The sequence below is a fragment of the Actinosynnema sp. NPDC050801 genome (assembly GCF_040673975.1).
Taxonomy (GTDB): domain Bacteria; phylum Actinomycetota; class Actinomycetes; order Mycobacteriales; family Pseudonocardiaceae; genus Actinosynnema.
This window is the reverse complement of sequence record NZ_JBFAQZ010000030.1, coordinates 1-57671: the sequence shown is the minus strand read 5'-3', so window position 1 is coordinate 57671 and position 57671 is coordinate 1. Positions and strand designations below refer to the sequence as shown.

51 protein-coding genes (1 of these 51 running past the window's edge) are annotated in these 57671 nt (G+C 71.2%); 25 read left to right on the top strand and 26 right to left on the bottom strand.

Annotated features, from left to right (window positions below; all coding sequences use genetic code 11):
• From gap to AB0K14_RS37080, 5 genes are all read left to right on the top strand, one after another.
• A protein-coding gene (gene gap / locus AB0K14_RS37100) for a type I glyceraldehyde-3-phosphate dehydrogenase (protein WP_073894620.1) crosses the window boundary here: on the top strand, positions 1-545 show its 3' portion. Its footprint begins 460 nt before the window's first position; only the last 545 of its 1005 coding nucleotides appear in the window; the start codon falls outside the window, past its left edge; it ends in the stop codon at positions 543-545.
• 22 nt (positions 546-567) lie between these two features.
• Positions 568-1764 (top strand): phosphoglycerate kinase, encoded by a 1197-nt coding sequence (locus tag AB0K14_RS37095; protein WP_360449802.1) that lies wholly within the window; start codon positions 568-570, stop codon positions 1762-1764.
• Positions 1764-2552 carry a triose-phosphate isomerase gene (gene tpiA / locus AB0K14_RS37090; protein ID WP_360449804.1) on the top strand — a complete coding sequence of 263 codons (789 nt, stop codon included), beginning with the start codon at positions 1764-1766 and terminating at the stop codon, positions 2550-2552. The genes AB0K14_RS37095 and tpiA overlap by 1 nt, the downstream gene beginning before the upstream one ends.
• 90 nt (positions 2553-2642) lie before the next feature.
• Positions 2643-2876, top strand: a complete 234-nt coding sequence (gene secG, locus AB0K14_RS37085; protein WP_360449807.1) for a preprotein translocase subunit SecG — start codon at positions 2643-2645, stop codon at positions 2874-2876.
• Positions 2877-2950: 74 nt separating this feature from the next.
• A complete protein-coding gene (locus tag AB0K14_RS37080) occupies positions 2951-3295 on the top strand; it encodes an RNA polymerase-binding protein RbpA (protein WP_033440747.1) in 345 nt (114 codons plus the stop codon).
• A gap of 97 nt (positions 3296-3392) precedes the next feature.
• Here AB0K14_RS37080 and AB0K14_RS37075 read toward each other — a convergent pair whose 3' ends face one another.
• The gene (locus AB0K14_RS37075) at positions 3393-4199 is read right to left on the bottom strand and encodes a hypothetical protein (protein WP_360449810.1); all 807 of its coding nucleotides are present in this window, start codon (positions 4197-4199) and stop codon (positions 3393-3395) included.
• Between the two features lie 147 nt (positions 4200-4346).
• On the opposite strand from AB0K14_RS37075, the gene AB0K14_RS37070 reads away from it, so the two are divergent.
• Together AB0K14_RS37070 and AB0K14_RS37065 are read left to right on the top strand one after the other, a co-directional pair.
• Positions 4347-5183: a hypothetical protein gene (locus AB0K14_RS37070; protein WP_360449813.1), complete on the top strand. Its 837-nt coding sequence runs from the start codon at positions 4347-4349 to the stop codon at positions 5181-5183.
• Positions 5180-6874, top strand: a complete 1695-nt coding sequence (locus AB0K14_RS37065; RefSeq protein WP_360449815.1) for a serine/threonine-protein kinase — start codon at positions 5180-5182, stop codon at positions 6872-6874. Before AB0K14_RS37070 ends, AB0K14_RS37065 begins: the two co-directional genes overlap by 4 nt.
• Before the next feature lie 259 nt (positions 6875-7133).
• Here the strand turns inward: AB0K14_RS37065 and AB0K14_RS37060 are convergent, their stop codons facing one another.
• The 7 genes from AB0K14_RS37060 to tkt all read right to left on the bottom strand — a co-directional run bounded on the left by AB0K14_RS37060 (position 7134) and on the right by tkt (position 17159).
• Positions 7134-8420 (bottom strand): histidine kinase, encoded by a 1287-nt coding sequence (locus tag AB0K14_RS37060; RefSeq protein ID WP_360449817.1) that lies wholly within the window; start codon positions 8418-8420, stop codon positions 7134-7136.
• A 265-nt stretch (positions 8421-8685) separates the two neighbouring features.
• Complete coding sequence (gene pgl, locus AB0K14_RS37055) at positions 8686-9450, bottom strand: 6-phosphogluconolactonase (protein WP_360449819.1); 765 nt, start codon at positions 9448-9450, stop codon at positions 8686-8688.
• Positions 9447-10667, bottom strand: coding sequence for a glucose-6-phosphate dehydrogenase assembly protein OpcA (gene opcA, locus AB0K14_RS37050; RefSeq protein ID WP_360449821.1), 1221 nt, complete (start codon positions 10665-10667; stop codon positions 9447-9449). Before opcA ends, pgl begins: the two co-directional genes overlap by 4 nt.
• A complete protein-coding gene (zwf, locus tag AB0K14_RS37045; protein ID WP_360449824.1) occupies positions 10664-12205 on the bottom strand; it encodes a glucose-6-phosphate dehydrogenase in 1542 nt (513 codons plus the stop codon). Before zwf ends, opcA begins: the two co-directional genes overlap by 4 nt.
• Before the next feature lie 73 nt (positions 12206-12278).
• Complete coding sequence (locus AB0K14_RS37040; protein WP_360449827.1) at positions 12279-13895, bottom strand: glucose-6-phosphate isomerase; 1617 nt, start codon at positions 13893-13895, stop codon at positions 12279-12281.
• 14 nt (positions 13896-13909) lie between these two features.
• Positions 13910-15022: a transaldolase gene (gene tal, locus AB0K14_RS37035; protein ID WP_360449830.1), complete on the bottom strand. Its 1113-nt coding sequence runs from the start codon at positions 15020-15022 to the stop codon at positions 13910-13912.
• Between the two features lie 43 nt (positions 15023-15065).
• A complete protein-coding gene (tkt, locus tag AB0K14_RS37030) occupies positions 15066-17159 on the bottom strand; it encodes a transketolase (protein WP_360449832.1) in 2094 nt (697 codons plus the stop codon).
• A 256-nt stretch (positions 17160-17415) separates the two neighbouring features.
• Here tkt and AB0K14_RS37025 point away from each other — a divergent pair, with 256 nt between their 5' ends.
• A complete protein-coding gene (locus AB0K14_RS37025) occupies positions 17416-18339 on the top strand; it encodes a heme o synthase (RefSeq protein WP_360449835.1) in 924 nt (307 codons plus the stop codon).
• A gap of 46 nt (positions 18340-18385) precedes the next feature.
• On the opposite strand, the gene AB0K14_RS37020 is transcribed toward AB0K14_RS37025, so the two are convergent.
• Genes AB0K14_RS37020 through AB0K14_RS37010 form a run of 3 tightly spaced genes read right to left on the bottom strand, consistent with a single transcriptional unit; the run spans position 18386 to position 20757 of the window.
• On the bottom strand, positions 18386-19036 hold the full coding sequence (locus AB0K14_RS37020) for an HD family phosphohydrolase (protein ID WP_360449837.1): 651 nt from the start codon (positions 19034-19036) through the stop codon (positions 18386-18388).
• Between the two features lie 59 nt (positions 19037-19095).
• A complete protein-coding gene (locus tag AB0K14_RS37015; RefSeq protein WP_360449840.1) occupies positions 19096-19743 on the bottom strand; it encodes a hypothetical protein in 648 nt (215 codons plus the stop codon).
• A gap of 6 nt (positions 19744-19749) precedes the next feature.
• Positions 19750-20757 (bottom strand): hypothetical protein, encoded by a 1008-nt coding sequence (locus tag AB0K14_RS37010; protein WP_360449843.1) that lies wholly within the window; start codon positions 20755-20757, stop codon positions 19750-19752.
• Positions 20758-20978: 221 nt separating this feature from the next.
• Between AB0K14_RS37010 and AB0K14_RS37005 the strand changes: the two genes are divergently transcribed.
• On the top strand, positions 20979-21566 hold the full coding sequence (locus tag AB0K14_RS37005; protein ID WP_360449846.1) for an FKBP-type peptidyl-prolyl cis-trans isomerase: 588 nt from the start codon (positions 20979-20981) through the stop codon (positions 21564-21566).
• 171 nt (positions 21567-21737) lie between these two features.
• On the opposite strand, the gene AB0K14_RS37000 is transcribed toward AB0K14_RS37005, so the two are convergent.
• Both AB0K14_RS37000 and AB0K14_RS36995 read right to left on the bottom strand, forming a co-directional pair.
• Positions 21738-22709, bottom strand: a complete 972-nt coding sequence (locus AB0K14_RS37000; protein ID WP_360449849.1) for a quinone oxidoreductase — start codon at positions 22707-22709, stop codon at positions 21738-21740.
• 92 nt (positions 22710-22801) lie between these two features.
• On the bottom strand, positions 22802-24424 hold the full coding sequence (locus tag AB0K14_RS36995; RefSeq protein WP_360449852.1) for a DUF885 domain-containing protein: 1623 nt from the start codon (positions 24422-24424) through the stop codon (positions 22802-22804).
• 114 nt (positions 24425-24538) lie between these two features.
• Between AB0K14_RS36995 and AB0K14_RS36990 the strand changes: the two genes are divergently transcribed.
• Both AB0K14_RS36990 and AB0K14_RS36985 read left to right on the top strand, forming a co-directional pair.
• Positions 24539-24826, top strand: a complete 288-nt coding sequence (locus tag AB0K14_RS36990) for a hypothetical protein (RefSeq protein WP_360449854.1) — start codon at positions 24539-24541, stop codon at positions 24824-24826.
• Positions 24823-25674, top strand: coding sequence for a hypothetical protein (locus AB0K14_RS36985; protein WP_360449857.1), 852 nt, complete (start codon positions 24823-24825; stop codon positions 25672-25674). The genes AB0K14_RS36990 and AB0K14_RS36985 overlap by 4 nt, the downstream gene beginning before the upstream one ends.
• Positions 25675-25752: 78 nt before the next feature.
• Here AB0K14_RS36985 and AB0K14_RS36980 read toward each other — a convergent pair whose 3' ends face one another.
• Entirely contained in the window at positions 25753-27327 is a 1575-nt protein-coding gene (locus tag AB0K14_RS36980) for a cation acetate symporter (RefSeq protein WP_360449859.1), read from the bottom strand.
• The gene (locus tag AB0K14_RS36975) at positions 27327-27653 is read right to left on the bottom strand and encodes a DUF485 domain-containing protein (RefSeq protein ID WP_360449862.1); all 327 of its coding nucleotides are present in this window, start codon (positions 27651-27653) and stop codon (positions 27327-27329) included. Before AB0K14_RS36975 ends, AB0K14_RS36980 begins: the two co-directional genes overlap by 1 nt.
• A 422-nt stretch (positions 27654-28075) precedes the next feature.
• Between AB0K14_RS36975 and AB0K14_RS36970 the strand changes: the two genes are divergently transcribed.
• The 4 genes from AB0K14_RS36970 to AB0K14_RS36955 all read left to right on the top strand — a co-directional run bounded on the left by AB0K14_RS36970 (position 28076) and on the right by AB0K14_RS36955 (position 32382).
• The gene (locus tag AB0K14_RS36970; RefSeq protein WP_360449864.1) at positions 28076-30781 is read left to right on the top strand and encodes a nitrate- and nitrite sensing domain-containing protein; all 2706 of its coding nucleotides are present in this window, start codon (positions 28076-28078) and stop codon (positions 30779-30781) included.
• A complete protein-coding gene (locus AB0K14_RS36965; protein ID WP_053721379.1) occupies positions 30778-31221 on the top strand; it encodes a roadblock/LC7 domain-containing protein in 444 nt (147 codons plus the stop codon). Before AB0K14_RS36970 ends, AB0K14_RS36965 begins: the two co-directional genes overlap by 4 nt.
• A 7-nt stretch (positions 31222-31228) precedes the next feature.
• Entirely contained in the window at positions 31229-31756 is a 528-nt protein-coding gene (locus AB0K14_RS36960; protein ID WP_360449866.1) for a DUF742 domain-containing protein, read from the top strand.
• A 161-nt stretch (positions 31757-31917) separates the two neighbouring features.
• Positions 31918-32382 (top strand): helix-turn-helix domain-containing protein, encoded by a 465-nt coding sequence (locus AB0K14_RS36955; RefSeq protein WP_360449868.1) that lies wholly within the window; start codon positions 31918-31920, stop codon positions 32380-32382.
• On the opposite strand, the gene AB0K14_RS36950 is transcribed toward AB0K14_RS36955, so the two are convergent.
• The 3 genes from AB0K14_RS36950 to AB0K14_RS36940 form a co-directional block, all read right to left on the bottom strand.
• A complete protein-coding gene (locus AB0K14_RS36950; protein ID WP_360449871.1) occupies positions 32319-33272 on the bottom strand; it encodes a COX15/CtaA family protein in 954 nt (317 codons plus the stop codon). The genes AB0K14_RS36955 and AB0K14_RS36950 overlap by 64 nt on opposite strands.
• A 46-nt stretch (positions 33273-33318) precedes the next feature.
• Positions 33319-34038, bottom strand: coding sequence for an ABC transporter permease (locus AB0K14_RS36945; RefSeq protein WP_360449938.1), 720 nt, complete (start codon positions 34036-34038; stop codon positions 33319-33321).
• 65 nt (positions 34039-34103) lie between these two features.
• Complete coding sequence (locus AB0K14_RS36940; RefSeq protein WP_360449873.1) at positions 34104-35042, bottom strand: ABC transporter ATP-binding protein; 939 nt, start codon at positions 35040-35042, stop codon at positions 34104-34106.
• A 197-nt stretch (positions 35043-35239) separates the two neighbouring features.
• Between AB0K14_RS36940 and AB0K14_RS36935 the strand changes: the two genes are divergently transcribed.
• The gene (locus tag AB0K14_RS36935; protein WP_360449876.1) at positions 35240-35830 is read left to right on the top strand and encodes a DUF998 domain-containing protein; all 591 of its coding nucleotides are present in this window, start codon (positions 35240-35242) and stop codon (positions 35828-35830) included.
• Positions 35827-37851, top strand: coding sequence for a glycosyltransferase (locus AB0K14_RS36930; RefSeq protein WP_360449879.1), 2025 nt, complete (start codon positions 35827-35829; stop codon positions 37849-37851). The genes AB0K14_RS36935 and AB0K14_RS36930 overlap by 4 nt, the downstream gene beginning before the upstream one ends.
• 205 nt (positions 37852-38056) lie before the next feature.
• On the opposite strand, the gene AB0K14_RS36925 is transcribed toward AB0K14_RS36930, so the two are convergent.
• On the bottom strand, positions 38057-41704 hold the full coding sequence (locus AB0K14_RS36925; RefSeq protein WP_360449881.1) for a patatin-like protein: 3648 nt from the start codon (positions 41702-41704) through the stop codon (positions 38057-38059).
• Between the two features lie 320 nt (positions 41705-42024).
• On the bottom strand, positions 42025-43587 hold the full coding sequence (mptB, locus tag AB0K14_RS36920) for a polyprenol phosphomannose-dependent alpha 1,6 mannosyltransferase MptB (protein ID WP_360449884.1): 1563 nt from the start codon (positions 43585-43587) through the stop codon (positions 42025-42027).
• A 116-nt stretch (positions 43588-43703) separates the two neighbouring features.
• On the opposite strand from mptB, the gene AB0K14_RS36915 reads away from it, so the two are divergent.
• The 8 genes from AB0K14_RS36915 to AB0K14_RS36880 all read left to right on the top strand — a co-directional run bounded on the left by AB0K14_RS36915 (position 43704) and on the right by AB0K14_RS36880 (position 50448).
• Positions 43704-44432: a metalloregulator ArsR/SmtB family transcription factor gene (locus AB0K14_RS36915; protein ID WP_360449886.1), complete on the top strand. Its 729-nt coding sequence runs from the start codon at positions 43704-43706 to the stop codon at positions 44430-44432.
• A complete protein-coding gene (gene sufB, locus AB0K14_RS36910) occupies positions 44429-45874 on the top strand; it encodes a Fe-S cluster assembly protein SufB (RefSeq protein ID WP_053721370.1) in 1446 nt (481 codons plus the stop codon). Before AB0K14_RS36915 ends, sufB begins: the two co-directional genes overlap by 4 nt.
• A gap of 1 nt (position 45875) precedes the next feature.
• On the top strand, positions 45876-47066 hold the full coding sequence (gene sufD / locus AB0K14_RS36905) for a Fe-S cluster assembly protein SufD (protein WP_360449889.1): 1191 nt from the start codon (positions 45876-45878) through the stop codon (positions 47064-47066).
• Between the two features lie 34 nt (positions 47067-47100).
• Positions 47101-47421: a non-heme iron oxygenase ferredoxin subunit gene (locus AB0K14_RS36900; RefSeq protein ID WP_360449891.1), complete on the top strand. Its 321-nt coding sequence runs from the start codon at positions 47101-47103 to the stop codon at positions 47419-47421.
• A 68-nt stretch (positions 47422-47489) separates the two neighbouring features.
• Positions 47490-48263, top strand: coding sequence for a Fe-S cluster assembly ATPase SufC (gene sufC, locus AB0K14_RS36895; protein ID WP_360449894.1), 774 nt, complete (start codon positions 47490-47492; stop codon positions 48261-48263).
• Between the two features lie 58 nt (positions 48264-48321).
• The gene (locus tag AB0K14_RS36890) at positions 48322-49599 is read left to right on the top strand and encodes a cysteine desulfurase (RefSeq protein ID WP_360449896.1); all 1278 of its coding nucleotides are present in this window, start codon (positions 48322-48324) and stop codon (positions 49597-49599) included.
• 16 nt (positions 49600-49615) lie between these two features.
• The gene (sufU, locus tag AB0K14_RS36885) at positions 49616-50059 is read left to right on the top strand and encodes a Fe-S cluster assembly sulfur transfer protein SufU (RefSeq protein ID WP_360449898.1); all 444 of its coding nucleotides are present in this window, start codon (positions 49616-49618) and stop codon (positions 50057-50059) included.
• Positions 50056-50448: a metal-sulfur cluster assembly factor gene (locus AB0K14_RS36880; protein WP_360449900.1), complete on the top strand. Its 393-nt coding sequence runs from the start codon at positions 50056-50058 to the stop codon at positions 50446-50448. The genes sufU and AB0K14_RS36880 overlap by 4 nt, the downstream gene beginning before the upstream one ends.
• A 144-nt stretch (positions 50449-50592) precedes the next feature.
• Here the strand turns inward: AB0K14_RS36880 and AB0K14_RS36875 are convergent, their stop codons facing one another.
• The 6 genes from AB0K14_RS36875 to AB0K14_RS36850 form a co-directional block, all read right to left on the bottom strand.
• Positions 50593-51009: a CBS domain-containing protein gene (locus AB0K14_RS36875; RefSeq protein ID WP_360449902.1), complete on the bottom strand. Its 417-nt coding sequence runs from the start codon at positions 51007-51009 to the stop codon at positions 50593-50595.
• A 74-nt stretch (positions 51010-51083) separates the two neighbouring features.
• Positions 51084-52256 (bottom strand): DUF3825 domain-containing protein, encoded by a 1173-nt coding sequence (locus AB0K14_RS36870; protein ID WP_360449905.1) that lies wholly within the window; start codon positions 52254-52256, stop codon positions 51084-51086.
• 132 nt (positions 52257-52388) lie between these two features.
• A complete protein-coding gene (locus tag AB0K14_RS36865; RefSeq protein ID WP_360449907.1) occupies positions 52389-53513 on the bottom strand; it encodes a glutamate--cysteine ligase in 1125 nt (374 codons plus the stop codon).
• 82 nt (positions 53514-53595) lie between these two features.
• Positions 53596-55299 (bottom strand): GGDEF domain-containing protein, encoded by a 1704-nt coding sequence (locus AB0K14_RS36860; protein ID WP_360449909.1) that lies wholly within the window; start codon positions 55297-55299, stop codon positions 53596-53598.
• 41 nt (positions 55300-55340) lie between these two features.
• Positions 55341-56414 (bottom strand): lycopene cyclase family protein, encoded by a 1074-nt coding sequence (locus AB0K14_RS36855; protein WP_360449911.1) that lies wholly within the window; start codon positions 56412-56414, stop codon positions 55341-55343.
• Positions 56415-57383, bottom strand: coding sequence for an MASE1 domain-containing protein (locus AB0K14_RS36850; protein WP_360449913.1), 969 nt, complete (start codon positions 57381-57383; stop codon positions 56415-56417).
• Positions 57384-57671: the final 288 nt, after the last annotated feature.

The window sequence follows — 57671 nt, the reverse complement described above, 5'->3', positions numbered from 1 at the left end:
CCACGAACTGCCTGGCCCCGCTGGCCAAGGTGCTGCACGACAGCTTCACCATCGAGCGTGGCCTCATGACCACGATCCACGCCTACACCCAGGACCAGAACCTCCAGGACGCGCCGCACAAGGACCTGCGCCGCGCCCGTGCCGCCGCGCTGAACATCGTGCCCACCAGCACCGGTGCCGCGAAGGCGATCGGCCTGGTCCTGCCCGAGCTCAAGGGCAAGCTCGACGGTTACGCCCTGCGCGTGCCCGTGCCCACCGGCTCGGCCACCGACCTCACCGTCACCGTGGGCCGCGAGGTCACCGTGGACGAGGTCAACGCCGCCTACAAGGCCGCCGCCGACGGCCCGCTGAAGGGCTACCTGCGCTACAACACCGACCCGATCGTGTCGGCCGACATCGTCACCGACCCGGCGTCGTGCATCTACGACGCGCCGCTGACCAAGGTCATCGGCAACCAGGTCAAGGTCGTCGGCTGGTACGACAACGAGTGGGGCTACTCCAACCGCCTCGCCGACCTGGTCAACCTCGTCGCCAGCAAGCTCTGAGCGAAGAGACGGATCACTCGCTGTGAAGACTCTCGACGATCTGCTCAGCGAGGGTGTCTCGGGTCGGCGCGTCCTCGTGCGCGCCGACCTGAACGTCCCCCTCGACGGCGACCGGATCACCGACGACGGCCGCGTCCGCGCGTCGGTGCCCACCATCAAGGCGCTCGTCAACGCGGGCGCCCGCGTGCTGGTCGCCGCCCACCTGGGCCGCCCCAAGGGCGAGCCCGACCCCAAGTTCTCCCTCGCGCCGGTCGCGGTGCGGCTCGGCGAGCTGCTCGGCCAAGCGGTCGAGATCGGCACCGAGACCGCCGGTGACGGCACCGTCGTGCTGCTGGAGAACATCCGCTTCGACGCCCGCGAGACCAGCAAGGACGACGCCGAGCGCGCCGCCCTCGCCGACGAGCTGGCCGCCAAGGCCGACGCGTTCGTCTCCGACGGCTTCGGCGTCGTGCACCGCAAGCAGGCCTCGGTCTACGACGTGGCACAGAAGCTCCCGCACTACGCGGGCGGCCTCGTGCTGGCCGAGGTCGAGGTGCTGCGCAAGCTCACCGACGACCTCCAGCGCCCGTACGTCGTGGTCCTCGGCGGCGCGAAGGTCTCCGACAAGCTCGGCGTCATCGCGAACCTGCTCACCAAGGTCGACCGGCTGCTGATCGGCGGCGGCATGGCCTACACCTTCCTCAAGGCCCAGGGCCACGAGGTCGGCGGCTCGCTGCTCCAGTCCGACCAGCTCGACCAGGTCCGCGGCTTCCTCGCCGAGGCCGAGGAGCGCGGCGTGGAGCTCGTGCTCCCGGTCGACGTGCTCGCGGCCACCGACTTCGCGCCCGACGCGGAGTTCGAGGTCGTGGCCACCGACGCCATCCCCGCCGACCGGCAGGGCCTGGACATCGGGCCGAAGACCCGCGAGCTGTTCGCGACCAAGCTCGCCGACGCCAAGACCGTGTTCTGGAACGGCCCCATGGGCGTGTTCGAGTTCGAGGCCTTCTCCGGCGGCACCCGCGCGGTGGCCGAGGCGCTGGTCAAGAGCGACGCGTTCACCGTGGTCGGCGGCGGCGACTCGGCCGCGGCCGTGCGCGCCCTCGGCCTGCCCGAGGACGGGTTCTCGCACATCTCCACCGGTGGTGGGGCGTCCCTGGAGTACCTGGAGGGCAAAGAGCTCCCCGGCGTGTCTGTGTTGGACGAAGACCTGCTCGCAGGGTCGAGCGAAGGTGGAGCGTGATGGCTCAGCGTCAGCCCCTCATCGCGGGCAACTGGAAGATGAACCTCAACCACCTCGAGGCCATCGCCCTGGTGCAGAAGATCGCCTTCTCGCTGCCGGAGAAGTACTTCGCCAAGGTCGAGGTGGCGGTGCTGCCGCCGTTCGTCGACATCCGGTCCATCCAGACCCTCGTCGACGGCGACAAGCTGCTGCTCAAGTACGGCGCGCAGGACCTGTCGCCGCACGACTCGGGCGCCTACACCGGTGACACCTCCGGCCCGATGCTGGCCAAGCTCGGCTGCTCCTACGTCACCGTGGGCCACTCCGAGCGCCGCGAGTACCACAACGAGGACGACGGCGTCGTCAACAAGAAGGTGAAGGCCGCCCTCAAGCACGGCGTCACGCCCATCTTCTGCCTCGGCGAGCACCTCGACGTCCGCGAGGCCGGCGGTCACGTCGAGCACTGCACCGACCAGCTCGTCGCGGGCCTCAAGGGCCTCACCGCCGAGCAGGTGCGCGACGTCGTCGTGGCCTACGAGCCGGTGTGGGCCATCGGCACCGGCAAGGTCGCCTCGTCGGCGGACGCGCAGGAGGTGTGCGCCGCCATCCGGGTCAAGCTCGCCGAGCTCTACGGCGAGGACGTCGCTTCGGCCGTTCGAGTGCTTTACGGCGGCTCGGTCAAGTCCGGCAACATCGCCGAGCTGATCGCCCAGAAGGACGTCGACGGCGCCCTTGTCGGTGGTGCGAGCCTGGATGCGGACGAGTTCGCCAAGCTGTGCGCGCTCGCCGCGGGTGGACCTCTACCCTGATGTGATTGACACGCACTCCCCCCGCGGTGGTCCACGGTCGGCAGTCGACCGGGTACTCTGTGGCGTCACCTGCCTGACAGCGAGGAAGAAATGATCCTGTTCCTTCAGATCCTGTTGATCGTCTCCAGCCTGCTGCTCATCCTGCTCGTGCTGTTGCACCGCGGGCGCGGCGGCGGTCTGTCCTCGTTGTTCGGCGGCGGTATGCAGTCCAGCCTGTCCGGTTCCAGCGTGGTGGAGAAGAACCTCGACCGGCTGACGTTGTTCGTCGGCGCGGTCTGGGTCATCGCCATCGTGGGCATCGGGCTGTTGATGAAGGTCAACTGACACAGGTCGGCGGGCGCCGACGGCGTCGGCCGACGCGGACACAGGGAATCCACGTGGTGGGGGTGTGAGGGTCGATGGCTGGTGGTAACGCGATTCGCGGTACCCGCGTCGGCGCAGGCCCGATGGGCGAATCGGAGCGCGGCGAGTCCGCGCCCCGACGTCGGGTGTCGTACTGGTGCGCGAACGCGCACGAGTCTCGGCCGTCGTTCGCGGTCGAAGCCGAGATCCCGGAGAACTGGGACTGCCCCCGGTGCGGTCTTCCGGCGGGGCGCGACGAGCAGGCACCCCCTGCTCCGCCGCGCAACGAGCCGTACAAGACGCACTTGGCGTACGTGAAGGAGCGGCGCTCCGACGCGGACGGTGAGGCGATCCTCGAAGAGGCGCTCATCAAGCTGCGCAAGCAGCGCGAAGAGCCCTAGTCAGGTCCAGGCGAGAACAACGCGACGGCCCCCGCGGGAACTCCCGCGGGGGCCGTCGCGTGTGCTCAGCCGTCGTGCGCGCGGCCGTCGCGTGTGCTCAGCGGCGCTTGGTGAACAGGCCCGTGAACTGCCGCCGCACCAGGATCGCGCCCACCAGCAGGAAGAACACCAGCACCGCCAACGTGGACGTCGTGCCACCGGTCGAGCTGGTCAACGCCACGTCCACGCTGCCGACCAGCACCACACCGCAGTCGGCGCGGATCACGTGGCGGCCCGGCTGGATCGTGGCGAACTCGACCCTCGTGCTGAACGTGCCCGAGTTGTCCGCTTTCGCCGTGCCGACGTCCTCACCCAGCGAACTCAACCGCACCGACGAACCGGGATCACACCCCGTGCCCGTGGCGGTCAGCGGGTCGCCCGGCTGGATGTTGTCCTTGTCCAGCGTCAGGGCGCCGTCACCGTCGTACGGCGTCGTCGTGGTCTGCGTCGGCGAGCTGTCGGTCGTGGTCGTGGTGGTCGTCGTGGTGGTAGTGGTCGACGAAGTGGTCGTGGTGACGCGCGGACGCGTGGTGGTCGTCGTGGTCACCGGGGGAGCGGTCGTCGTCGTGACCGGCGGCGCGGTGGTGGTCGTGGTCGGCGTCGGCGTCACCGTGAAGCCGTCCGACGGGTTCGACGTCGCCGGGCACACCGGGCGGACCGTGACGCGGTGCCCGCCCACACCCGCGTCCGACGGCACCGTCGCCGTGCCCGACCCCGCGCCGCGACCCGCGTGCCTGCCGCCGCCGATCACCCGCCTGCCGTCCCAGACGACCTGCACCGAGTAGTCCGAGCAATCCGGGTCGAGGTACACACCGGACCAGCTCACCGTGAACGTGGTCCCCGCCGGACCGGAATCCGGGCTCACCGCCGCGACACCCTGCTGCTGCGCCGATACCGGTGCCGCTACAAGCACCGCGACGCCATATGCCAAGGCACCGAGTAGAGCTAGTGTTCCTGCCGATCGCATACCCGACCCCCGGACCAGTCCGCTACCCACCGATGAGGTGCCCTTGTGAGACGCATTATGAGCAGCGTCGGTTTACTGCTCCTGTGCGGGATCTTCCTCTGCGTCGCCCCGGCCGACGCCGCCGGGCACGCGGTCACGACCGCGGCGGGGGACGCGGTCACCCTGGCCGCCGGGGACGCGGTCACCATCGACGCCACAGTGGACGGCACCCCGGTCGGCGAGGACGTGCTGCTGCTCGACCCGTCCGGCTCCTCCCGCATCTCCGTCACCGTCCACAACGGATCGGAGACGGTGCGGCACGTCAAGGCGATCCGGCTGTCCGGCACGGCGCTGGCGCTGACCTTCTTCTCCTACGACACCACCGTGCCGTTCGACGTGCCCGCCAAGCAGAGCGTCACCCGCGGGTTCGTGCTCGACCTCGGGCAACTCGGCGCCCAGGCCACCGGCCTGCTGCCCACCGAGCTGGAAGTGCTCGACACCAACCGTGACGTCCTCGCGTCGATCGGCGCGACCGGTGACGTGCGCGGGTCGATGTGGTCGGTGTACGGGGTGTTCGGGCTCGCGGTGTTCGGGCTGACCCTGCTGGCGTGGGCGGGCGCGCTGATCGCGCTGGCCCGCCGCCGACTGCCCGCCAACCGGTGGCAGCGGGCGATGCGGTTCCTGCCCGCCGGCGTCGGCACCGGGCTCGTCGCGGTCATCTCCCTGTCCGTGCTGCGGATCATGGCGCCGTCACCGGCCGCCGAGATCCCGTTCATCCTGGGCTCGGCGGCCGCGGCGTTCGCGCTCGGCTACCTGACACCGCACCCCGCCGCCGACGACGTGCCGATCGACCCGGAGAGCACGCAGCGCATCACCCGGCCGTTGCCCGGCGGTGTCGCGTGACGGTGTCGGCGAACGTCGTCGCGGCGCTGCCCCAGTACGACATCGGCGGTGAGGTCGGGCGCGGCGGCATGGGGGTCGTGTACGCGGCCGTGCACCGGCCGTTGGGGCGGGCGGTGGCGGTGAAGCGGCTGCCCGGCGTGCTCGCTTCGGACGAGCGGATGAGCGCGCGGTTCGCGCACGAGGCGCGGTTGCTGGCGCGGCTCGACCACCCGCACATCGTGCCCGTGTACGACTACGTCCAAGACCTCGGCGAGCACCTGCTGGTGATGGAGAAGCTCGACGGTGGCACGGTGTGGTCGAAGTTCACCGGATCAGGCGTTACCCCGGCCTCATCGTGTGCTTTCGGCCTGGCAATGCTGTCCGGCCTGCACGCCGCGCACGGGGCCGGGGTGCTGCACCTGGACGTGAAGCCGAAGAACCTGCTGTTCACCGCCGGCGGGGTGCTCAAGGTCGCCGATTTCGGGATCTCGCAGGTGGTGAGCGAGGGCGCGACGCTGGTGACGCACGGCGGGCAGGTGCTCGGCACGCCCGCGTACCTGTCGCCGGAGCAGGCCCTGGGCAACCCGCTGAGCCCAGCCGCCGACGTCTACGGTGCGGCGACGGTGCTGTACGAGCTGCTAAGCGGCCGGCTGCCGTTCGACAGTGGCGGTGGGGCGCTGGCGATGATCCAGCGTCACGTCCACCAGCAGCCCAGACCCCTGATCGAGGTACCAGATCCACTCGCCCGAGTGATCATGCGAGGGCTCGAACGCGACCCCCAGGCCCGGTACCGCAACGCGGAGACGTTCGCGGTGGACCTGGCGGGTGCGGCGGCCGAGCTGTTCGGCCGGGACTGGCTGCTCCGCCTGGGCACGCCGGTCCACCTGACCCCGCACGTGGCCGCCGCCAGCACCCGGCCCTCGGGTACGGGTTTCTCCGTGCCGCGGGAAACCCTGGACATCCCCGTTCGGGCGACGCTGGTGGACACGCCGCCGACCCCCGCGCGGCTGGGCGCGCAGAGCCTCGTGCCGGCGGCCCAGGTGATGGCCGCACCGAAACCCGCCCGCTGGTTCGCCCTCTCGGCCGCCCTGGCGGCGGCACTGCTGATCGCACTTCCCTTCGCCACCCCCGGCCGCGACCTTCCGGTGCACGCGGCCGACTTGAGCAAGCCGGTGCTCATCGGCGAGGGCGGCAACCCGGCGACCGCGAGACTTTCCGTGACCGCCGCCGGCATCACGCTGGCCGACGTGCCCGCGTCCCCCAACTCCTCCGCCACCCCCGGCTCTTCCTCCGACCCCTCCTCCCTCTCGACTTCACCACTGGCGTTCGAACTGCCGGGCGCGAGCCGATGGATCGTGGGCGGCGCGGTGGTGGCGACGGTGACGGCCGACGGCAAGTCCGCCGACTACTCCCTCCAGCCACTCACGCACCCGCTGATCAGCATCATGGGCGCCGGCGGCGTGGTGCTGCTGCTGTTCGCGCTCGCGTACCTGGAGTCGATCCTGCGATCCCTGCGGCGACGTCAGGCGGGCCCGGCGGCGGTGGTCGCGGCGGCGCCGTTGGGCTTCGGGCTCGGCGTGGCGGTGTGGCTCCTGCCATCCGTGCTGCTGCGCCACACGCCCGACCTGTGGCCGGCGCTGGTGTGCGGCGGGCTGGGCGTGGCGGCGGCCGTGTGCACGGCCGTGGCGACCCGGCGGTCGGCGCTCCGCTGACCCCGTCCGGCCGCTGACCCTGCTCGTCTGGCCCGCTGACCCTGCTCGCCTGCCGCGCCGTTGACCGCGGTCAGCCGGTGACCGCTCGTCCGCCAGATGCCAGCGGTCCGTCCGCCGACTCCGGCGAGAGCGACCGGCGCCTGATGGGTCGAGGGGGCGGTCGTGGCGCAGGGGCCGGGGGTCGGTCGGCGCTCCTCGTTGTTCCAACCGACGTGTGAAGTCGATGATAACGGCGTTTTGCGTATCACTTGTTTCGAGATCACCCGATTGAGCGACCCGGGTCCTCCGGCTCCAAAGTCCTGACCAGCGGAAACGTTACCCTGACGGCGAAGCCGCCGCTGTCCGTTGGTCCGGCCTCCAACTCGCCGTCCAGCAATGCGGCTCGCTCCCGCAGACCCACCAGCCCGTGACCGCCGCCGGGCAGCGGGGTCGTCCCGCCGTCACCCAAACCGTCCGCTCCGTCCGGTGCCTCGTTGCGGACCTCCACCAGCAGTTGGTCGGCATCGGCGACCACCAACACCGACGTGGGCGCGCCGCACGCGTGCTTGCGCACGTTCGTCAACGCCTCCTGCACCGTCCGGTACACCGCCCCCGACACCGAGGCCGGCAGGTCGTCCACCGGCCCCTGCACGGTCAACGTCGCCGGGATGCCCGTGGTGCTCACCAGCTGCGGCAGGTCCTCGATCCTCGGCTGGGGCGAGTCGTCACCGCTCGTCGTCCGCAGCACGCTCACCAGCTGCCGCAGCTCGTCCAACGTCCTCGTGCTCAGCATCCGGATCGTCCCGGCCACCTGCCGCGCGTCCGGATCGGCCGCCGCCATCCGCAGCGCACCCGCCTGCATCGCGATCAAGCTCACCTGGTGCGACACGACGTCGTGCATCTCGCGCGCCAGCCTGGCCCGCTCGTCCGCCCGCACCGCGTGGGCGTGCAGCAACCGCTCCCGCTCCCGGCTCGCCGCCAGCTCGCCGATCCGCGCCGACAACTCCTCCCGCGCGTGCGCCAGCAACCCGATCGCGATCGGCATCCCCGCGACGATGCACCCGTAGATGGCGTTGTGCACGTGCGTCTTCCAGTCCAACGCCACGAACTCGTCCGGCGGCCACACGAAGAATCGGCTCAGCCACACCAACCCGGCCCCGATGTAGGTCTGCCGCGACAACAACGCCTGCCGCGCCAACGTGCCCAGCGCGATCATCGCCGCCAACTGCGCCCACCCGGCCAGGAACCCGGGCACGGTCACCAGCACGACCAGGAACGGGAACCGCCTGCGCAGCGCCACCGCCGCCACCGAGATGATCGACAGCACGTAGTTGTACGGCTCGGCCTCGGGCACGACCCGCAGCCACACGTCCAGCGCCGCGATGCCGACGGCCGCCGCGTCGAACGCCAGCTGCCGGTGCCGTCCGTGCAACCGGCCCAGCAGCCGCCCGAACACCCGGAGGAACGCAGCAAGCGGCACCCGCTCGGTCGGGACGCCGTTGACCCGACCGCTCGGCAGCCTCTTGACAGCGTCGCCGGCCAGGGTCCGACCTCCTGTGTCAGCCATCCGCCGGTCCTCACCGTACTGCGCTGTCATCACGCTTGGCATGACCCGCCTTCCCGCCCCCGACGTGCTCGATCGACCCGCTCACCCTTCGAGATGCTCTGATTACCCGAACGGGACGCCGGGCGGCGCACAAAATTGCGAGCGCGAACGTCCGGTCAGCGGACAACATGAGGGAAAGCCGCTCACGAGTGCGCCAGATCACCCCCGAAAACGCCGACTGCCGCCGTGTCCGGGGGGACGACGGCGGCAGCGGAACGCGGTGGGGTCAGGCGGAGGGCGGCACCTTCGCCGCGGCGGCCGGGTCGAGCAGCCACAGGGTGCGCTGCCGCCCACGGGCGCCCGCGGCCGGCAGCAGCGCCTCGTCCGCGCCGGTGAGACCCGTGGCGACGGCCTCGCCCTTCGCCGCACCGGTCGTCATCAGCCACACCTCCCGGGCCGCGCGGATCGCGGGCAGGGTGAGGCTCACCCGGGTCGGCGGCGGCTTGGGGCAGTCGCGCACCGCGACGACGCCGCGCTCCCGCTCCAGCACCGCCGGGGACTCGGGGAAGATCGAGGCCACGTGCCCCTCCTCGCCGACGCCGAGCAGGCACACGTCGAACGACGGCACGGCACCGTGGTCCTCCGGGCCCGCGGCGGCGGCGAGCACGTCGGCGTACGCCGCCGCGGCGGCCTCCGGGTCGTCACCGAACCGCCCGTCCGACGGCTCCACCACGTGCACCCGCGAAGCCGGCACCGGCACGTGGTCCAGCAACGCCTCCCGTGCCTGGGTCTCGTTGCGGTCCGGGTGCCCGGCGGGCAGGAACCGCTCGTCGCCCCAGTACAGGTCGACCCGGCTCCAGTCCACCGCGTCGCGGGCGGGCGTGGCGCGCAGGTGTTCCAGCACCGCGATGCCGGTCCGCCCGCCGGTCAGCACCAGCGACGCCGACCCGCGCGCGGCCTGCGCGTCCACCAGGCTGGTGACCAGCCGTGCGGCCGTGGCGGCGGCCAAGAGGTCGCCGTCGCGGTGCACCACCACCTCGGGACGGCTCACGAGCCTGCCTTCGCCTTCGTCGCCTTCGGGGTCTTCGCGGCGGCCTTGGCCGAGCTCGTCGGCGCGGCCTTCACGGCGGCCTTCGCGGACTTGGCGTCCACCTTGCCGTCGGTCCGACCGTCCGACTTGCCGTCGACCTTCGCGTCGACCGGGGCCTTGCCGTCCACCGGACCGTCGGCGGGCTTGGCGGAGGTGTCGGCGACCTGCGTGACGAGCCCGCCCTCGGGCTTGGCCTTGGCGGCACCCGACGCGGCCCGCGCCGGCTTGCGCGTCACCGCGGCGGCCTTCGGCGCGGTCCGACCGCGCACGACCTTGCCCAACGACCGCAGCGCCGCCTCGTACACCTCGTCCGGGTCGAGCCGGCGCAGCTCCTCTGCCAGGCAGTCGCGCACCTGGCGGCGCTGCAGCGCGACCCGCCGCTCCGGCTGGCCGGGCTGCGTCAACGTGCCGACCTTGCCGTCCGGGCGCGACAGCTCCACCACACCGGACCGGCGCTCCAGCCGCACGTCCACGATGCCCTCGCCGCGGCTGGCCTTCGCCCGCTTCACCGGCACCCGCAGGCACCCGGCGAGCCACGCGGCCAGCAGGTCGGTCGACGGCGAGTCGCTCTCCCCGCTCACCTCGGCCTCGGTGACCTTCTCGTACGGGGGCAGGTCGAACGCCGACGCGAGCATCGCCCGCCACAACGTCAGCCGCGTCCACGCCAGGTCCGTGTCACCGGGTGTGTAGCCCGCCTTGCGCTGCTCCAACGCCCGGATCGGGTTCTTCTCCGCCGCCGCGTCGGTGATCCGGCGCTGCGCGAGCTGCCCGATCGGGTCCTGCGCGGGCACGGCGGGCGCCTCGTTCGGCCACCACGCCACCACCGGGGTGTCCGGCAGCAGCAGCGGCACGACGCACGAAGCGCCCTCGTTGGCCAGCTCGCCGTACAGGCGCAGCACGACCACCTCGGAGGCGCCCGCGTCACCGCCGACGCGGATCTGCGCGTCGAGCCGGGGCGCCGCCTTGCGCGCGCCGCGCGCCACCACGATCACCCGGCAGGGGTGCTCGCGGCTGGCGTCGTTGGCCGCGTCGATGGCCTCCTCGGTCTTGGTGCCGTCGTCGGTCACGATGACCAGCGTCAGCACCCGGCCGAGGGTGACCGCGCCGCCTTCCTCGCGCAGCCGCACGAGCTTGCTGTTGACCTGCGACGTGGTCGTCGAGGGCAGGTCGATGATCACGGACGCCTCCAGTGCCTGCCGGTGCGGGCCAGCATCTCGTCCGCCGACGCCGGCCCCCAGGTGCCTGCCTTGTACTTCTCCGGGGCGCCGGTGGCGGCCCAGTGCCTCAGGACGGGGTCCAGGATCTCCCAGGACAGCTCGACCTCGTCGTTCTTCGGGAACAGCGACGGCTCGCCGAGCAGCACGTCGAGCAGCAGCCGCTCGTAGGCCTCGGGCGACGACTCGGTGAACGCGTGGCCGTAGCCGAAGTCCATCGTGACGTCCCGGACCTCCATCGAGTTGCCCGGCACCTTGGAGCCGAACCGGATGGTCACGCCCTCGTCCGGCTGCACCCGCACCACCAGGGCGTTCTGCCCCAGCTCCTCGGTCGAGGTGTCGTCGAACGGCAGGTGCGGCGCGCGCTTGAACACCACGGCCACCTCGGTGACGCGGCGGCCCAGGCGCTTGCCGGTGCGCAGGTAGAACGGCACGCCCGCCCAGCGCCGGGTGTTCACCTCGCAGGTGATGGCCGCGTAGGTCTCGGTGACCGAGTCCTTGGCGAACCCGCCCTCCTCCAGCAGCCCGAGCACCTTCTGCCCGCCCTGCCAGCCGCCGGTGTACTGGCCGCGGGCGGTGGTCGAGTCGAACGGCCCGATCGTCCGGGTCGCCGAGAGCACCTTGACCTTCTCCGCGCGCAGGTCGCTCGGCCGGAACGACACCGGCTCCTCCATCGCGGTCAGCGCGAGCAGCTGGAGCAGGTGGTTCTGGATCACGTCACGGGCCGCGCCGATGCCGTCGTAGTAGCCCGCGCGACCGCCGAGGCCGATGTCCTCGGCCATGGTGATCTGCACGTGGTCGACGTAGTTGGCGTTCCAGATGGGCTCGTAGAGCTGGTTGGCGAAGCGCAGCGCCAGGATGTTCTGCACCGTCTCCTTGCCGAGGTAGTGGTCGATGCGGAACACCGACTCCTCGGGGAAGACGTCGTTGACGGTCTTGTTGAGCTGCTTGGCGCTGGCCAGGTCGTGGCCGAACGGCTTCTCGATGACCACGCGGCGCCACTGGTCGGGCTTGTCGCTGGGCGGCGTGGCCAGGCCCGCGCGCTTGAGCTGGTTGACCACGGTGGTGAACGCGCTGGGCGGCACCGACAGGTAGAACGCGTGGTTGCCGCCCGTGCCGCGGTCGCGATCCAGGTCGGACAGGGTCGCGGCGAGCGAGTCGAACGCGCTGTCGTCGTCGAACGTGCCCTGCACGAACCGGATGCCCTCGGCGAGCTGGTTCCAGACCTCCTGCCGGAACGGCGTGCGCGCGTGCTCCTTGACCGCGTCGTGCACGACCTGCATGAAGTCCTGGTCGGCCCAGTCGCGGCGGGCGAAGCCGACGAGCGCGAAGCCCGGCGGCAGCAGGCCGCGGTTGGCCAGGTCGTAGATCGCGGGCATGAGCTTCTTGCGCGACAGGTCACCGGTCACGCCGAAGATCACCAGGCCGGAGGGCCCGGCGATGCGCGGTAGCCGCTTGTCCCGCGGGTCGCGCAGCGGGTTGCGCCTCGTGGGAGCGCTCATCGGACCTCCTCGCCGAGCTCGTCGGACAGGTGAGCGCACGCTGCCGCGTGGGATTGGCACCTCGCGAGCTCGCTCACGAACCGTCCTCCTGGATTGCCTCGACGAGCTGGGCCAGCCCGGCGACGCGGTCGGTCAGGTGCAGCCGCAGCACCGGGCGGCCGCGCTCGGCGAGCACCTGGCCGTCTCCCAGCGCCTGGGCCGACTGCAACGTGCTGAGGTCGTACGGCCTGCCCGGCACGTCCAACGCGGTCTCGGACGCCCCGGTCAGCTGGAGGAACACGCCGTTCTGGTGACCGCCCTTGTGGTACTGGCCGGTCGAGTGCAGGAACCGCGGTCCCCACCCGAAGGTGGTCTGCAGGTGTGAACGCTGCGCCAACTCGGGGCGGACGAGGGCGAACGACGCGTCGTCGAGCCGGTCCAGGTAGGCCTGCACGGACAGGTAGCCGTGCTCCGGCGCGGCGGCGACGAGCGCCTGCAACGCCTCGGCGACGGTCTTCACGTCCGCGGGCAGCCAGCCCTCGCTGGGGTAGGCCTCGATCGGTCCGTCCACGAAGGCCGGTTCGACCGTCGACGGCGCGGAGGAGTCCAACAGCGACCGGGACGCCTTCTTGGCCGCCTCCACGTCGGGCTGGTCGAACGGGTTGATCTCCAGCACCCGGCCGACGAGCGCGGTCGCGTACTCCCAGACCAGGAACTGCGCGCCGAGCGTGCCCTCGACCGCGATGGTCGACGAGCCGGTCGCCGGTCCGATCGCGACGGTCGTGGCGTCCGTGCGGGCGTCCACGAAACCGGGTGCGCCCGGCCCCTCGACCACGACGGGCAGCAGGCCGGTGCCGTTCTTGCCGGTCGACTCGGCGATCAGCTGCTCGGCCCAGTCGCCGAACCCGGCGATGCCCGAGCCGGTGTCGGCGAACACGATCTTCTCCGCGCCGTGCGCGTGCGCCACCGCGAACGTGGCGGCCAGCACCACCGCCGGGTTGTCCGCCGAGTCGGCCGACACCAGCGGCGCGGCGGCGGCCGCCTCGTCCAGCAGCCGGCCCACGTCCGCGCCGGCCAGGCCCGAGGGCACCAGGCCGAACGCGGTCAGCGCCGAGTACCGGCCGCCCACGTGCGGGTCGGCCAGGAACACCTTGCGGTAGCCCGCTTCCCGCGACGCCGCCTCCAGCGGCGAGCCCGGGTCGGTCACCACGACGATCCGCGACGCCGCGTCGATGCCCGCGGCGGTGAACGCGGCCTCGAAGATCCGCCGGTGGCTGTCGGTCTCGACGGTGCCACCCGACTTGGACGACACCACCAGCACCGTGCGGTGCAGGTCGCCCGCCAGCGCCTCGGCCACCTGGCCGGGGTCGGTGGTGTCGAGCACGACCAGCGGGACGCCGGCCGTGCCCGTGATCACCTCGGGCGCGAGCGACGAGCCGCCCATGCCGGCGAGGACCACCCGGTCCACGCCCTCGGCGAGCAGCTCGTCGCGCAGCGCGGTGATCTCCGCGACCAGCGGGCGGGACGTCTCGTGCAACGTCGTCCACGCCAAGCGGATCGACGCCTCCGGCTCCGCCTCGGGACCCCACAGCGTGGCGTCGCCTGCGGTGAGCCTGCTCGGAGCCGAATCCCGCACCAGGTCACCCACGACGGTGTCGACCTGGTTCTGGTTCGGCGTGCGGACGATCTCCACGGAGATCACCTCGGTCATCTGAATCCTCGTCCTCAGCCCTTGGCCTGGTTCAACTGTCCGGTCACCGTCTCCAGCAGCTCCGCCCCGGACTTCTCGAACTTCTGCACGCCCTCGGTCTCCAGCGCGATGAACACGTCGTCGAGGTCGATGCCGACCTCGACCAGTCCGTCGAAGACCTCCTGTGCTTGGGCGGCGCGCCCGGTCACGGTGTCGCCCTCGATCTTGCCGTGATCGGCGACCGCGTGCAGGGTCTTCTCCGGCATCGTGTTGACCGTGCCGGCGACGACCAGCTGGTCGACGTACCGGGTGTCGGAGTAGTTCGGGTCCTTCACCCCGGTTGACGCCCACAGTGGACGCTGGGCGCGCGCGCCCTGGGCGGCCAGCGCCTCCCAGCGCTCGCCCTTGAAGGTCTCCTCGTACGCCGCGTACGCGAGCACCGCGTTCGCGATCGCCGCCTTGCCGCGCAGCTCGGCCGCAGCCGGGGTGTCCAGCGCGTCCAGCCGCTTGTCGACCTCGGCGTCCACGCGGGACACGAAGAACGACGCCACGGAGTGCAGGGAGCGCACGTCGTGCCCGTTGGCCTTGGCCTGCTCCAGGCCCGCGATGAACGCCTCCATCACGTGCCGGTAGCGCTCGACGGAGAAGATCAGCGTCACGTTCACGCTGATCCCCTCGGCGAGCACCCGGGTGATCGCGGGCAGGCCCTCGACCGTGGCAGGGATCTTCACCAGCAGGTTCGGCCGGTCCACGGCCTTGGCCAGGTCGAGCGCCTCGGCGACGGTGCCCTCGGTGTCGTTGGCCAGCCGGGGGTCGACCTCGATCGACACGCGGCCGTCCACGCCGTCGGTGGCGTTGTAGACGTCGCGGAACAGGTCGCACGCGTGGCGCACGTCCGTGGTGGTGATCTCGCGGACCGCCGCGTCGGTGTCCGCGCCGCGCGCGACCAGTTCGCGCACCTGCTCGTCGTATGCGGCACCCTTGGCCAGCGCCGCGGCGAAGATCGTCGGGTTGGTGGTCACGCCGGTGACGTGCTTGTCGGCGATCAGCTCGGCCAGGTTGCCGGTGTTCAGCCGCTCGCGGGACAGGTCGTCCAGCCAGATCGACACGCCCGCGTCGCTGAGCGCGGCCAGCGGATTGGTGCTCATCTCGTCAACTCCCGTGAGGTCTCTGCGTCCAACGGTCTGCGGTTCACTTGACCTTGGCGAGCGACCGGCGGGCCGCCGCGACGACGTTCTCCGTCGTGAACCCGAACTCGCGGAACAGCGTCTGGTAGTCCGCCGACGCGCCGAAGTGCTCGATGGAGACGATCTCGCCCGCGTCGCCCGCGAACCGGTGCCACGGCTGGGCGATGCCCGCCTCGACCACCACCCGCGCCTTCACCGACGACGGCAGCACCTGCTCCTGGTAGGCCTTGTCCTGCGCGTCGAACCACTCGACGCTCGGCATGGACACCACTCGCGCCGCCACGCCCTCGGCTTCGAGGACCTTGCGCGCCTCCACCGCGATCTGCAGCTCCGAGCCGGTCGCGATGAGGATCAGCTCCGGCTCGTCCTCGCCCTCCAGCACGTAGCCGCCGCGTGCGACGCCCTCGGTGGCCTTCTCCTTGGTGCCTTCCAGCACCGGCAGGTTCTGCCGGGTCAGCGCGATGCCCTTCGGGCCCTCAGCGTTCTCGATCACGGCACGCCACGCGGCGGCCGTCTCGTTCGCGTCACCCGGGCGCAGCACGGTCAGGCCCGGGATCGCGCGCAACGCGGCCAGGTGCTCGATCGGCTGGTGCGTGGGACCGTCCTCGCCGAGGCCGATGGAGTCGTGCGTCCACACGTAGACGACCGGGGACTTCATCAGCGCGGCCAGCCGGACCGCCGGGCGCATGTAGTCGCTGAACACGAGGAACGTGCCGCCGTACGGGCGGGTCGGGCCGTGCAGCGCGATGCCGTTGAGGATCGAGCCCATGGCGTGCTCGCGGACGCCGAAGTGCAGCGTGCGGCCGTACGGGTTGGCGTTCCACATCTTGGTGGAGATCGACTCCGGGCCGAACGAGTCCGCGCCCTTCATCGTGGTGTTGTTGCTCTCCGCGAGGTCGGCCGAGCCGCCCCACAGCTCCGGCAGCACGTCCTTGAGCGAGTTCAGCACCTCGCCGGAGGCCTTGCGGGTGGCCACACCCTTCGGGTCCGGGTCCCACGACGGCAGCGCGTCGGTCCAGCCCTCGGGCAACTCATTGTTGACCAGGCGGTCAAGCAGCGCCTTGCGCTCCGGGTTCGCCTCGGCCCACGCGTCGAACGACCGCTGCCACTCCGACTTGGCCGCCTCGCCGCGCTTGATCACCGAACGGGTGTGCTCCAGCACCTCGTCGGCGACCTCGAAGGTCTGCTCCGGGTCGAAGCCCAGGATCCGCTTGACCTCGGCGACCTCGTCGCCGCCCAGGGCGGAGCCGTGCGCCGCGCCGGTGTTCTGCTTGTTCGGCGCGGGGAAGCCGATGATCGTGCGCAGCAGGATGAACGACGGGCGCTCGGTCTCCGCCTTGGCGTTCTCCAGCGCCTCCAGGATGCCGGCGACGTTCTCGCCGCCCTCGACGACCTGCACGTGCCAGCCGTAGGCCTCGTAGCGCTTCGCGGTGTCCTCGGACAGCGCGATCGTCGTGTCGTCCTCGATGGAGATCTTGTTGTCGTCGTAGACGACGGTCAGGTTGCCCAGCTTCTGGGTGCCCGCCAGGGACGACGCCTCGGACGTCACGCCCTCCTCGATGTCGCCGTCGGAGGCGATCACGAAGATGTGGTGGTCGAACGGGCTCTGGCCGACCGGGGCGTCCGGGTCGAACAGGCCGCGCTCGCGGCGCGCGCCCATGGCCATGCCGACCGCGGCGGCCAGGCCCTGGCCCAGCGGGCCGGTGGTGATCTCCACGCCGTTGGTGTGGCGGTGCTCGGGGTGACCCGGGGTCTTCGAGCCCCAGGTGCGCAACGCCTTGAGGTCGTCCAGCTCCAGGCCGTAGCCGTTGAGGAACAACTGCACGTACAGCGTCAGGCTGGAGTGGCCCGCGCTGAGCACGAACCGGTCGCGGCCGATCCAGTCGGCGTCGGCCGGGTCGTGCCGCATGACCCGCTGGAACAGCGTGTACGCGAGCGGGGCGAGGCTCATGGCGGTGCCGGGGTGGCCGTTGCCGACCTTCTGCACGGCGTCCGCGGCCAGGACGCGCGCGGTGTCGACCGCGCGCTTGTCGAGGTCGGTCCAGTCTTCGGGCAGGCGGGCTTCGGTCAACCGGGCGATGTCATCGGTGACGGACACTGACTTCCAGCTCCAAACTCACTAGGCGGCGGTTGTGACGGCTGGCGGTGAACTTAATCGATCCCGTCAGGCCCGATCCGCGGCTCCCAAGGTCCGCCGGCCAGCCTAGTCCGACTAGCGGACACGCGTACCACTCACGCTCTGTGGGTGTACGCACAGACAGGGCTGGTGCGTACAGGGAGTACCCGAACGGGCTGCTCGGGGAACGCGCGGTTACGATCTGCCCATCCCCAGACCTGACGAGGAGCGCGACGCCATGAGTGCCGTCACCGAGGCTCCGGCGCGGTCGCCCCGGCAGGTCGTCGGCGCGTACGTGGCGCTGACCAAGCCACGGGTCATCGAGCTGCTGCTGATCACCACCATCCCGGCGATGCTCCTGGCCGCCCGCGGCCTGCCGCCGCTGTGGCTGATCGCGTGCACCCTGGCGGGCGGCACCCTGGCCGCGGGCTCGGCGAACGCGCTGAACTGCTACGTCGACGCGGACATCGACGCGGTCATGAAGCGGACCAGCGCCCGGCCGCTGGCGAAGGACTCCATCCCGCCGCGCAACGCGCTGATCTTCGGCATCGTGCTCGGAGTGGTCTCGTTCGGGTTCCTGTGGTTGACCACGAACCTGATCTCGGCCGTGTTCGCGGTGGCCACGATCCTGTTCTACATCTTCGTCTACACCCTGGTGCTCAAGCGCCGGACCTCGCAGAACATCATCTGGGGCGGCATGGCCGGCTGCATGCCGGTGATCATCGGCTGGTCCTCGGTGACCGGCACGGTGGCGTGGCCCGCGCTGGTGATGTTCGGCGTGATCTTCTTCTGGACGCCGCCGCACACGTGGGCGCTCGCGATGAAGTTCAAGGAGGACTACGCGCGGGCCGGGGTGCCGATGCTGCCGGTGGTGGCGACGGCGCAGCAGGTCACCCGTCAGATCGTCATCTACTCGTGGATCACGGTCGTGTGCACGCTGCTGCTGGCGCCGGTGACGTCGTGGGTCTACGTCGCGGTGGCGGCGGCGTCGGGCGTGTGGTTCGCGGTGTTCGCGCACCGGCTGCACGGCGTCGTGCGCCGCGGCGGGTCGACCAACACCATGAAGTTCTTCCACCTGTCGAACCTGTACCTGATGCTCGTGTTCTGCGGCTTGGCCGTGGACGCCGTGATCGGCCTGCCGGTCCTCGGCTGGCCGTTCTGAGCCCGTCCGCGCTTGATGCACTTTCCGCATAATTGCGGATAACTAGCTAGGACACCGCCGACAGCAGCTCGTTCACGGTCGGGTCGTCCAGCGACTCCACGATGCACGACCACAGCTCCAGGTTCGCCGTGGCCCACCGCGAGTAGGTGGCCGCCGCCTCCGGGTCGTAGAAGTAGTACCCCTCGTCGTGCTTGCCCCGTTGCTCGCCGACGATCTTGTGCGCCAGCTCCTTGAGCGTGATCCCGTTCTCTTCGAGGTACTTGGGCGCGAGCACCACCGGCGTCACCGGCAGGGCCTTGAACAGCGTGTCCGCGTCGGACAGCGCCTGCGCCTCGGGTGAGATGTCGCGGTGGCGGGTGCGCATCTCGGCCTCTTCGACCACCTCGTCCACCCGTGCCGCGACGTCGTCCGGCACGCCCGCGCGCGCCAGGATGTCCAGCCGCAGCCGCCTGCCGTCGACCGGCAGCGAGTTGCGCCGGACCATGTAGTTCACGTCGTGGACCAGGGCGGCCACCTCGACCAGCGCCACGTCCGAGGAGTTGCGCCGGGCGAAGTGGACGGCCTTGTCCCGCACGAAGCTGACGTGGTGCCAGCCGTGGAACTGCAATTTCGCGGCGAGGTCGCGGCACAGCCGCCAGACCTCGCCCTCGACCTCGGTGATCGCCTGCGCCGTGACCGTCCTGGTGACAGTACTCATTGGACCCTCCCGTGCCGGGTGGGCCGATGGTAGGCGCGCGCGGCGGTCCTCGGCGCCGGTTACAGGTTGTTCGTCAGGTCCTCCAACCTCGCCTCGACCGGCACGTGCCGGTGGCTGGTCCGGGTGTCGGGGTCGTAGCTGAGGCTCCACGGGCTGACCGCGCGCGACTTGACCAGGAACGTCATGGTGTCGTCCGCGGCCTTCGGGATGCGGTGGAACTCGTGGGCGAGCATGGTGCCCGAGGCGCCCTCGTGGGCCTCGGCGCTGCGCAGCAGGGTGGTGGACAGGATCGCCCCGCCGTCGTCGGCCACGTCCGCGGTGAAGCGCTCGTGCAGGTAGGAGCCCGACAGGATGGTCGTGCAGAAGTGGTAGCGGTGGTTGTGGATGGAGTCGGCGTAACCCGCCCGCCAGTCGCGCTGCGGCTTGTACTCGTGCAGCCAGAAGGTGAACGGCTCGGCCGGCTCGTCCCGCAGGCACCACGCGAAGTGGGTCGTCGTCTCACGGGACTTGGCCACGACGCGCATCTCGTCCTGCGGTGAGAGGGCGCGCAGGTGCCCGCGCAGCCTCTCCCGCAGGCCGGGTCGGCCCGCCCACTCCTGGAAACGCCTCTCGACGTGTCCCCAGTGGTCGACGACAGGGGGGTCGGCCACGGCGATGAGCGTGGCGAGCTCCGCGAGGGCGGAGAACCCGGTGAACTCGGTGAGCACGGCTTATCAGCTCCCCAGCTGAGCGGAAGTGGAGAATTCTTTGCGGAATCGGTGGAACTTCTCCTCCAACGACCGGAACCCGTCCTCGGTGAGCGTGGTCCCGGTGATCTTCTCGAACAGGGCGAGGAAGTCCGCCCGACTGGTGCCCGGCGTGATGACGACGTGGAGCCCTGCCTTGGAATTGCTGATGCGCAGGAACTCGGCGCGTTCCATCCCGTAGATGAACGAGCCCTCGGCGAACCGCACCGTGCGCGGGTACAAACGGATCACACCCGCGCTGGTGTTGCTGTAGAGGGTGAGCCACACGCTGTCGTCGAACAGCTCCAGCCGGTCCAGCGGCGGGTCCGACACGATCGTCAGGTCGATCCGCGAGCACCGGCCGCGGGCCAGGAACAGGCCGACCAGGCCGATGGAGATCTGCTCGCGCAGCCTCGCCGCGATCGCGTCGTAGTCGCCGTCCGCGCCTTCGTTGCGCAGCAGGTACCGCGCCCGACCGCTGATCGCGTCACCGTCCCGGGGATCGGCCAGGACGGCCTTGAGCTCGCACTCCGACTGCGACAACAGCAGGCGGCAGGCCGCGTAACGGCCCGCGAAGCCGCGGAAGACGAACAACCGGGTCCGCTCCAGGTCCTGCATCATGACCTGGTTGAACGCCGGGTCCGGCCGGGCGGTCGGCTCGAACACGTGAGTGGGGAAGAACTCGCGGTCCAGTGCCCGGTACTCGGCGGTGAGGTCGCGCAGCGCCTTGCGGCTCTCCTCCACGACGGGCGTGACCAGCGCCCGCTGCGCCGCCGAACTGGTGATCAACGTCTGCCCGAACCCGACCACGGCCGAGATCAACGTGCCGGTGCCGACCGACGTCAGGAACGTGCGGAGGGCTCCTTGATCCATTGTGCTGGAAATGGCCAGACTGACGCCGGAAGTGACGATGAGGGTCAGCAGGAGCAGACCCGTTCTGGTCCAGAACAATTCTTGCAACAGGTTACTGCGGACGCCCTGCGGCTCCGCGGACACGATGTCACCTCCTTGGTGGGCACTCGATCGGCCGAATGCTCTCGGTATGCGATCAAGTGCGCGGAGTTACTGTACGCGCGAGTACGCAACGGCGGAAGCGGTAATTAGTGGCACATTTGCGGATTGATTCGTAGATCGACAGCAGCGCACGGTGACCGGCGTTGCGCCTGCTGGTGGGGCCGCGGCGGGCCGCGCGGGGGTGAACCCTAAGCTCGGCAACCATGCGTACTGTCGGCCGTACGGCCCTGGCTCTCGTCTCCCTGTTGTCCGCCGGTCTGGCGCTGACCGCGTGCACCGCTAGCGACCGGCCGTCCACCCTCACCACCACACCGACCGCGACCGCCGCCCAGCCGGAGGACCAGCCCACCGAGGCGGACCTCCCGGAGCCGAGCGGCCCGCCGTGCCAGGTGGCGCAGTACCAGGTGACCGGTGCGGCGGGGGAGAAGCCGACGATCACCGTCCCGACCGGCTGCACGCCGCAGGACGGCCTGCTCGTCGAGGACCTGACCGAGGGCACCGGCCCCGAGATCAAGCCCGGCTCCACCGCCGAGCTGCACTACGTGCTCGCGACCTTCCGCGACCAGCGGACCCGTGAGGCTTCCTGGGACAGCGGCGAGCCGTTCGAGCTGAAGAACATCGGCCAGGCCAACGTGATCAAGGGCTGGAACGAGGGCCTGATCGGTCTGAAGGAGGGCGGCCGCCGGCTGCTCGTCGTGCCGTCCGACAAGGGCTACCCGCAGGGGCAGGGCGACATCCGGCCCGGCGAGACCCTGATCTTCGTGGTCGACGCGGTCAAGGTCACGGCCTGACCTGACCGCCACGAGCAGTCCGGAGGGGCGGTCCCGGGTTGAACCGCCCCTCCGCCCGTCAGCCGGCTCCTCGACTCCCCGGCTCCTCGGCGCACACGCTCCTCGGCGCACACGCCCGTCGACGCTCAAGCCCGTCGGCGCTCACGCTCGTCGGCGCCGGGGTCGCCGGTATCAGGGGACGAGCAGCAGCTTGCCCGTGGTGCGGCGGCCTTCGAGGTCCTCGTGCGCCCGCCGCGCGTCGGCCAACGGGTAGCGCCCGCCGACCCGCACGGTCAGCGAACCGCCCGCCACGGCCGCGAACAGCTCACCGGCCCGCCACTCCAACTCCTCGCGGGTGGCCACGTGCGCGCCCAGCGACGGCCGGGTCAGGAACACCGAGCCCGCCTGGTTGAGCCGCATCGGGTCGAACGGCGGCACGGCGCCGCTGGACCCGCCGAACAACGCCAGCACGCCACGCGGCCGCAGGCTGGCCAGGCTGCCGTCGAACGTCGTCGCACCCACGCCGTCGTACACCGCCGCGACACCCGCGCGGCCGGTCAGCTCGCGCACCACGGGCGCGAAGTCCGTCCGGTCGTACCTGATCACCTCGTCGGCGCCCGCCTCGCGGGCCAGTGCCTCCTTCGCCTCGGTGGACACCGTGCCGATCACTCGCGCGCCCCGGGCCTTGGCCAGCTGCACCAGCAGCAGACCCACGCCACCGGCGGCGGCGTGCACGAGCACCGTGTCGCCCTTCTGCACCGGGTACGTCGACGCGACCAGGTAGTGCGCGGTGAGGCCTTGGAGCAGCAGGGCGCCCGCCGTGTCGTCGTCCACCCCGTCGGGCACCGGCACCGCGTCCTTCACGGGCACCACCGCCTGTTCCGCGTAGCTGCCGAGGGCCTGCGCCCAGGCCACCCGGTCACCCACCGCGAACCCGGTCACGTCCGGGCCGACCGCGCTCACCCGGCCGGTCCCCTCCAGGCCGAGCCCGAACGGCAGCTCCAGCGGGTAGCGGCCCTCGCGGTGGTAGCAGTCGATGAAGTTCACCCCGGCCGCGGCCACGTCCACCAGCAACTCGCCCGCGCCGGGCGACTTCGCCGCCACGTCGGTGAACTCCAGCGCTTCCGGTCCGCCGGTCGCGCGCACCACCACTGCCTTGGGCATGTGTCGTCCTCCTGTAGCGATGTCCGTACGTCAGTACGCCAACCACCGCGACGGCCGGCGTGTTCCGGGACGCCCGCCCGTCCCGGCGTGTCTCACCTGCCGAGAGCGACCTTGCGCGCCAGGCCCAGCGGCAACGCGCCCGCGCCCGCGATCGTGTCGTGGAAGTCGCGCAGCGACCCGGTGTACTCCGACCGGATGCGCTCGATCTCCAACGCGCCGGTCAGGTACGACGGTGCCTGCGTCGGCCACGCGCAGTACCGGCTGACCTCGCCGGCGGCCGTGCCGGGCGTCAACGACGCCTTGGTGGTCATGAACTCCTCGGCCTCCTCGACGCCCATCTCGCCGCAGTGCAGCGCCGTGTCCACGATCATCCGCGCGGCCCGGAACAACCGCGCCTCGACGTGCGCCAGCTCCTGCGCCCGCGCCTTGGCCGCGTCGCCGACGACCTCGGCGGTGAAGTAGCCGTGCTCGCGCAGCAACTTCTCCGCGTAGAGCGCCCAGCCCTCGGAGAAGTACGGGGTGCGGAACACCTTGCGCACCGGTCGGTCCTGCGCGGCCAGCCACGACAGGTGCCAGTGGTGGCCGGGGTAGGCCTCGTGCACCGCGATGGTGGCCAGCTGGGCGCGCGAGTTGGTGCGCAACCGCTGCGTGGTCTGCTCGGCGGTGAACCCGTCCGGCGGGAACGGCACGAAGAAGTGGCCCGTCCGCAGGTCGGTCAGCGGCGGCGGCGACATGTAGGACGCCACCGACAGCACCGGGCGCTGGAACGTGGGCGACGGCACCACCCGGCACTCCTCGCCCTCGGCGAACGTCACCAGACCGTGCTCCACCAGGAACGCTCGTGCCCGCTGGGTCTCCGCCTCGTACTCGGCGCGCATCGCCTCCGGCGTCGGCGGGTAGTCGTCCTGGAACGAGGCCATCACCGCGTGCCAGTCGGCCGAGCCGGCCAGCTCGCGCATCTCGGCGTCCAGCTCCGCGTAGGCGGCCTTGCCCCGCTCGTGCAGCTCGGCCGCGCCGTAACCCAGCACCTCCTGCTCGCGCAGCAGCGTCGAGTACAGCCGCTCACCCATCCGCCAGTCGCCCGCGGCGCGTTCCGCGAGCTCGTCCAGGAACACGGCCAGCTCGTCGAACGCCCGCGCCGCGGGTTCGGCGGCCTCGGCCAGCTCCGCGCGCAACGCCGGGTCGGACACCTCGGCGGGCAGCGTGGTGGTGAGGAACGCCCGTCCGGTGCGGGCCTGGTCGGCGGCGCGGCGCACGATCTTCGGCGCGGCCAGCTCGGCGTCCAGGTTCGCGCGGCACGCGGCCAGCACCCCGGGCACCTCGGCCAGCCGCTTCACCACGCTCGCCACCAGCTCCGGCTCCGGTCGCAACCGGTTGAGGAACGCGCTGAACAACGGGTACAGCACCGCGCCGGTGTACAGCGACGGGTCGCGCCGCCACGCGGGCCACGTGGCCGACGCGCGCACACCGCGCAGCACGGCGACGACGAGGTCGCGGTCCACCGACGCCGGGAGGTCGTCGACCTCGATCACGGTGAACCGGTCGAGCCACGCGTCGGCGCCGCGCTCGTAGTCGGCGAACGCGCTCGCGCTGAAGTCGCCGAGCGTGTGGTCGTGCGCCGACGAGCCGAGCATCGCGGCGTTGCCCGGCTTGTGGTCGAAGTGCCAGCCGAGGAACTGTTCGACCAGGTGGGTGAGCTCAGGAGTATCGGTCACGACCTGCAAGCTACCTCGCGCCGACGCGCTCCGGGAGGCGGTGATCTTGCCCTCCGGCGACCGTGGGCGTCGTCACGTGCGCGGAAGTTACCGACAGGTTCTAGTCTGGCCGACGTGGCAGAGGACAAGAAGATCGGGCGTGCGGTGAAGGCGGCGACGGCGTTCGTGGCCGCGCACGGCAAGCCCGCACGGGCGGTCGTGGAGAACGTCGGGCGGGCGGGCGCGCGGGTCGTGCTGGTCGGTGACGACGGCGCCATGGGCGACGTGGTGCTGCCCGACGTGGCGTCGGCGGAGGCCGTGGTCGAGGCGGTCGCGGACCTGGAGCGGCACGAGTGGGACCGCGAGACGACGGCGGCGGTGAAGATCGGCCCGGCGCACCGGCGCAAGATGGCCGGCCGATGAAGGTCGTCTTCGCGACCTGCGCGTCGCTGCCCGCCGGTGACGGCGACGACGACGCGCTGCCGGACGCCCTCGCCGACGTCGGCGTGCACGCCGCGTGGGCCGAGTGGGGCACGCCGGTCGAGGCCGACCTGGTCGTGCTGCGGTCCACCTGGGACTACCCGGAGCGCCTGCCGGAGTTCCTGGCCTGGTGCGACGCCGAGCCCAAGCTGGTGAACCCCGCGTCGGTCGTGCGGTGGAACATCGACAAGACCTACCTGGTCGACCTGGCGCGGCACGGCGTGCCGGTGGTGCCGACGGCGGTGGCCGAGCCGGGCTTCACCGACTGGCCGGAGGGCGAGTTCGTGGTGAAGCCGACCGTCGGCGCCGGTTCACGGGGCGCGCTGCGCGTCGCGGCCGGTGACCACGAGGCGGCCGCCGCGCACCTGGCCACGTTGGACGTGCCGGCGCTGGTGCAGCCGTACCAGTCGCACGTGGACTCGGTCGGCGAGACCGCGATGGTGTTCCTGGGCGGCCAGTACTCGCACGCGTTCACCAAGGGCGCCATGCTCACCCCGGACGCCGAGTACGACGAGTCGGGTCTGTACATCGTGGAACGCCTGTCCGGCGCGTCACCGTCGGCCGCGCAACGCCGGGTCGCCGAGGACGTCGTGGACGCCGCCGCCGAGCTGACCGGCCTGCGCCGCGACGAGTTCCTGTACGCGCGGGTGGACCTGATCCCGGGCGCCGACAACGCGCCGCTGCTGCTGGAACTGGAACTGGTCGAACCGTCTTTGGGCTTCCGCCAGACCGACGCCACCGCGCCCCTCCGGTTCGCCTCGGCCGTCCGCGCCGCCCTCGCCCGGCGGTAGCCCCCGACAACGCCGGAACGTCACGACGCCGGACACCGGAGCACTGGGCTCCGGCGTCCGGCGTCGTGACGCGAGGGACTACTTCAAACCGGAGCCGATGCCGGTCAGCGACCGGACCTCCATCTCGGCCTGCTTGACCGGGTCGGCCTTCTCCTTGCTCAGGATCGTGCCGAGGTAGCCGCACAGGAACGAGAACGGGATCGAGACCAGGCCCGGGTTGCCCAGCGGGAACCAGGCGAAGTCCACGTCCGGGAAGATCGACGACCTCGCGCCCGACACGGCGGGGGAGAAGGCGATCAGCACGATGCACGAGCCGAGCCCGCCGTACACCGCCCACAGCGTGCCCGGTGTGTTGAACCGCTTCCAGAACATCGAGTAGATGATCGTGGACAGGTTCGCCGACGCCGCCAGCGCGAACGCCAGCGCCACCAGGAACGCCACGTTCTGCCCGTTCGCCGCGATACCGCCCGCGATCGCCAGCAGGCCCACGACGACCGCGGTCAGCCGGGCGACCCGGACCTCCGACCTCGGGTCGGCCTGGCCGTGCTTGATCACGTTCGCGTACACGTCGTGCGCGAACGACGCCGACGCCGTCAACGTCAGACCGGCCACCACCGCCAGGATCGTCGCGAACGCCACGGCGCTCACCACGCCCAGCAGCACCGCGCCACCGATCTCATAGGCCAGCAGCGGCGCGGCGGAGTTCTCGCCGCCGGGCGCCGACGTGATCGCCTTCGAACCGACCAGCGCCAGCGCGCCGAAGCCGATCACCAGCGTGCACAGGTAGAAGATGGCCATCATCCACGTCGCCCACACCACCGAGCGACGCGCCTCGCGGGCGTTCGGCACGGTGTAGAAACGCATCAGCACGTGCGGCAGCGACGCCGTGCCGAGCACCAGGGCCAGTGCCAGCGAGAGGAAGTCCAGCTGGCTGGTGGGGGTGCCGCCGTACCGCACGCCCGGCTGGAGCACCTCCGGCCCGAGCGGCGTGTTGCGCGACGCCGTCTCCAGGATCGCGGACAGGCTGAAGCCGAACTTGCCCAGCAGGAACACCGTCATCAGGGTCACGCACATGATCAGGAAGACGGCCTTGATGATCTGCACCCACGTGGTGCCCTTCATGCCGCCCACCAGCACGTACAGCACCATGACGATGCCGACCACGGCGATGATGACCGACTGCCCGACCTTGCTGTGCACGTCCAGCAGCAGCGCCATCAGCGCGCCCGCGCCCGCCATCTGCGCGATCATGTAGAACAGCGAGATCACCAGGGTGACGTTGGCCGCCGCGGCGCGCACCGGCCGCTGCCGCATCCGGAACGCCAGCACGTCGCCGAGGGTGAACCGGCCGGTGTTGCGCAACCGCTCCGAGATGATCATCAGGCCGAGCAGCCAGGACACCACCCAGCCGATGGAGTACAGGAAGCCGTCGTAGCCGTTGACCGCGATGCTGCCGGAGATGCCGAGGAACGACGCGGCGGACAGGAAGTCGCCCGACAGCGCGATGCCGTTCTGCGGCCCGGTGAAGCTGCTGCCCGCGGCGTAGTAGTCCGACGCGGTGGCGTTGCGGCTGCCCGCCCGGTACACGATGTAGAGGGTGATCAACACGAAGACGCCGAACACGCCCAGGTTGATCGCGGTGTTGCCGCCCATCAGGCCTGGTCCTCCGCGGTGAGCGAGCGGACCGCGTCGACCTGCGGGTCGAGCTTGCGCCGCGCGTAGCGGGCGTAGGACAGCGTCAGCGCGATCGTGGTGACGAACTGCAGCAGCCCGAACAGCAGGCCGACGTTGAGCACGCCCCACACCGGCGTGCCCATGAAGTCGGGCAGGTAGGCCGACAGCGCGACGTACCCGATGTACCACAGCAGGAAGCCGCACGTGGCCGGCACCACGAAGATCTTGATCCGCCGGCGCAACTCGCGGAAATCAGCGCTCGCTTGAAGCGCGACGAAGTCGGGGTCGCCCGCTTCGTCGACCAACAGGGATGACCCAGGGTCGTCGAAAGTGGCGAAGCCACGCCCGCCGCGAGCGGGTCTCGAATCCGTCGGAGGCAGGATCGCCTTCGTCATCAATCCTCCACGGGGATTTACCTTCGCCGCGCACGCGGATGCGCGGGCCGGCGGCGAGCGCTCAGCGTAACCGCGCTGGGCCGCCAGTCAACGGGATGCTGCCATCGGTCGGGTCACGACTAGCCCGTCGTCGGCGGACCGTTGTCTCGATTGGCGTCCGATGCACCCGATGTCGTCACGCTGCGCCGATCGGATGAGGACCGACCGCAAGGTCGTTGTCCCACGCCTGTCCACCACCTACTATCCGCCCAGCAACATCCACGCTCGTCGGTCATGAATACGTCGACGTCGTTCAACTCCGAAACAACTACTGACTTTCCGGGGCTTGTCTGGTGACTGGCGACAACAACGCGCGCGGGCAGTGGTGGAGCGCCGTCGCGGACTGGCGGAATTGGCGTCTGCCGGTCAAGCTCGCCGCCGTGCTGGCGGTGCCCGTGCTCGTCGCCGTCGGCGCGGGCCTGGTGCAGATCCGCGGGTACGTCAAGAGCGCCGACACCTACGCCTCGATGCAGCGCATCGTGACGCTGCGTGCCGGCATCGACCCGCTGATCGCGGGCGTGCAGGCCGAACGCGCGCTGTCCGCGCAGCGGTCCGAGGGCGCGGGCGTCCCCGAGCGCGAGTTCCGCGAGCTGACCAGCGCCACCGACAACGCGGCCGCCGGCGTGCGGAACCTGATGGAGCGCACCACGACCCTCGGCGAGGTCGCCAACGCCCGGTTCCGCGACGTCGCGGTCCAGCTCGACGGCCTGCCGCAGCTGCGCGAACGCGTGCTGTCGGGCAGCGTCGACCTGGAGGGCGCCATCGGCGGCTACACCGTGGTGGCGCGCGCCCTGCTGGACTTCGACCAGGCCATGGTCGGCGACTTCGGCGACCCGGCGCTGTCGGGCACCGCGACCGCGCTGCACAACCTCGCCATGGCCGGTGAGCAGGTGTCCTGGCAGCACGCCACGGTGCTGGCCGGCATCAGCCGCGGCCGGCTGCTCGACACCGAGGTGACCGCGCTGGAGCAGTCCTACACCCGCCAGCAGGACAAGCTGGCCGACTTCTCCGCCGTCGCCACGCCGCAGCAGCAGGCCGACTACCGCAGCACCGTCGCGGGCCAGGAGGTCGACCTCCGCAACAGCCTCTTCCAGCAGATCCGGGTCAACTCCAGCGCGGTGAAGCTGTTCGTCGAGGCCGAGGCCTGGAACAGCGGCTCGGAGAGCACCCTCAAGCAGCTCGGCGTCGTGCTGCGGTCCCTGGAGGGCCAGCTCATCTCGGCCGCCGGCCGCTTGCAGGACTCCACCAGCGACCGGGCGGGCGCGGCGGCCGTGATCCTGCTGGCGTCGATGTTCGCCGCCGCCGCGGTCGGCTTCGTCATCGGCAGCTACCTGCTGCGGTCCCTGCGCGTGCTGCGCACCGCCGCGCTGGACGTCGCCGAACACCGCCTGCCCACCCTGGTGGCGCAGCTGCGGGAGAACGCCGCGCACGACGTCACCGTGGCGCCGGTGCCCGTGGACACCAAGGAGGAGCTCGGTCAGCTGGCGCGCGCGTTCGACGCGGTGCACCGGCAGGCCGTCAGCTCCGCCGCCGAGCAGGCCGACCTGCGCACCGGCATGCGCAACGCGTTCATCAACCTGTCCCGCCGCAGCCAGGGCCTCGTGGAGCGCCAGCTCAAGCTCATGGAGGAGCTGGAGCGGCAGGAGGAGAACCCCGAGCAGCTGGCGAACCTGTTCAAGCTGGACAACCTCGCCACCCGGATGCGCCGCAACAACGAGAACCTGATGGTGCTCTCCGGCAGCGACGTGGCCCGCCGCTTCACCCGCCCGGTGCCGCTGGGCGACGTGCTGCGCGCCGCCGCGTCCGAGATCGAGCAGTACCAGCGGGTGGTCGTGCAGACCACGCCGTCCGTCGAGGTCGTCGGCTACGCCGCGGGCGACCTGGTCCGGCTCGTCGCCGAGCTGCTGGACAACGCCACCACGTTCTCGCCGCCGCGCACGCAGGTCGTCGTCGGCGGCCGGCCGCGACCCGGCGGCGGTGTGCTGGTCGACGTGGTCGACCTCGGCGTCGGCATGTCGGAGGAGGACCTGGCGCAGGCCAACCGCCGGATCGCGCTGGCCGCGTCCGAGGACTCCGGCGAACTGCCCGTGTCCCGCCAGCTCGGCCTGTACGTCGTGGGCCGGCTCGCCGGGCGGCACGGCATCGACGTCACGCTGCGCGAGCAGGGTGACGGGCTGCGCGCGGTCGTGGCGCTGCCCGCCGAACTGGTGCGCGCGTCCGGCGCGGCACCGGCCCGCCCGGTACCCGCGCAGGCCTCGATCCCGATGGTGTCGACCGGCCCGCAGTCGGCGGTGCCACACCCCGCGAGCCCTCACTCGGCAGGCTCCCACTCGGCAGGCTCCCACTCCACGGGCGCACACTCCGCCGGCCCGCACACGACCGGTCCGCGCACGACGGGCGTACGCGCCACGGGTCCGCAGCCGGCGTTGCCGCACTCGACCGGCCCGCAACCGGCGTTGCCGCACTCGACCGGCCCGCAGCCGGCGCTGCCGCGCAACGGCACGTCGCGGCCCGCGTTGCCGCAGCCGGTCCTGCCGCCCGCCGTGCCGTTGAAGGAGGACGGCTGGGCGCCGTTCCAGGGCCGCACCGTCGACTCGCCGCCCGCCACACCGCCCGCACCGCCGGCGCCCGGGCCCCGGCGCGCGGCCTCGACCTGGTTCGGCGGCGCCCCCGTGCCGTCCGGACCGGCGGAACCCGCGCGGCACCGCGCCGCGGACATCCACGCGCGCGGGGAGGCGCCCGTGAACGACAAGCCAGTGCACGACAAGCCAGTGCACGACAAGCCAGTGCACGACAAGCCGCACGACATTCCGGCGGAACTGCCCAAGCGGCAGCCGCGGACCAATCTGGTGGCCGAACGGCCGAGTGCGCCCGACGCGGTGGCACCCGTCCGGAGGGATCCTCAGGCGACACGCGGGTTCCTCGCCAGCTACCAGACCGGAATCCGGCAAGGTGTGCAGGGTTCCGGTGAGAATCGAGCTGGGCAGGAGAACGGATGAGCACGCAGAAGTCGCGACAGGTCGACCAGTTCGGCTGGCTGGTGAGCAACTTCGCCGATCGCGTGCCAGGGGTGGCCCACGCGGTGGTGATCTCGGTGGACGGCCTGTTGCTGACCGCCTCGAACGGGTTGCCCGACGACCGGGCCGATCAGCTCGCCGCGATCGCGGCGGGCATGGCGAGCCTGACCGAGTCGGCGGCCCGGTGCTTCGACGGCGGCGGGGTGCTGCGCTCGGTGATCGAGATGCAGTACGGGATCATGCTGCTGATGTCGATCCGGGACGGTTCGTGCCTGGCCGTGCTGGCCGCGCCGGACGCCGACGTCGGCCAGGTCGCCTACGAGATGACCGTGGTCGTGGATCAGGTCGGCCAGCTCCTGACGCCCGAGCTGCGCGCCCAGCTCCACGGCGCGAAGCGGATGATGGCCCGCCCGTCTGCGTGAGGTGGTCATGGACCGGAACGAGGAGCCAGGGGCGTCGGACGAGACGTTCGCCGCTCTGCTGAACGGGTTCAGCCTCGACTCCTCCCGCCGTCGCAAGCAGGAGAAGCCGAAGCCCGAGCAACCCACCGCGACCGGGGACACCAAGCCCCACCGCCCGGTCTTCGACGATGACGAGGACGATTTCGAGTACCCGCGCGAGGAGGCGGCCTCGATCGTCCGCGCCTACTCGTGGACGGGTGGCCGCACCACGTCGTCGTACCAGTTGGAGATCGAGACCCTGGTGTCGGCGGTGGACTGGGACTACCCGGGAGCCATGAAGTCGGAGTACCACGAGGTGATCTCCCTCGTCGCCAGGCCGCGGTCGGTGGCGGAGATCGCCGCGCTGCTGCGCCTGCCCCTGGGCGTGGCCAAGGTCCTCCTGGGCGACATGGCCGAACGCGGCCTGATCGACGTCCACAGCACCGCGTCCACCGACGGCGCCCAACCCGACCTGGGCCTGATGGAACGCGTCCTCTCCGGCCTCCGCCGCCTCTGACCCCCCACGCGTGTCCTACGTCCAGAACGCGCGTGTCCTACGTTCGGAACACCCGAGTTCAACGCTCAGGACGGCGCGGCGCCGTTGTGTGATGATCAGCACCCGACCTACTATGCCTTCAGTGTCGGCCGAAGTGTCGACGCGGAGCACAGGGGGTCGCATTGAGCGTCGGACGGGAAACGCGGCTGTCGGCGTGGATCGAGCGGTTCGCGGCGCACTTCGCCGAGGAGGGCATCCCGCTGATCGGCGGGCGCATCCTCGGCTACCTGCTGGTGTGCCAGCCGACGGAGCGAACCGCCGCCGAGTTGTCGCAGGAGCTGGAGGCCAGCAGCGGTTCGATCAGCACGAACCTGAAGTTCCTGGTCAACGCCGGCCTGGTGACGAAGCGGACGCGGCGCGGGCGGCAGGCGGCGCAGTACCGGATCAACGAGAAGCGGTGGGTCGACCTGATCCAGCGCAAGCTGGACGCACTGGTGAGCGTGCGCGAGCTGACCGAGTCCGGGATGCGGCTGATGAGCGGCGACCCGGAACGGGCCGTGCGGCTGCGCACCGTGGACGACATCTACACGTGGCTGGCGACCGAACTGCCCGCGGTCTGGGAGCGCAGGCCCTCGTCCTCGCGGTGAGGCCGTTCGCGGGTGGACACCCACAGGGCGGCGGTGGCGACGACCACCGCGCCCGCGCCCAGCACGTGCAGTGACACCAGCACCTCCGGCACGCCGGTCCAGTACTGGACCATGCCCAGCGCGCCCTGCGAGAGCACCACGGCCACCAACGCGTAGTACGGCCGCAGCGGCACGGCGTGGCCGCGCAGCGCGAAGCCGAGCGCGACGAGCATGCCGAGGAACAGGAACAGCAGGTCGGCGTGCACCTGGGACAACGTGTCCACCGACACGTCCAGGCGTGGCGTCGCCGCGTCACCCGCGTGCGGTCCGGCCGCGGTGACGAACGTGCCGGCCATCAGCAGGAGCCCCAACGTCACCGCCTGCACGACCTGCAACGTCAGCAACGCCCGCGGCACGCGCGGCCGTGCGGGTTCGTCGCCCTCACCCAGCGCCGCGACCAGCAGCACGGCGAACCAGACCAGCAGCATCGACACCAGGAAGTGCACGCTCACCGTCCACCACAGCAGACCGGTGAGCACGGTGAACCCGCCGATCACGGCCTGGAGCACGACCCCGCCGAACTGCACCAGCGCCAGCACCAGGACCCGCTTGCGCCGCGGCCGGTTGAACCACGCCGCCAGCACGCACAACCCCGCGATGACGCCCACCACGCCGGTCAACGTCCGGTTGCCGAACTCGACCCACTGGTGCAGCGACGCCACCTCGGGGTGCTCGACCGGCACGAGGCTGCCTTCGAAGCACTGCGGCCAGGTGGGGCAGCCGAGGCCCGATCCGGTCACCCGCACGATCGAGCCGGTGACCGCGATGCCGCCTTGGGCGATCACGACGGCGATGGCGAACGCGCGCTGGAACGTGCTCAGGAACGAGGTGAGCCAGGATGGGGCGGACACGACCCGATGGTAGGTACCACTGGCTGAGAACCGCCGCCCGGGGGTGTCAGCCGAGCTTGGTGGTCTTCGCCGCCAGCGCACCCGCGGCCACGCCCCAGACCACCAGCACGGCGACGTGACCGAGTCCCGGCGCGGTCCCCTCGACCACGGCGTCGTGCAGCGCGAGCGCGAGCGCGGCCGAGGGCAGGGCGTCGACGACGGTCGCGAGCCACGCCGGCAGGGCGTCCACACCGAGCGCGACGCCGCCGATGAGCAGCAGCACGAACCACGCGATGTTGGCCAGCGCGAGCACGATCTCGGCCCGCAACGCCCCGCCGAGCAGCACGCCGAGCGCGCCGAACGACAGGGTGCCGAGCACGATCAGCACGAACGCCCACAGCAAACCGGTCACCGACGGTGGTTGCCAGCCGAGCAGCAGGGCGACGACGGAGATGATCACGACCTGCACGGCCACCACGGCGAGCGCCGCCACGACCCGTCCGGCGACCAGCAGCCAGCGGGGGAGCGCGGTCGCGGCGAGCCGCTTGAGCACGCCGTAGCGCCGGTCGAAGCCCAGCGCAATCGCTTGCCCGGTGAACGCCGACGAGATCACGGCCAGCGCGAGGATGCGCGCGGTGGCGGAGCCGACCCGGGGTTCGGGCACCGGGATGACGTCCATGAGGGTCATCGCGACCAGCAGCGCCACCGGGATGAGCACGGTCAGCAGGATCTGCTCGCCGTTGCGCAGGGTGAGCACGGTTTCGGTGCGGGCCTGGGCGAGCAGCATCCGGCCGAGCTTCCCGCGGCCGGGCGCGGGCGTGAACGTGCCCGGTGCGAAGGTCGGTGGTCGCGTCACGAGCGCAGCTCCCTGCCGGTCAGCTCCAGGAACACGTCCTCCAGGCTGCGCCTGGCCACGGTCAGCTCCTCGGCGAGCACGCCCTGCTGCGCGCACCACGAGGTGACCGTGGAGAGGACCTGGGGGTCGATGTTGCCGTGCACGAGGTAGGTGCCCCGGCTCGCTTCGCGCACCTCCAGGCCTTCCGGGAGGGCGTCGCGCAACAGCGTCAGCTCCAGGCCGGGTCGGGCGCGGAAGCGGAGTTGCCGGTCGTCGGCGTGGTGCTCGGTGAGCTCGGCGGGGCTGCCCTGCGCCACGACGCGGCCGGCGTCGACGATGACGACGTGGTCGGCGAGGGCTTCCGCCTCGTCCATGAGGTGGGTGGTGAGGAGCACGCTGACGCCGTCCGCGCGCAGTGCCGACACCAGCTCCCACACCAGGCGGCGGGCCTGCGGGTCCATGCCGGCGGTCGGTTCGTCGAGGAACACCAGCTCCGGGCGTCCGACGAGGGCGCACGCCAGCGACAGGCGCTGCTGCTGCCCGCCGGAGAGCCGCTTGTACGGGGTGCGCACCGAGGACGACAGCCCGAGGACGTCGAGCAGCCACGCGGGGTCGAGGGGGTTGGCGGCGCAGGCGGCCACGAGGCGCAGCATCTCGTCGGCCCGCACGCCGGGGTACCCGCCACCGCCCTGCGGCATCACGCCGACGCGCGGCCGCAGCCGGTCGCCGTCGCGGTGGGGATCGAGCCCGAGGACGCGCACCTCACCGCCGTCGGCGGCCCGGAACCCCTCGCACACCTCGACGGTCGTCGTCTTCCCGGCGCCGTTGGGACCGAGCAGCGCGAGGACCGTGCCGGTTTCCAGGGTGAGGTCGAGCCCGTTCACCGCGACGGTGGAGCCGTAGCGCTTGACCAGCCCCGACACTTCCACGGCAGGGTGCTGGGGATGCGGGCTCACGACGCGGAAGCCTAGGGCGTGGCCCGCCCCACCCCGGTGGTGGGGTCAACCCCCCCAGGGTTCTCCGGGTGGCTTCAGGGTTGCCTCGGGGGTGTTCCGGATATCCTGCGACTCCATTTCGGACCACGATTTTCCTCGTGGTGGAGATCCGGGGGAAAAGAACGACGGCGGTGTGGCCGGCGGCTGTCGCGGGGCTTGTGCCGTTGGTTGTTGCGGGCCTGGTGTTGTCGCTGTTCCCGATTGTTTACCTGCACGTGGCGTCGATCGGCGAGCTTAGCCCGATCACCCACACGATCAGCGACTACATCTTCGTGGACAACGGCGGCGGGCTGCTCGCCGTCACCGCGCTGTCCCTGGCCGCGGCGTCGGTCGGCCTGCTCGTCGCCCTGGTCCGGTCGGGTCTGCCCAGGCGGGGCCCGGTCGCGGTGCTGATGGGGCTGTGGGCGACCGGGCTGACCGTGGCCACCGTGTTCCCCACCGACCCGACCGGCACGCCGACGTCGTTCTCCGGCGCGGTGCACCGGTACGCGGGCGCGGTGATGTTCGCGAGCCTGCCGCTGGCGGGCTGGCTGATTTCCCGCACGTTCATCTCCAGTACGAGCCTGCGACGTTTTTCGGTCGCCGCGGGTATCACCTCGGTGGCATTCATGGTGAGTCACGTCGCGGTGCTGAGCCCGGGCAGTGGCACGGTCGTGCTCGGACTTTTCGAACGCGTTTTGTTCGCGTTGTTGTACTGCCTGCTGTTCACCCTCGCCTCCACCGTGGTGCGCCGCGGGGTGAGGTCATGACCTGGCTCGCCGTGCTGCTCGCGGTCCTGGGGGCCGTGTTCTTCGCCTTCGCCGCACGCATGCAGCACGACGCCGTGCGGGCGAGCGAGGGCGCGTTGAGGGTCCTGGAGTTGCTGCGCAGGCCGCGGTGGCTGCTAGGCCTGGTGTTGCTCGTCCTCGGCGCCGGTGTGCACGCGGCGGCGTTGGGGATGGCGCCGTTGAGCGTGGTGCAGCCGGTCGGTGTGGTGGCCATCGGCATCACCGCGGTCCTCGACGGTCGCCGGCGTGAGCTGCCCGCGGTCGCCTGGACCACGTTCGGCGTGGGGGCGTTCGTGCTCCTGGCCGCGGGCAGCGCCACGTCGACCGCGGTGGCGCCGGAGGCCGAGGTGAAGGCCGCGCTGCTGGCCCTCGGCCTGATCGCGGTCCCGGGCCTGGTCGGCGTGCTGTCGAGCCGCCTGGCGGTGCGCGCCCTCGGTTTCGGCGCGGCGGGCGGGGTCGCCTACGGCTTCGTCTCCGTGCTCATGCGGTCGGTGTCCCAGGACGTCCAGCAGGGCGGCCTGGCGTGGACCACCGCGTTCTCGGCGGCGGGCATCGTCGCCGCCCTCGTCGTCGGCGGCTGGTTCATCCAGCACGCCTACGCCAGCGGACCGCCGCACGTGGCGGTCGCCTGCCTCACCGTGGTGGACCCGCTCGTCGCCGTCGGCATCGGCGCGGGGCTGCTCGGCGAGGCGAACCGGACCGGTCTCCTCGTCGGCGCGGCGCAGCTGGCCTGCGCCGCGGTCGCCGTCGGCGGCGTCGTCGCGCTGGCCCGCACTCGAAATCTTCCCGCAGTACCCACCAGATCGGAGACGACAGTGACCAACGGACGCGCCATGCGGATCGTGATCGCCGCGGAGACGTTCCCCCCGGACGTCAACGGCGCGGCCCGGTTCGCCCACCGCCTCGCCACCGGCCTCGCGGGCCGTGGCCACGACGTGCACGTGATCGCCGTGTCGCCGGACGGTGCGGCCCGCACCGAACGCGTCGACGGGATCACCGTGCACCGGCTGCGCTCGCACCGCACGCCGTTCCACCGCACGTTCCGCGTCGGGCTGCCGTGGGCGGTGCGCAAGGACGTCGGCGTGCTGCTGGAGGGGCTGCGGCCGGATCTGGTGCACGTGCAGGCGCACTTCGTGGTCGGGCGGTACGTGCTGCGGCAGGCGTCGGCGTCGGGCATCCCGACGGTGGCGACGAACCACTTCATGCCGGAGAACCTGTTCGGGCACGCCCACGTGCCGGCGTGGTTGCAGGGCATGGCGTCGCGGTGGGCGTGGCGTGACCTGGGGCGGGTGTTCGGGCAGGCCGACGTGGTGACCGCGCCGACGCCGCGGGCCGTGCAGCTGCTGCACGACAACGGGTTCCCGGCCCGTGCCGTGCCGGTGTCGTGCGGCATCGACATCGACCGGTACCGGTCGCGCAGGCCCGTGCGGCACACCGACGCGCCGACCGTGCTGTTCGTGGGGCGGCTGGACGAGGAGAAGCGGGTCGACGAGCTGCTGCGCGCCCTCGCCCTCGTGCCGCGCCTGCACGCCGAGATCGTGGGCGACGGGTCGTGCCGCGCGGAGTGGGAGCTGCTGGCGCGTGACCTGGGCATCACCGATCGGGTGAGGTTCCGCGGCTTCGTCAGCGAGTCCGAGCTGCTGGACGCCTACGCGAGCGCCGACGTGTTCTGCATGCCCGGCATCGCCGAGCTCCAGAGCCTCGCCACCATGGAAGCGATGGCCGCGGGCAAGCCGGTCGTGGTCGCCGACGCGATGGCGCTGCCGCACCTGTGCAAGCCGGGCCGCAACGGCTGGCTGTTCACGCCGGGCGACGTGCGCGGCCTGGCCGACCGGCTGCACGCCGTCACGTCGGACCCCACCATCACCGCCCGCATGGGCGCCGCCAGCAGCGAGATGATCGCCGCGCACGCCATCGACACCACCCTGGAGACCTTCGAGTCCCTCTACGCCCGCGCCCTGGGCCTCCCCACCATCCACAAGACCCCGGCCTTGGCCGCCTGACCCCCCGCGCGCGAGTCGAACCTCCAGGTCCCGCGAGTCGAACGCTCAGGTCCTCCGAGTTCAACACTCAGGACACAGGCCCCCGCCGCCGAACCTGTCCTGAACGGTGAACTCACCGGTCCTGAGCGTTCGACTCGCGGGACCTGAGCGTTCGACTCGCTGCGCCTGCAGCCCGCCGACCTGCGCGAACCCCTCGTCTGGCGGCTCAGTCGATGTCGGAGCCCGTGACGGAGCGGTGGGCCGCACGGGCGGCGACGCGGTGGCCGCTGGCGTTCAACCGCGGCTTGCCGTCGTCGTCCAGCTCGGTGAGGAACTTGAACAGCATCCCGTGGCCCTCCAGCCGCTTGAGCAGCGCGTCGGCCACGTCGTCGAACTCGAAGTCCACGATGGACATCTGCTCCACCAGCGACGTGGCGATGGTCCGCCTCGCCCGCAACGGCACCCACCACGTCGTCACCAGCAGCAGCACCAACCCGAACGCCAACGCCGTGCCCAGCACCGCCTCCCACCCGGTGAACCGCAGCGCGAACACCTGCACCGCCGCACCGATGACCAGCAGCACCGACCCGTACACCGCGGCCCACCCGGCGGTCGCGGACGCGGGCGGCTCGGCGGGCTCGGTGTCCCACACCCCGTCCACCTGCCGCCACCGGCGCAGCGAACTGCCCAGCACGTACGACGTGACCGCGCCGAACACGATCGCCACGACCATGCCGACGACCACCAGCGCCGGGTCCAGGTCGTAGAGCCGGTAACGCACCACGGCCCACACGCCGACCACGATCCCGGCCGCCACGAGCACCCGCACCAGCAGCCGCGGCTTGAGCCGGATCTTGCCCAGCACCGCGAGCGGCGTGCCCACCGGCGCGGGCAGGCTGCCGATGATCAGCAACCCCACCACGACCAGCAGCACGCCACCGACGGCCACCATGCCCGTCACGGCCTGGTCGCCGGTCTCACCCGACGCCATCGCGTCCCGCGTCCGGTCGATCGCCACCGTGACCAGCGGGATCACCGGCGACAGCAGCACCAGCCCGTGCAGCAGGGTGCCGGACCGCAGTGCGGCGTAGCCGAACGCGGCCAGCAACGTGCCGCCGCCGAACGCCGCCGCCGGACCCACCGCCCACGGCGGCAGCAGGTCGAACAACGACAGCACCAGCAGCGCGCCGCCCAGCGCGAACCCCAGCAGCCCCAGGAACTGCGCCAGCCGACCGCCCCTGGTCAAGCCGGTGATCGTCCAGTACGGCAGCAGCGCCGCCCCGCGCAACGTCCTGGTCAGCGGTTTCGCCGTGCCCAACCCGGAGTTGTCGCTGTCGGCCACGGTGATCGCGACCGCCGCGGCCGTCGCCGCCGTCCGGATCACCTGGTCGCTGCTCGCCTCCTGCACCAGCGGCTCACGCCCGATGCCCGCCCGGTCGAACGCGGCCAGCCCCCGCACGCCCACCTCGACCCGCTCCGCGTCCGTGCGCACCGGCAGCCGGGACAGCAGCGCGGCCTGCTCCTCCAGGAACAGCTCGCCGCGCGAGCGCCGGTCCGCGCCCTCGTGCCGGTCGGCCAGGATCGCCGCGCGCAACGCGGGCAGCTCTTCGCAGATGATCCGGGTGTGCAGGCCCCACGCGGCCAGCTCCGCCAACGCCGTGCACGTCGGCGGGTGGTCGCCCTCCGGGTTCGCGTAGATCTTCCCCAGTGCCGCCTTCGCCCGCTCGACGTACGGCGCCAGCTCGTCCGGCAGGCCGTCGCCGAACAGCGCCTCCACCAGCTCGTCGACCTTCGCCGCGGCCCGTTCGACGGGATCGCCGTCCCCGCCGGCCAGCCGGTCGACCCGCAGCAGCCGCTTCGGGTCGAACAGCACCTTGCACAGCATGGTCGCGCCGTCGAGCCGACCCCAGATCCAGTCGTTGACCCGCCAGGACCGCTTGAGGAACCCGGAGAACCGGTGCAGCGACGCGCCTCCGGCCTTGTCCTCGGCGGTGAGGCTGTACTCGGCGAACGCGTTGCGCGTCTGCAGGCTGATCTGCACCAGCTCCACGGCCTGGTCGAGGCCGCCGCGGGTGTCGTCGGCCAGGCACGTCGTCGCGACCTCCAGCGCCAGCGCCCGCGCCAGCCACAGCTCGCCCGCCACCAGGCCCGCCTCGGCCTCCGCCGCGGTCCGCGACTCGGTCAGCAACCGGTGCCACGACCGCAGCTCGCCGACCCGCAGCTGCTCGTCGTCCAGCTGGTCGAGGATGTCGTGCGCGTCGCCGAGGACGCCCGCGATCCGGTCCACCTGCTCGCGCACCCGCTGGCCGACGCCGTCGGGCTCGTCCAGCATCCTCGCGGCGAACCGGCGGACCCGCCGCTCCCAGTACTCCTGGTCGAGGTCCTCCTGCTCGCTGGTGGTCCACTGCTCGTCCAGCTCGACCCGGGCGGCGCGCAGCTTCGCCCGCACGTCGAACAGGTTCGTGCGGGCCATCGCCAGCCGCCCGGCGTCCGGCATCACCCACACCAGGCGTTTGAGCACGTCCATCGCGGCGGACGCGAGCCGTTCGGCCATCGTGACGCCCCAGGGCCAGCCGTGGTCGGGTGGCGCGGCCGGTTGGGGTCGCGTCGGGACGTAGGGGAGCTTGCCGTGCTGCGCGCGGTACTCGCGCTGTGCCGCCTCCGCCGCGGCGCGGACCCGTTCGAACGTCCAGCCGGCGGCGTTCGCGCCCGGCACCTCGAACTGGCGGGTGGTGACGTCGCGGGCGGCGTGCCGGATGCGCACGTCCTCGTAGTGGTCGTGCAGCGTGGCGGCCAGCGCGTACAGCTTCTCCGTCACCGAGCCGCCCGACGCCAGCCGGTCCAGCAGGGCGTTGCGGCCGCCGCGGCGGGAGGCGGCGTTGCGGTTGTGCTCCTCGATGCGGTCCACGTAGGTGCGCCCGCTCTGGCTGGTCAACGCGCCGAGCAGCTTGCCGCCGGTGGCGATGGTGCTGGGCAGCGCCCCGTCCACCGGGGCCACCGGTTCCACCACCGCCTCGGCGGCGTGCGGGAACACCAGCAGCATCACCCGCCGCACCGGGCCTTCGGCGGGCATCCGGTCGATGGCCTCCAACGCCTCCTTGGTGGGCGTGTTGACCAGGACACCGCCGTCGACCGCGTAGCGGGACCGGTTGTCGGTGTCGTTGGCCCAGGACGCGACCTCGGCCATGTTGGGCTTCTCGCCGTCGGGTGCGCCGGGCGCCACCGGGATGAACGAGGGTTCGAACGCGAACGGGAAGGACGCGGACGAGCGCGCGGCCAACGCCATCCGGCTGACCAGCGTCGGCAGCTTGTCGGCGGTGAAGTCGTCGCGGCCGCCGGGGTCGCGGCGGAACGAGAAGCTGCCCTGGTGGGTCGCCTGCACCATGGTCTGGCCGAGGTCGTCGTGGGTGACCGTGGGCACGCCCGCGAGCAGCGTGGTGGTGATCCGCAGGTCGACCGGCCGGTCCTCCTGCGGGCTGAAGTCGGTGGTCAGGCGCCCCAACGCCTCCTGGAGCCGGGGCAGGAAGAACTCGTCGCCCCTGAGCAGCGACACCGGCTGGCCGCGGAACGGGGTGCGCAGCAGCTGTTCCATCCGACCCTGCTCGGCCCACAGGTCACGCAGCCGTTCCAGCCGGGCGTTGGCGTTGACCTGCGACAACGCCAGGGCGGCGCCGTTGATGCCGCCTGCCGACGTGCCCGTGATGACGTCGGCGCGCGCCGTGCTGCCGACCATGTCCAGCAGGGCCGCGTACGGGCCGTCACCCCTGGTCAGCCGGTCGAGTTCGAGCACCACCCCGCCCATCCACACGGCGAGGCTCACACCCCCGTTGAGCACGACGGCGAACCGGATCTGCTCCCTCGGCACGTCGACCATCAGGCACTCCCTCCCCGGACTGCGCCCGATCCTCCCGCACCCGTTACCTCGCCCACCCTCCCCACCCGTTACACCACCCGCGCGAGTCGAACGCCCAGGTCCCGCGTGTCGAACGCTCACGTCCGGCGTGTCGAACGTCCAGGACCCCCGAGTTCGCCATTCGCGCTCACAGCCGCCGACGCGAGCGTTGAATTCGGGGGTCCTGAGCGTTCGACTCGCGCGACGTGGAGGTTCGACTCGCGCGACGTGGAGGTTCGACTCGCGTGGCCTGGAGGTTCGACTCGCGGGACGTGGAGGTTCGACTCGCGTGGGGGTGGGGGTTAGGCGGAGCCCGGGAGGGGGTCGCGTTTGATCAGCGGGATCACCTGTTTGCGGGCGAAGATCAGGCACACGGCGAACGCGATCACGGCGCCCGTCACGGCCTGCGGCACGATGTAGGCACGCCCGTCGAACGCCGAGCCCGTCGGCGGCAGGATCACCGCGATCACGGCGCTGGCGGTGGTGGCGAACACCCGGAACCGGCGCGCCAGCACGGCCGTGGCCAGCGGCAACGCCGCCCACAGCACGTACCACGGCTGGAGCACCGGCCCCAGGACGAGGACCGCGCCCAGACCCGCGCCCAGACCGTTCACGGCCTTGATCCGACCCCGGAACGCCTTCCACAGCAGCGTCGCCACGATCACGATCGACACCGCCTGCGTCACGATCCGCATCAGCACGATCATCGACTCGGTGTGGTTGCCCAGCCCGAGCAGCAGCCCCAGCCCGCCGCCCATGAACCCCATCGCGGTCGGCGGCGACATCCAGCTCTTCACCGTGCTGGCGACGTTCAGCGTCTCCACCCAGCCGAACCCGAGGCCGGTGCCCACGCACGTCCCCACCATCACCACACCGGAGACGACCAGCAACAACAGCGCCGATTTCACCAGGTCGGAGAACCGTCCACCGCACCGCCGCGCGATCATCACGCCGAGGAACCCGAGGGCCAGCGCGGCCGGGATCTTCACCGCCGCGCCCATGGTGATCATCGTCGCGCCGAGGACGATCCACAACAGCTCGTCACGCGTCATCGGCGCGCCTGTGACCAGGGACAACCTGCGCAACGCCAGCTCAAGGCCGACCAGCATGAGGCCGATCGCCAAGCCCTCGTTGTGCACGCCCACGACCAGGTGGAACAGCACCAGCGGGTTCGCCGCGCCCAGCCACAGCGCACCCACGGGCGGCACGCCGAAGCGCCGCGCGAGCCTGGGCAGCGCCCACACGATCATCGCCAGCCCCAGCAGCCCCAGCAGCCGGTGCAGGAAGATGCCGGGCAGCACGCTGTCCCCGGTCACCATCGAGATGACCCGACCGGCGGCCAGGAACAGCGGCCCGTACGGCGCGGGTGTCTCCCGCCAGATGTTCGGCACGTTCTTCGTCAGGTCGTGCTCGACGCCCAGCGCCGTCGCCGGACCCAGCTCGTACGGGTCCTGCCCGTTGGCCGCGATCTGCGACTGCGCCAGGTAGCTGTAGACGTCCCGGCTGAACATGGGCAGCACGAACACCAGCGGCGTGATCCACATCAGCAGGGTGCGGTCCAGCTGGCTGCGCGACATCAGCCGGGGACGACCCGGTCGGGCGAACCTGCCCAGCCACAGCCACGCCGACACGATCAGGAACATGCCGGTCCACACCACGGCCATGGACGCGCTGGGCATCCGGACGAACAGCCCCAGCAGCGGCGTGCCCGGCAGGGGGCTGAACACCGGCGCGGCGCCCGACCCGAGCGAGCCCACGGCCAGCAGCAACGCCCCCACGGTGCCCCAGCGGCGGATGACGTCGAGCTGCCGCGTCTCGACGGCGTCGAGGGGTGCTGCCTCGCCGATGTCGCTCCGGTTAGTCATCACCAATCCGCCCGCCGTCACGTCCGAAGGGTAGCGACCGGCTCGCGCGGGTGACTCGGGTCACCCGACACCCGTCGATCTTTGCGACCACCCGCGAAATACGCAACACTGGTGTTGTGAAAAACGCCGGGACCGATTCGACCGCCGTGCCGTCCGGGCACGACGGGCGTACCCGGCACGCCGTCGCACGGCTCCTGCTGGAGCAGGGCCCGGTCACCGCGGCCTCGGTCGCGGAACAGCTGGGCCTGAGTCCCACGGCGGTGCGCCGGCACATCGACGCGCTGGTGGCCGACGGCGAGGCGACCAGCAGGGAGGCCCCCCGTCGGGGGCAGCGCGGCCGGGGTCGCCCGGCCAAGCTCTTCCTGCTGACCGAGCAGGGGCGGGCCCGCTTCGGGCACGCCTACGACGACCTCGCCGTGGCCGCGTTGCGGTTCCTCGCCGAACAGGGCGGGGAGGAGGCGGTACGAACCTTCGCCGAACGACGGGTGTCCGCATTCGTCGACCGGCACCGCACGGCCATCGTGGCCCAGCCCGACGGCGCCGAGCGGGCCAAGGCCCTCGCGGTCGCGCTGACCAGGGAGGGCTACGCTGCCTCGGCGCGTCACGTGGGTGCGGGCGAGCAGCTCTGCCAGCACCTGTGTCCCGTGGCGCACGTCGCGGCGGAGTTCCCGCAGCTGTGCGAGACCGAGACGGCGGCGTTCGCCGACCTGCTCGGCACGCACGTCCAGCGCCTGGCCACGATCGCCCGCGGCGACGCCGTGTGCACGACGCACATCCCGAACACACCCCGGATCACGGTCGGCGACGCCGACGATCAGACTTCAGATGGAGGGGAGCCCGCATGACTGCCGCTGCCGAGCAGCGCACCACCACAGCCCCGCTCACCCAGGAAGAAACCCTGGCGAGCATCGGCAACTACGAGTTCGGCTGGTCCGACTCGGACGTGGCAGGCGCGAGCGCTCGCCGGGGCCTGAACGAGGACGTCGTTCGGGACATCTCGGCGAAGAAGAACGAGCCCGAGTGGATGCTGGAGTTCCGGCTCAAGGCACTGCGGTTGTTCGACCGCAAGCCCATGCCGACCTGGGGCTCCGACCTGTCGGGCATCGACTTCGACAACATCAAGTACTTCGTCCGGTCGACCGAGAAGCAGGCGGCGACCTGGGACGACCTGCCCGACGAGATCAAGAACACCTACGACCGGCTGGGCATCCCGGAGGCGGAGAAGCAGCGCCTGGTCTCCGGTGTCGCGGCCCAGTACGAGTCCGAGGTCGTCTACCACAAGATCCGCGAGGACCTCGAAGAGCAGGGTGTCATCTTCCTGGACACCGACACGGCCCTGCGCGAGCACCCGGAGCTGTTCAAGGAGTACTTCGGCTCCGTCATCCCATCGGGTGACAACAAGTTCTCCGCGCTGAACTCCTCGGTGTGGTCGGGCGGCTCCTTCATCTACGTGCCCAAGGGTGTCCACGTCGACATCCCGCTCCAGGCCTACTTCCGGATCAACACCGAGAACATGGGCCAGTTCGAGCGCACGCTGATCATCGTCGACGAGGGCGCGTACGTGCACTACGTCGAGGGCTGCACCGCGCCGATCTACTCGTCGGACTCGCTGCACTCCGCCGTCGTGGAGATCATCGTCAAGAAGGGTGGTCGCTGCCGCTACACGACCATCCAGAACTGGTCGAACAACGTCTACAACCTGGTCACCAAGCGCGCCAAGGCCGAAGAGGGCGCGACCATGGAGTGGATCGACGGCAACATCGGCTCCAAGGTCACCATGAAGTACCCGGCCGTGTTCCTGATGGGCGAGCACGCCAAGGGCGAGGTCCTCTCGATCGCGTTCGCGGGCGAGGGCCAGCACCAGGACGCGGGCGCGAAGATGGTCCACATGGCGCCGTACACGTCGTCCACGATCGTGTCGAAGTCGGTGGCGCGCGGCGGTGGCCGCACCTCCTACCGCGGCCTCGTGCAGGTCAACAAGCGGGCGCACCACTCGAAGTCCACGGTCAAGTGCGACGCGCTGCTGGTGGACAACATCAGCCGCTCGGACACCTACCCCTACGTCGACGTCCGCGAGGACGACGTGTCGATGGGCCACGAGGCCACGGTCTCGAAGGTCTCCGAGGACCAGCTGTTCTACCTGATGTCGCGCGGCCTCAACGAGGACGAGGCCATGGCCATGATCGTGCGCGGGTTCGTCGAGCCCATCGCGCGCGAGCTGCCCATGGAGTACGCGCTGGAGTTGAACCGCCTGATCGAGCTTCAGATGGAAGGGGCCGTCGGCTGACATGGCCGTCACCACCGAACAGCAGCAGCACGGCCTGACGGCCCACTCGCACGGTGGCGCCGGGAAGACGGGCTCCGCCCCGATCTCCTCGCGCGCCGACCACTTCACGTCCTTCGACGTGAACGCGTTCGAGGTGCCCGGCGGCCGCGAGGAGATCTGGCGCTTCACCCCCATGAAGCGCCTGGCGAACCTGCACAACGGCGCCGAGGCGACCGGCACGGCGACCGTCGAGGTCGCCGCCGCCGGGGGCGTCACGGTCGAGACCGCGGCGCGCGGCGACCAGCGGTTGGGCGTCGCGGGCACCCCCGGTGACCGCGTCGCCGCCCAGGCCTGGTCGTCGTTCACCGAGGCCACCGTCGTCACCCTCCCCGGTGACGCGAAGTCCGAGCCGACCACCATCACGGTGACCGGCCCGGGCGAGGGCCAGGTCGCCTACGGTCACCTGCACGTGCACGCCGAGCAGTTCGCCGAGGCCGTCGTCGTCATCGACCACCGCGGCTCCGGCGCGTACGCCGACAACATCGAGTTCGTCGTCGGCGACGGCGCGCACCTCACCGTGGTCGCCATCCAGGACTGGGCCGACGACGCGGTGCACGTGTCCTCGCACCACGCCCGGCTGGGCCGCGACGCCACGTTCAAGCACACCGTCATCACCCTCGGCGGCGACGTCGTCCGCCTCACCCCGGTGGTCACCTACACCGGGCGCGGCGGCGACGCCGAGCTGCTCGGCCTGTACTTCGCCGACGCGGGCCAGCACCTGGAGCACCGCACCTTCATCGACCACTCGGCGTCCAACTGCCGCAGCAACGTGGTCTACAAGGGCGCGCTGCAGGGCGAGGACGCGCACACGGTGTGGATCGGCGACGTGCTGATCCGGGCCGCCGCCGAAGGCACCGAGACCTTCGAGCTCAACCGCAACCTGGTGCTCACCGACGGCGCGCGCGCCGACTCCGTGCCCAACCTGGAGATCGAGACCGGCGAGATCGAGGGCGCGGGCCACGCCAGCGCCACCGGCCGGTTCGACGACGAGCAGCTGTTCTACCTCCAGGCCCGCGGCATCCCGGAGGACCAGGCGCGCCGGCTGGTCGTGCGCGGGTTCTTCCACGAGATCCTGCTCAAGATCGTCGTTCCCGAGGTGCGCGAGCGCCTGGAAGCCGCGATCGAGGCGGAGCTCGAGGCGGTGGGCGTGTGACGTGCCGACGCGCGTTCCCCAGCGGAGGCACCGCATGAACAGGGTGTGCTCGCTGACCGACCTGGACGACGGCAAGCCCGCCGCGTTCGAGGTCGGCGACGAGTGCACCCCGGTCCTGCTCGTCCGCGACGGCGACGCCGTGCACGCGCTGCGCGACCTGTGCTCGCACGCCGAGGTCGCGCTCAGCGAGGGCGAGGTGACGCGCAAGGGCGTGGAGTGCTGGCTGCACGGGTCGTGCTTCGACCTGCGCACCGGCCGCCCGTCCTCGCCGCCCGCCACCGACCCGGTCGACGTGTTCGCCGTCGAACTCCGCGCCGGTGACGTCTACGTCGACGTCACCACAGCCGTGAACTGACCATGGCGGTGAACTGACCATGGCTACGAACTGACTTTCGCTCGCAACACCAGGAGAACGAAGCACTGATGGCCACTCTCGAGATCAAGGACCTGCACGTCTCGGTCAACACCGACGAGGGCTCCAAGGAGATCCTCAAGGGCGTCGACCTGACCATCAACGCAGGCGAGACCCACGCGATCATGGGCCCCAACGGCTCGGGCAAGTCCACCCTGTCCTACGCCATCGCCGGGCACCCCAAGTACCAGATCACCTCCGGCAGCGTGCTGCTGGACGGTGAGGACGTGCTGGAGATGACCGTCGACGAGCGCGCCCGCGCGGGTCTGTTCCTCGCCATGCAGTACCCGGTCGAGGTGCCCGGCGTCTCGATGTCGAACTTCCTGCGCACCGCCGCCACCGCCGTGCGCGGCGAGGCCCCGAAGCTGCGCCTCTGGGTCAAGGAGGTCAAGCAGGCGATGTCCGACCTGGACATCGACCCGGCCTTCGCCGAGCGCTCGGTCAACGAGGGCTTCTCCGGCGGCGAGAAGAAGCGCCACGAGATCCTCCAGCTCGGGCTGCTCCAGCCGAAGATCGCGATCCTCGACGAGACCGACTCGGGCCTCGACGTCGACGCGCTGCGCGTGGTGTCCGAGGGCGTGAACCGGTACAAGCAGTCCGGTGAGGTCGGCGTGATGCTGATCACGCACTACACCCGGATCCTCAAGTACATCTCGCCCGACTTCGTGCACGTCTTCGCCGGGGGCCGCATCGCCGAGTCCGGCGGTCCGGAGCTGGCCGACAAGCTCGAAGCCGAGGGTTACGTGAAGTACATCGGCAAGCAGGAAGCCGCGGGCATCGCCTGACGTTGCACCTGGTGGGCTACCTGTCCGTGAACACGTATCGAGAGGAGGCGTCGGAGCAGTGACCACCACCGCAGCTGCACTGGACGTCGTAGGCGTCCGGGCGGACTTCCCGATCCTGGGCCGCACCGTGCGGGAGGGCAAGCGGCTGGTCTACCTGGACTCCGGCGCCACCTCGCAACGCCCGCGACAGGTCCTCGACGCCGAGCGCGCCTTCGTGGAGACCGCCAACGCCGCGGTGCACCGGGGCGCGCACCAACTGGCGGAAGAGGCCACCGACGCCTACGAGGGCGCCCGGCAGAAGATCGCCGACTTCGTGGGCGTCGACCCCGGCGAGATCGTGTTCACCAAGAACGCGACCGAGGGCGTGAACCTCGTCGCCTACGCGATGGGCAACGCGGCCACCGCCGGTCCCGAGGCCGAGCGGTTCCGCGTCGGTCCCGGCGACGAGATCGTGGTGACCGAGATGGAGCACCACGCGAACCTCGTGCCGTGGCAGCAGCTGGCCGCCCGCACGGGCGCCACGCTGCGCTGGTTCGGCGTCACCGACGAGGGCCGCCTCGACCTGTCGAACCTGGACGAGCTGGTCAACGCCCGCACGAAAGTCGTCGCGTTCACCCACCAGTCCAACGTGCTCGGCACCGTGAACCCGGTGCGCGTGCTCGCGGACGCGGCTCGCGCGGTGGGTGCGCTCACCGTGCTGGACGCCTGCCAGTCCGTGCCGCACGGCCCGGTCGACTTCGCCGCGCTGGGCGTGGACTTCGCCGTGTTCAGCGGCCACAAGATGCTCGGCCCGTCCGGCATCGGCGTCCTCTACGGCCGCCGTGAGCTGCTGGAGGCCCTGCCGCCGTTCCTCACCGGCGGTTCGATGATCGAGATGGTCCACATGGCGAAGTCGACCTTCGCCCCGCCGCCCGCGCGGTTCGAGGCGGGCGTGCCCATGACGTCGCAGGCGGTGGCGCTGGGCGCGGCGGTGGACTACCTCAACGCCATCGGCATGGACCGCGTCGCCGCGCACGAGCACCTGCTCACCGAGGCGGCGCTGCGCGGTCTCGCCGAGATCCCCGGCGTGCGGGTCGTCGGACCGCTCGACACGGTCGACCGCGGCGGCGCGGTGTCGTTCGTCGTCGACGGCATCCACGCGCACGACGCGGGCCAGGTGCTCGACAGCCTGGGCGTCGCGGTGCGCGTCGGCCACCACTGCGCGTGGCCCCTGCACCGGCGGATGGACGCCGCCGCGACCGTGCGGGCCAGCTTCTACCTGTACAACACGGTGGACGAGGTGACCGCCCTGGTGGACGCCGTCCGCGAGGCGCAGAAGTTCTTCGGCGTTCGATGACTTTCGGGTGGGCGTGATGCAGCTGCAGCAGATGTACCAGGAGATCATCCTGGACCACTACAAGAACCCGCACGGTCGCGGCCTGCGCGACCCGTTCGACGCCGAGTCGCACCAGATCAACCCGACCTGCGGCGACGAGGTGACGTTGCGGGTCAGCCTCGACGGCGAGATCGTGCGCGACGTGTCGTACGACGGTCAGGGCTGTTCGATCAGCCAGGCCTCCACCTCGGTGTTGACCGATCTGGTGGTGGGCAGGCCGTTGGGTGAGGCGTTCGAGAAGCTGGACGCGTTCGTGGAGCTCATGCAGGGCCGCGGCCAGGTGGAGCCCGATGAGGACGTCCTGGAGGACGGCATCGCGTTCGCGGGTGTGGCGAAGTACCCGGCGCGCGTGAAGTGCGCGCTGCTGGGCTGGATGGCGTTCAAGGACGCGGTGGCACGCAGCGAGGGAGCAAAGGCATGACCGCCGAAGAGGACGTGGTGCGCGGCATCGAGGGCATGCCCGAGCCGCCCGCCCCGAAGGCCGAGGTCGCGGCCGTGGACGACGTCGAGGAGGCCATGCGCGACGTGGTCGACCCCGAGCTGGGCATCAACGTCGTGGACCTCGGCCTGGTCTACGACATCCGCGTGGACGAGGAGAACGTCGCGCTCATCGACATGACCCTGACGTCCGCGGCGTGCCCGCTGACCGACGTCATCGAGGACCAGACGCGGTCGGCGCTGGTCGGTGGTGGCGGCGGCGGGCTCGTCGACGACTTCCGCATCAACTGGGTCTGGATGCCCCCGTGGGGGCCGGAGAAGATCACCGACGACGGCCGCGAACAGCTGCGCGCCCTCGGCTTCACCGTCTGACCGATCCCGACGCCAAAGCAGGGGTCCCCGCCAAGGGGACCCCTGCTTTGAGGTTACCGGCGAAGGCCGACGGTTGCGGGCCGTCCGCGGCCGCCTGTGGACAACCGTGGGCGGTCGCCGGTGGACGATGTGGACGAGCGGTGGTCAGCGGGCGGCGTAGACGCGTTCCACGAACTCCGCGATCTGCGACTCGCTCAGGTGCCGGGCGAGATCCGCCTCCGACACCATCCCCACCAGCCGGTGGTCCTCGATCACCGGGACCCGGCGGATCTGGTTGTCCTCCATCGTCCGCAGCACGTGCGACAGGTCGTCGTCCGCGTTCACCCAGTGCAGGTGCCCGGACATCTCCCCGGCCGTCATCGACGCGGGATCCCGGCCTTCGGCCACGCAGCGCAGCACGATGTCACGATCGGTGATGATCCCGTGCAGCTTGTCGTCCTGGCCGCAGATCGGCAACGAGCCGACGCCCAGTTCGCGCATCATCCGCGCCGCGTCACGCAGGCTCTGGTCCTCCTTGATGCACTGGACACCGGCGTTCATGATCTCCCGTGCGGTGGTCATGCCGAACCTCCTTGTTCGCGTACGACCAGCATGCGCCGACCGAGCGCTCCCAGCACTTCGGGAGCTCCGGACGGCTAGGGGTTGAGCCAGTCCCGGTCCGGTCGCGCGAGCAGGCGTGCGTTCTTGAGGGCGGCGGCCAAAGGCAGCACGGTTTCACCGTGGTACTCGTCGCCCACCCTTCGGACGACAAGGGCGAGTTGCGCTTCAGCCGTGCCCCTCAGCGCCAGCGGCAGCAGCAGTTGCACCTGGCCTCGGTGGAACTGGGGGACGGCGGCCTTGTAGTTGCGCTCCACCCGTTCCACCGCGCGTTCGACCGCGGCCTTGGTCAACATCAGGGCCATGGACTCGTCCCGCAGGTCCGCCGGGTAGCGGAACAGGTTGTCCTCGACGAAGTGGTCCCAGTCGAGAATGAGCGGAAGGCGCGTGTCGTAGTACAGGACCGATGGGTCTTCCCAGTAGGTCGCACGTCGCGGACGTGGCGAGAACACGCCGGCGATGCGGCCGTCCGACTCCTTCATCCAGGCCCAAAAGCGCCAGGCGTGGCCACTGCTGCTGTCCGGCTGCTTGGCCAGGACTCCGTACACCTCCTCTTGCTTGGGCGTGACCAGCCCGGTGTTGAAGCCCAGCCGGCCGCCGTCTGGGTGCTGCCCGTCCACGAGCCGGCCTTGCTCTTCGAGCCGGGCGAAGGTGTAGTCGATGTAGCTGCGGAGGACGGGCAAACCGCCCTGTGCCTGGTCCACCTCGTCCTCGGGCTGGTTGAGGGTCCACACGTCGTGCTCGACCAAGTCGGCCAGTGCTTGCCAAGCCGCCGGCCACACCGACGCGAACCGGTCCAGGCCGGTGCGGGGATCGAGGCGCTTGACGTTCCGCGCGGTCGGTCGGGGGGACTTGTCGAGCTCGTAGGTGACCCTCTCGCCCACGAGCAGGTCCGCCCGGATGCCCGGTGGCCTCAGGACATCCGAGAAGTGCACGAACGCCTGCTCGCCGGAGTCGTCGGGGGTGATCAGGCCGTGCCCCTTGAGGTGGTCGTACTCGGCGACCGAGCCCGCGATCCGCCCGGATGGGTAGGCGAGTGTGGTGACTCGCCCCTTGCCGTCGACCTGGCTGATAGCGACCAGTACCCGTTCTCCCTCGACCAGACACTGGTAGCCGGTGCCGGGTAACGCCGTCCGGTTCGCGAGCGCGGTTTCCCCTGTGTCCTCGATCTCCACCAGTCCGTAGCGCTTCGTGCTGTCCCACCACCTCACGACGGCCGTCGACAAGCCCCCGGTCTCGCCTTTCCGGTGGGGCATGAGCGCAGGCGTCGGGCGGGGAAGGGTGTGCTCGGACATCGTGCCGGGCCTCCTCGGGACGGAGTTCCCAGTATGCCGACCAGCGTGTTACGCCGTCTCCGCGACCAGCATCTCCACCACGTCCCCGAGCGACCCGCGCCGACCGAACGCCCGCCGCTGCCGCACCGCACCCGTGCCGTCCAGCAGCACCCGGTCGATGCCGTCCACCACCAGGTCCTCGTCCCCCGCCGCACGCAGCGCCGGGCGCGTCCACTCCACCAGCGCCCGCACCATGTCCACCGCGGGCACCAGCCGACCGGTGCGCGGCTCGATCGCCGCGCCGTCCAACCCGTCCCGCGCCGCCCGCCACAACGCCGTCCGCAACGCCAGGTCCGACACCCGCTGCGCGGACGCGCCGGCCAACGCGGTCCCCGCGATCGCCCGCACCAACGCCGCCAGCACCACGGCCTCGTCCGCGGTCATCGCGACGTCGCACACCCGCAGCTCCACCGTCGGGTGACGGGCCGACAGCCGCACGTCCCAGTAGACCATCGCCTGGTCCAACGCCGCCCCGCCCGACCGCAGCACCCGCGTGCCCCGGTGGTAGTCCTCCGCCGACTCGAACCACGGCGGCACGCCCGCCGACGGCCACGGGCTCCACGCCTGGTAGCGCCAGCTCGCGTACCCCGTGTCCCGCTCCTCCGAGAACGGCGAGTTCGCGCTGATCGCCAACAGCACCGGCAGCCACTGCCGCAGGTGGTTGCTGATCAGCACACCGGTGTCCTCGTCCGGGATCCCGATGTGCACGTGGCACCCGCAGATGGTCAGCCCGTCGATCAACGACCCGTACTCCGCGGCGATGGCGCGGTAGCGGTCGTCGTCGGTCAACGGCGGCGGCCGGACACCGCCCAGCACCGGCGTCCCGCTCGCCACGATCCGCGCGCCCTGCGCACCCGCCAACGCCGACAGCGCACGCCGTGCCGCCACCAACTGCTCACGCACCTCGGCCATGCTCCGGCACACCCGCGTGGCGCTCTCCACCTGGTAGAGCGTCATCTCCGCCTGCAGATCCGGCCCGGACACCCCGGCGCCGGCGCCGCCCAGCACCGGGCCCGCCAGCGGCACCAACACCCCGGTGTCGGCGTCCACCAGCAGGAACTCCTCCTCCACGCCGACCGAGAGCGGAAGGTCGGAGACGGCTCGTGGAAGCGGTAGGGCGATGACCTCGCTCACCAGGGACCTCCCTGCGGTGGGTAGTCGGCCTGATGCTATGAGTAACCAACCGCGCCGCACATGCGGCTTTGCGGTGAACTTCCTAACTTACCGCCAGGTGCGGCCCACCGCGCAGCACGTCGACGTGGTCGCTGCCCGGCCGACCCAGCACCCAACTCGTGCCCCGCAGCGACTTCGCGTGCTCCTTCAACGGCGCCAGCAACCGCGACACCTCCCGGTAGGACCCCACCGACCCGGCCGCGCAGATCAACGTCGCCAACGACAACGTCACCCCGCGCCCCTCCGCCTCGAACGGCACGTCCAGCACACCCGCGGAGAACGGCACGATCTCGTTCAACCCCGCCACCACCAGGAAGTCGTCCCCGCCCACGTGCCCCACCTGCACGCCCGGGTACGCCGCCGCCCCCTCGGTCAGCGCCCGCCCTATCGCCCGGATCAGGTCGTCACCGGCCGCGAACCCCGCCGAGTCGTTGACCCGCTTGAACGCGTCCACGTCCAGCCACCCCACCGCGAACAACTCACCGCCCAGGATGCGCCGGTCCACCTCGCGCGCGATCGAGTCACTGCCCGGCAACCGCGTCAACGGGCTCAACGCCGCCGCCTGCTCCACCTTCATCTCGGCGATACCGCGCACCACGTCCGCGACCCGCACCACGCCCAGGCAGCAGTCGTCGTCGTCCACGACCACCAGGTCGTCGTTGGTGCGCTCGCGGTTGGCGTGCGCCACCACGTCCAGCAGCTCCAACGCGCTCGAATCCGCGCCGATCAGCTTCGGCTTGTCCGCCAGCCGCGCCGCCTCCCGCTTGGCGTGCAGCGCGTGCCCGAACGGCCCGGTCACCGCCAGGAGGAACCGGTTGCGGTCCACCGTCCACCGCGGCCGGCCCCCGTCGTCCACGAGCACCACGCCGGTGACCGTCGGCTGGTTCGCCAGCACGTCGCGCACCTCCTCGGACGTCGCCGAGTCGGGCAGCGTGGTCGCCGGGTGCAGGAAGTCGGTGACCTTCGGACCGGACTTGCGCCGCAACGGCGCCGTCATCGTGCTGGTGATCGCCTCCGGGTCGTTGACCTCGCTCAACACCGCCGAGATCGTCGCGTCCACCTTGGGCCGCCGCTGCGGGCTCGCCAGCAGGTTGCCCTGCGCGAGCCGCACCCCCAGCCGGCGCAGCGCGGCCAGCTGCGCCTCGGTCTCCACGCCCTCCGCCACGACCAGCGACCCGGTGTGCTCGCACAGGTGCTGCAACGCCTGGGTCAGCGCGTACCGGGCGGGGTCGGTGGGCAGCGCCACCACCACCTCGCGGTCCAGCTTGATCACGTCCGGGTGCACCTCGGTCAGCAGCGACAGCGGCGAGTCGCCCTCGCCCACGCCGTCCAGGCCGATCCGGAACCCGTCCTGCCGCAGCCGCTCGACACCCCGGACCAGCAACCGGCGCGGCGCGCGCGAGTACGGCGTGCCGATCTCGACCACCAGGTCGGCGGGGGTGCGGCCGACGTCGCGCAGCGCGCCGTACAGCGGGGCCATCAGCTCGGGTTTGTCCGCGACGGTCAACGCGAGCAGGTTGACGTGCAGCGGCACGCCGAGGCCGTGCTCGGCCGCGTGCCGGACCGCGCGGCACGCGAGGGCCACGTCGGTGTTGGCCAAGTACCCGGCGCGGAACGCCATCCGCAGCAGGTCCTGCACGGTGCCGTCGTGCGGTCGGGCCAGCGCTTCCACCGCCACGACCCCTCCGGTGTGGAGGTTGAACAACGGCTGGAAGGCGAAGCGGACGTCATCCAGCAAGGCGGGCACGGCCCCGATCGTGCCCGGTCGATCTTCTCTTGCCGAGACCGTTAACCAGGTGTTCTCATACTTTTGGCCGATTGCACAGGAAATACCAACCGAGCCCGCATACCCCACCCGGTCGAACCGAACAACCGGACCATCGCACGGGCGGTCCCGCGCAGGTCAGCGTGCCCACCGAGGTAGTCCCGTTGAAGACTGTCGGGTAATTGAAAAAATCCGTTGAAGAATTCCGGAACCGCGTCCGGCGGCAGTGCCAGCAACGCCGCCAGACCCCTCAACCGCAACCGGCGCACCGCCCGTTCCGCCGCCGACCGCGTCACCGGACGCCCTTCCGCGATCGCCTCCGCCACCACCGGCGCCCGCCGCAGCGCCGCCGCCACGCTGTACCCCGTCGCCGGGTGGATCCACCCCGCCGCCGCGCCGAACGCACCGTCCCGCGCCCGCCCGTCCAACGTGATGCGCACCCGTTCCTCGTCCTCCGGCAGCGGGATGCCGTGCGCGGCCAAGCGCGAGTGCAACCGGAGTCGCAGTTCGCGCAACGGCAGACCCGGGCGGCGCGCCAACGACGTCTCCTCCAGCAGCACCTCGTCCGCCGACACCGGGATCGCGTAGAGGAACGTCGGATCACCCGTCGTGGCCGCCGGGGGCCTGCGCCAATCCATGATCAACGCCTCGTCCGCCCCGACGAACGGCGCCGCCCACCCGGCCGGGACCACCACGCCGACCGCCGTCTGCGCCGCCCGACCACCTACCGTGCCGCTCGCGTCCACCACCCGTCCGGTCACCACCCGCCCGTCGGCCAACGTCGCCGCGGTGCCCGTGCGGCCGACCACCCGACCCGTGACCACCCGCACCCCGTCCGGGAGCCACCGCAACCGGTCGTCGTCCAACACCGCGTAACCCCGGTCGATCACGTGCTCCGCCGTGGTCACCGCACGGGCCCTCGACGTCACCACCGCCACCGGCGCGTCGGACGGCAACTCGTCCGCCCACGCCGCGTAGGTCGCCCGCCACGGCCGAGCCGGGTTCGGGTCGACCAACGTCGTACCGAGCCCCCTCGCCGCACACGCCCGCGCCAACGCCCGGCCCGCGGGCCCGCCACCTACCACCACGACGTCCACTCAGGGCTTCTCCGGGGGTTGGGGCGGCAGCAGGTCGCCCAGCACCAGCGGCTGGTACTGCGCCACCACGTTCGCCAACTGCTCCACCGTCCGCTCGATCGCCCGCCGCGCCGCGTTGCGCTCCGCGATCACCGCCGACAACAACAGGGCCGTCAACACCGCCGTCCCGTTGAACGCCTGCAACGTCACCATGCGCACCACCAGGTCCAGATCCGCGAACGGACCGGTGCTGCGCGCCGCGCCCCGTGCCGCCAGGGTCGTCGCGACCAACGCGCACGGCGCCGTGCCGAGGTGCTGGAACCGCAGTGCCGCCCAGATCAGGAACGGGAACACCAAGTACATCAGCCGCAGGTCGTTGGTGCTCGCCACCGCCATGACCACCGCCGTGCTCACCAGCAACCCGGCGGCCTCCACCCAGCGCCGCAAGGGGTGGTTGCGCAGGCGCAGGGAGCGGAACGCCAGCACGATCGGCACGAGCACCAGCACGCCCAGCGCGTCACCGGTCCACCACACCGTCCACGTCGACCAGAACAACGCGCCGTCGATCACGCCCGTCACCAGGAGCGTGCCCGAGCCGATCGTCGCGCTGACGGCCATGCCCACCAGCCCGCCCAACAACACCAGCGCCAGCGCGTCACGCGTGCGGTCGATCTCCAGCCGGAAGCCCACACGCTTCAGCAACAGGTAGGCCACCACGGGGCCGAGGGTGTTGCCGGCGGAGATCAGGACCGTCGCGCCGAGGTCGGTGATCGTGAAGTTGACCGCGAACGCACCCACCGCGATGCCCGGCCACAACCTCATCCCACCCAGCAGCAGCGCGAGCACGGCGACACCGGTCGGCGGCCACAGCGGGGTCACCTGGTCGTTCACCAACGCTTGGAGGAGTCCGATCCCCGCGCCCGCGTAGTAGCCGACCGCGACGACGGCGAGGTGGAGCACGTACCGGCCGAGCCGAGGGGAGAGCTGCACGGCCACAGCATCCACCGTTCCAGGGGGTCGCACCACGCCTAGCTGCGGATATGCCCTGACCGACCCCCCGATTTCACTATCCGGGGACGCTCGTGTAAGTTTCTCTCTGCCAGCGCGGAACGGGCCGGAGAGAGACCGGAACGGAGCGCGGCGGACATCAAGCCCCGGATCGAATCACTTGGTTGTGATGAGTGATGGTGAGCGCGTGTTCTTTGAGAACTCAACAGCGTGCCGAATAGCCAGTAAATTTATGAACCTCGTCAAGAGGTTTCCTTTGAGATTGTTACT

Coding starts and splice junctions, on each gene's coding strand:
- tpiA (WP_360449804.1), top strand. CDS start 1,764: ATGGCTCAGCGTCAGCCCCTCATCGCGGGCAACTGGAAGATGAACCTC.
- secG (WP_360449807.1), top strand. CDS start 2,643: ATGATCCTGTTCCTTCAGATCCTGTTGATCGTCTCCAGCCTGCTGCTC.
- AB0K14_RS37080 (WP_033440747.1), top strand. CDS start 2,951: ATGGCTGGTGGTAACGCGATTCGCGGTACCCGCGTCGGCGCAGGCCCG.
- AB0K14_RS37060 (WP_360449817.1), bottom strand. CDS start 8,420: ATGGCTGACACAGGAGGTCGGACCCTGGCCGGCGACGCTGTCAAGAGG.
- zwf (WP_360449824.1), bottom strand. CDS start 12,205: ATGAGCGCTCCCACGAGGCGCAACCCGCTGCGCGACCCGCGGGACAAG.
- AB0K14_RS37040 (WP_360449827.1), bottom strand. CDS start 13,895: ATGACCGAGGTGATCTCCGTGGAGATCGTCCGCACGCCGAACCAGAAC.
- tal (WP_360449830.1), bottom strand. CDS start 15,022: ATGAGCACCAATCCGCTGGCCGCGCTCAGCGACGCGGGCGTGTCGATC.
- AB0K14_RS37025 (WP_360449835.1), top strand. CDS start 17,416: ATGAGTGCCGTCACCGAGGCTCCGGCGCGGTCGCCCCGGCAGGTCGTC.
- AB0K14_RS37020 (WP_360449837.1), bottom strand. CDS start 19,036: ATGAGTACTGTCACCAGGACGGTCACGGCGCAGGCGATCACCGAGGTC.
- AB0K14_RS37005 (WP_360449846.1), top strand. CDS start 20,979: ATGCGTACTGTCGGCCGTACGGCCCTGGCTCTCGTCTCCCTGTTGTCC.
- AB0K14_RS37000 (WP_360449849.1), bottom strand. CDS start 22,709: ATGCCCAAGGCAGTGGTGGTGCGCGCGACCGGCGGACCGGAAGCGCTG.
- AB0K14_RS36985 (WP_360449857.1), top strand. CDS start 24,823: ATGAAGGTCGTCTTCGCGACCTGCGCGTCGCTGCCCGCCGGTGACGGC.
- AB0K14_RS36980 (WP_360449859.1), bottom strand. CDS start 27,327: ATGGGCGGCAACACCGCGATCAACCTGGGCGTGTTCGGCGTCTTCGTG.
- AB0K14_RS36965 (WP_053721379.1), top strand. CDS start 30,778: ATGAGCACGCAGAAGTCGCGACAGGTCGACCAGTTCGGCTGGCTGGTG.
- AB0K14_RS36960 (WP_360449866.1), top strand. CDS start 31,229: ATGGACCGGAACGAGGAGCCAGGGGCGTCGGACGAGACGTTCGCCGCT.
- AB0K14_RS36945 (WP_360449938.1), bottom strand. CDS start 34,038: ATGCTGCTCGCCCAGGCCCGCACCGAAACCGTGCTCACCCTGCGCAAC.
- AB0K14_RS36930 (WP_360449879.1), top strand. CDS start 35,827: ATGACCTGGCTCGCCGTGCTGCTCGCGGTCCTGGGGGCCGTGTTCTTC.
- AB0K14_RS36925 (WP_360449881.1), bottom strand. CDS start 41,704: ATGGTCGACGTGCCGAGGGAGCAGATCCGGTTCGCCGTCGTGCTCAAC.
- mptB (WP_360449884.1), bottom strand. CDS start 43,587: ATGACTAACCGGAGCGACATCGGCGAGGCAGCACCCCTCGACGCCGTC.
- sufB (WP_053721370.1), top strand. CDS start 44,429: ATGACTGCCGCTGCCGAGCAGCGCACCACCACAGCCCCGCTCACCCAG.
- sufD (WP_360449889.1), top strand. CDS start 45,876: ATGGCCGTCACCACCGAACAGCAGCAGCACGGCCTGACGGCCCACTCG.
- AB0K14_RS36900 (WP_360449891.1), top strand. CDS start 47,101: ATGAACAGGGTGTGCTCGCTGACCGACCTGGACGACGGCAAGCCCGCC.
- sufC (WP_360449894.1), top strand. CDS start 47,490: ATGGCCACTCTCGAGATCAAGGACCTGCACGTCTCGGTCAACACCGAC.
- sufU (WP_360449898.1), top strand. CDS start 49,616: ATGCAGCTGCAGCAGATGTACCAGGAGATCATCCTGGACCACTACAAG.
- AB0K14_RS36880 (WP_360449900.1), top strand. CDS start 50,056: ATGACCGCCGAAGAGGACGTGGTGCGCGGCATCGAGGGCATGCCCGAG.
- AB0K14_RS36875 (WP_360449902.1), bottom strand. CDS start 51,009: ATGACCACCGCACGGGAGATCATGAACGCCGGTGTCCAGTGCATCAAG.